Origin of the sequence: Pseudomonas sp. NBRC 111131, from assembly GCF_001320525.1 — a bacterium.
GTDB lineage: Bacteria > Pseudomonadota > Gammaproteobacteria > Pseudomonadales > Pseudomonadaceae > Aquipseudomonas > Aquipseudomonas ceruminis.
Genome location: NZ_BCBH01000018.1, coordinates 1 through 56,597, shown reverse-complemented (window position 1 = coordinate 56,597; position 56,597 = coordinate 1). Strand labels below are relative to the sequence as shown.

The 56,597-nt window shown below is 62.0% G+C and carries 54 protein-coding genes (1 of these 54 running past the window's edge); 23 read left to right on the top strand and 31 right to left on the bottom strand.

The window, feature by feature from the left end; all coding sequences use genetic code 11:
• The 4 genes in view from APH34_RS17080 to APH34_RS17065 are tightly spaced (at most 9 nt apart) and all read left to right on the top strand, a layout consistent with a single transcriptional unit that may run on beyond the window.
• On the top strand, window positions 1-201 hold the end of the coding sequence (locus APH34_RS17080; RefSeq protein ID WP_054902212.1) for a hypothetical protein. It extends 384 nt beyond the left edge of the window; only the last 201 of its 585 coding nucleotides appear in the window; its start codon lies beyond the left edge, outside the window; it ends in the stop codon at window positions 199-201.
• 9 nt (window positions 202-210) lie between these two features.
• A complete protein-coding gene (locus APH34_RS17075) occupies window positions 211-1,284 on the top strand; it encodes a heme A synthase (protein WP_054902211.1) in 1,074 nt (357 codons plus the stop codon).
• A complete protein-coding gene (gene cyoE / locus APH34_RS17070; protein ID WP_054902210.1) occupies window positions 1,269-2,162 on the top strand; it encodes a heme o synthase in 894 nt (297 codons plus the stop codon). The genes APH34_RS17075 and cyoE overlap by 16 nt, the downstream gene beginning before the upstream one ends.
• Window positions 2,159-2,791: an SCO family protein gene (locus APH34_RS17065; RefSeq protein WP_054902209.1), complete on the top strand. Its 633-nt coding sequence runs from the start codon at window positions 2,159-2,161 to the stop codon at window positions 2,789-2,791. Before cyoE ends, APH34_RS17065 begins: the two co-directional genes overlap by 4 nt.
• A 122-nt stretch (window positions 2,792-2,913) precedes the next feature.
• Here APH34_RS17065 and APH34_RS17060 read toward each other — a convergent pair whose 3' ends face one another.
• The 3 genes from APH34_RS17060 to APH34_RS17050 all read right to left on the bottom strand — a co-directional run bounded on the left by APH34_RS17060 (window position 2,914) and on the right by APH34_RS17050 (window position 5,427).
• The gene (locus tag APH34_RS17060) at window positions 2,914-3,684 is read right to left on the bottom strand and encodes a MetQ/NlpA family ABC transporter substrate-binding protein (RefSeq protein WP_054902208.1); all 771 of its coding nucleotides are present in this window, start codon (window positions 3,682-3,684) and stop codon (window positions 2,914-2,916) included.
• 64 nt (window positions 3,685-3,748) lie between these two features.
• Window positions 3,749-4,420 (bottom strand): methionine ABC transporter permease, encoded by a 672-nt coding sequence (locus tag APH34_RS17055; RefSeq protein ID WP_054902207.1) that lies wholly within the window; start codon window positions 4,418-4,420, stop codon window positions 3,749-3,751.
• Window positions 4,420-5,427 (bottom strand): methionine ABC transporter ATP-binding protein, encoded by a 1,008-nt coding sequence (locus tag APH34_RS17050; protein ID WP_054902206.1) that lies wholly within the window; start codon window positions 5,425-5,427, stop codon window positions 4,420-4,422. The genes APH34_RS17055 and APH34_RS17050 overlap by 1 nt, the downstream gene beginning before the upstream one ends.
• Window positions 5,428-5,650: 223 nt before the next feature.
• Here APH34_RS17050 and katE point away from each other — a divergent pair, with 223 nt between their 5' ends.
• Entirely contained in the window at window positions 5,651-7,795 is a 2,145-nt protein-coding gene (gene katE, locus APH34_RS17045) for a catalase HPII (RefSeq protein WP_054902205.1), read from the top strand.
• Window positions 7,796-7,902: 107 nt separating this feature from the next.
• Here the strand turns inward: katE and APH34_RS17040 are convergent, their stop codons facing one another.
• From APH34_RS17040 to zur, 4 genes are all read right to left on the bottom strand, one after another.
• Window positions 7,903-8,610, bottom strand: coding sequence for a PA5502 family lipoprotein (locus APH34_RS17040; RefSeq protein WP_054902204.1), 708 nt, complete (start codon window positions 8,608-8,610; stop codon window positions 7,903-7,905).
• Window positions 8,611-8,737: 127 nt separating this feature from the next.
• A complete protein-coding gene (gene znuB, locus APH34_RS17035; protein ID WP_054902203.1) occupies window positions 8,738-9,520 on the bottom strand; it encodes a zinc ABC transporter permease subunit ZnuB in 783 nt (260 codons plus the stop codon).
• Window positions 9,513-10,286, bottom strand: coding sequence for a zinc ABC transporter ATP-binding protein ZnuC (gene znuC / locus APH34_RS17030; RefSeq protein WP_054902202.1), 774 nt, complete (start codon window positions 10,284-10,286; stop codon window positions 9,513-9,515). The genes znuB and znuC overlap by 8 nt, the downstream gene beginning before the upstream one ends.
• Window positions 10,283-10,768 (bottom strand): zinc uptake transcriptional repressor Zur, encoded by a 486-nt coding sequence (gene zur / locus APH34_RS17025; RefSeq protein WP_054902201.1) that lies wholly within the window; start codon window positions 10,766-10,768, stop codon window positions 10,283-10,285. The genes znuC and zur overlap by 4 nt, the downstream gene beginning before the upstream one ends.
• An 18-nt stretch (window positions 10,769-10,786) precedes the next feature.
• On the opposite strand from zur, the gene APH34_RS17020 reads away from it, so the two are divergent.
• Complete coding sequence (locus tag APH34_RS17020) at window positions 10,787-11,743, top strand: zinc ABC transporter substrate-binding protein ZnuA (RefSeq protein ID WP_082422829.1); 957 nt, start codon at window positions 10,787-10,789, stop codon at window positions 11,741-11,743.
• A 49-nt stretch (window positions 11,744-11,792) separates the two neighbouring features.
• On the opposite strand, the gene APH34_RS17015 is transcribed toward APH34_RS17020, so the two are convergent.
• Window positions 11,793-12,743 carry a homoserine kinase gene (locus tag APH34_RS17015; RefSeq protein ID WP_054902199.1) on the bottom strand — a complete coding sequence of 317 codons (951 nt, stop codon included), beginning with the start codon at window positions 12,741-12,743 and terminating at the stop codon, window positions 11,793-11,795.
• A 69-nt stretch (window positions 12,744-12,812) separates the two neighbouring features.
• Window positions 12,813-13,100, bottom strand: a complete 288-nt coding sequence (locus APH34_RS17010) for a DUF2782 domain-containing protein (RefSeq protein ID WP_012316858.1) — start codon at window positions 13,098-13,100, stop codon at window positions 12,813-12,815.
• A 74-nt stretch (window positions 13,101-13,174) separates the two neighbouring features.
• Between APH34_RS17010 and polA the strand changes: the two genes are divergently transcribed.
• Window positions 13,175-15,922 carry a DNA polymerase I gene (gene polA, locus APH34_RS17005; protein ID WP_054902198.1) on the top strand — a complete coding sequence of 916 codons (2,748 nt, stop codon included), beginning with the start codon at window positions 13,175-13,177 and terminating at the stop codon, window positions 15,920-15,922.
• Window positions 15,923-16,248: 326 nt separating this feature from the next.
• Here polA and yihA read toward each other — a convergent pair whose 3' ends face one another.
• Complete coding sequence (yihA, locus tag APH34_RS17000; RefSeq protein ID WP_054902197.1) at window positions 16,249-16,881, bottom strand: ribosome biogenesis GTP-binding protein YihA/YsxC; 633 nt, start codon at window positions 16,879-16,881, stop codon at window positions 16,249-16,251.
• Between the two features lie 193 nt (window positions 16,882-17,074).
• Between yihA and APH34_RS16995 the strand changes: the two genes are divergently transcribed.
• The 7 genes from APH34_RS16995 to APH34_RS16965 all read left to right on the top strand — a co-directional run bounded on the left by APH34_RS16995 (window position 17,075) and on the right by APH34_RS16965 (window position 24,260).
• Window positions 17,075-17,377, top strand: a complete 303-nt coding sequence (locus APH34_RS16995; protein ID WP_054902268.1) for a cytochrome c5 family protein — start codon at window positions 17,075-17,077, stop codon at window positions 17,375-17,377.
• 31 nt (window positions 17,378-17,408) lie between these two features.
• A complete protein-coding gene (locus APH34_RS16990; protein WP_054902196.1) occupies window positions 17,409-18,026 on the top strand; it encodes a cytochrome c in 618 nt (205 codons plus the stop codon).
• Window positions 18,027-18,179: 153 nt separating this feature from the next.
• Window positions 18,180-18,815, top strand: coding sequence for a thiol:disulfide interchange protein DsbA (gene dsbA / locus APH34_RS16985; protein ID WP_054902195.1), 636 nt, complete (start codon window positions 18,180-18,182; stop codon window positions 18,813-18,815).
• 12 nt (window positions 18,816-18,827) lie between these two features.
• Window positions 18,828-19,682 (top strand): endonuclease/exonuclease/phosphatase family protein, encoded by an 855-nt coding sequence (locus APH34_RS16980; protein ID WP_054902194.1) that lies wholly within the window; start codon window positions 18,828-18,830, stop codon window positions 19,680-19,682.
• Window positions 19,683-19,779: 97 nt separating this feature from the next.
• A complete protein-coding gene (locus tag APH34_RS16975) occupies window positions 19,780-21,711 on the top strand; it encodes a GGDEF domain-containing protein (RefSeq protein ID WP_054902193.1) in 1,932 nt (643 codons plus the stop codon).
• Window positions 21,712-21,776: 65 nt separating this feature from the next.
• On the top strand, window positions 21,777-22,553 hold the full coding sequence (locus tag APH34_RS16970; RefSeq protein WP_198756814.1) for an N-acetylmuramoyl-L-alanine amidase: 777 nt from the start codon (window positions 21,777-21,779) through the stop codon (window positions 22,551-22,553).
• A gap of 87 nt (window positions 22,554-22,640) precedes the next feature.
• Window positions 22,641-24,260, top strand: coding sequence for an EAL domain-containing protein (locus APH34_RS16965; protein WP_054902191.1), 1,620 nt, complete (start codon window positions 22,641-22,643; stop codon window positions 24,258-24,260).
• A gap of 21 nt (window positions 24,261-24,281) precedes the next feature.
• On the opposite strand, the gene APH34_RS16960 is transcribed toward APH34_RS16965, so the two are convergent.
• Window positions 24,282-26,060 (bottom strand): KinB sensor domain-containing domain, encoded by a 1,779-nt coding sequence (locus tag APH34_RS16960; protein WP_054902190.1) that lies wholly within the window; start codon window positions 26,058-26,060, stop codon window positions 24,282-24,284.
• The gene (gene algB, locus APH34_RS16955) at window positions 26,057-27,403 is read right to left on the bottom strand and encodes a sigma-54-dependent response regulator transcription factor AlgB (RefSeq protein WP_054902189.1); all 1,347 of its coding nucleotides are present in this window, start codon (window positions 27,401-27,403) and stop codon (window positions 26,057-26,059) included. Before algB ends, APH34_RS16960 begins: the two co-directional genes overlap by 4 nt.
• Before the next feature lie 209 nt (window positions 27,404-27,612).
• On the opposite strand from algB, the gene APH34_RS16950 reads away from it, so the two are divergent.
• From APH34_RS16950 to APH34_RS16930, 6 genes are all read left to right on the top strand, one after another.
• Window positions 27,613-28,434: a BON domain-containing protein gene (locus APH34_RS16950; RefSeq protein ID WP_054902188.1), complete on the top strand. Its 822-nt coding sequence runs from the start codon at window positions 27,613-27,615 to the stop codon at window positions 28,432-28,434.
• Window positions 28,435-28,610: 176 nt separating this feature from the next.
• Window positions 28,611-28,895 (top strand): hypothetical protein, encoded by a 285-nt coding sequence (locus APH34_RS16945; protein ID WP_054902187.1) that lies wholly within the window; start codon window positions 28,611-28,613, stop codon window positions 28,893-28,895.
• 42 nt (window positions 28,896-28,937) lie between these two features.
• Window positions 28,938-29,099: a DUF1328 domain-containing protein gene (locus APH34_RS28725; RefSeq protein ID WP_003252966.1), complete on the top strand. Its 162-nt coding sequence runs from the start codon at window positions 28,938-28,940 to the stop codon at window positions 29,097-29,099.
• 2 nt (window positions 29,100-29,101) lie between these two features.
• Complete coding sequence (locus APH34_RS16940; RefSeq protein ID WP_054902186.1) at window positions 29,102-29,572, top strand: inhibitor of vertebrate lysozyme family protein; 471 nt, start codon at window positions 29,102-29,104, stop codon at window positions 29,570-29,572.
• Between the two features lie 735 nt (window positions 29,573-30,307).
• Complete coding sequence (gene gltP, locus APH34_RS16935; protein ID WP_054902185.1) at window positions 30,308-31,636, top strand: glutamate/aspartate:proton symporter GltP; 1,329 nt, start codon at window positions 30,308-30,310, stop codon at window positions 31,634-31,636.
• 129 nt (window positions 31,637-31,765) lie between these two features.
• Entirely contained in the window at window positions 31,766-32,995 is a 1,230-nt protein-coding gene (locus APH34_RS16930; protein WP_054902184.1) for a nucleoside recognition domain-containing protein, read from the top strand.
• Here APH34_RS16930 and APH34_RS16925 read toward each other — a convergent pair.
• The 9 genes from APH34_RS16925 to APH34_RS16885 form a co-directional block, all read right to left on the bottom strand.
• Window positions 32,977-33,600 (bottom strand): ABC-type transport auxiliary lipoprotein family protein, encoded by a 624-nt coding sequence (locus tag APH34_RS16925; protein WP_054902183.1) that lies wholly within the window; start codon window positions 33,598-33,600, stop codon window positions 32,977-32,979. The two genes, APH34_RS16930 and APH34_RS16925, sit on opposite strands and share 19 nt — an antisense overlap.
• Window positions 33,597-34,535 carry an MlaD family protein gene (locus APH34_RS16920; RefSeq protein ID WP_054902182.1) on the bottom strand — a complete coding sequence of 313 codons (939 nt, stop codon included), beginning with the start codon at window positions 34,533-34,535 and terminating at the stop codon, window positions 33,597-33,599. The genes APH34_RS16925 and APH34_RS16920 overlap by 4 nt, the downstream gene beginning before the upstream one ends.
• Before the next feature lie 3 nt (window positions 34,536-34,538).
• A complete protein-coding gene (locus APH34_RS16915; RefSeq protein ID WP_054902181.1) occupies window positions 34,539-35,330 on the bottom strand; it encodes an ABC transporter ATP-binding protein in 792 nt (263 codons plus the stop codon).
• Entirely contained in the window at window positions 35,327-36,460 is a 1,134-nt protein-coding gene (locus APH34_RS16910; RefSeq protein ID WP_054902180.1) for an ABC transporter permease, read from the bottom strand. The genes APH34_RS16915 and APH34_RS16910 overlap by 4 nt, the downstream gene beginning before the upstream one ends.
• Window positions 36,461-36,587: 127 nt before the next feature.
• Window positions 36,588-37,610 carry a DUF5924 family protein gene (locus APH34_RS16905; protein WP_054902179.1) on the bottom strand — a complete coding sequence of 341 codons (1,023 nt, stop codon included), beginning with the start codon at window positions 37,608-37,610 and terminating at the stop codon, window positions 36,588-36,590.
• A 92-nt stretch (window positions 37,611-37,702) separates the two neighbouring features.
• Window positions 37,703-39,109 (bottom strand): pitrilysin family protein, encoded by a 1,407-nt coding sequence (locus APH34_RS16900; protein WP_054902178.1) that lies wholly within the window; start codon window positions 39,107-39,109, stop codon window positions 37,703-37,705.
• A 30-nt stretch (window positions 39,110-39,139) separates the two neighbouring features.
• Entirely contained in the window at window positions 39,140-40,798 is a 1,659-nt protein-coding gene (locus APH34_RS16895) for a Na/Pi cotransporter family protein (RefSeq protein WP_054902177.1), read from the bottom strand.
• 230 nt (window positions 40,799-41,028) lie between these two features.
• On the bottom strand, window positions 41,029-41,799 hold the full coding sequence (locus APH34_RS16890; protein WP_054902176.1) for a TerC family protein: 771 nt from the start codon (window positions 41,797-41,799) through the stop codon (window positions 41,029-41,031).
• Window positions 41,800-41,867: 68 nt separating this feature from the next.
• Window positions 41,868-43,175 (bottom strand): CitMHS family transporter, encoded by a 1,308-nt coding sequence (locus tag APH34_RS16885; protein WP_054902175.1) that lies wholly within the window; start codon window positions 43,173-43,175, stop codon window positions 41,868-41,870.
• A 268-nt stretch (window positions 43,176-43,443) separates the two neighbouring features.
• Here APH34_RS16885 and APH34_RS16880 point away from each other — a divergent pair, with 268 nt between their 5' ends.
• Window positions 43,444-43,845: a GFA family protein gene (locus APH34_RS16880; RefSeq protein ID WP_054902174.1), complete on the top strand. Its 402-nt coding sequence runs from the start codon at window positions 43,444-43,446 to the stop codon at window positions 43,843-43,845.
• A 38-nt stretch (window positions 43,846-43,883) separates the two neighbouring features.
• On the opposite strand, the gene APH34_RS16875 is transcribed toward APH34_RS16880, so the two are convergent.
• From APH34_RS16875 to APH34_RS16830, 10 genes are all read right to left on the bottom strand, one after another.
• Entirely contained in the window at window positions 43,884-45,842 is a 1,959-nt protein-coding gene (locus APH34_RS16875; protein WP_054902173.1) for a DUF4105 domain-containing protein, read from the bottom strand.
• The gene (locus APH34_RS16870; RefSeq protein ID WP_012316830.1) at window positions 45,839-46,159 is read right to left on the bottom strand and encodes a DUF2388 domain-containing protein; all 321 of its coding nucleotides are present in this window, start codon (window positions 46,157-46,159) and stop codon (window positions 45,839-45,841) included. The genes APH34_RS16875 and APH34_RS16870 overlap by 4 nt, the downstream gene beginning before the upstream one ends.
• A 36-nt stretch (window positions 46,160-46,195) precedes the next feature.
• Window positions 46,196-46,498, bottom strand: a complete 303-nt coding sequence (locus APH34_RS16865; RefSeq protein WP_054902172.1) for a DUF2388 domain-containing protein — start codon at window positions 46,496-46,498, stop codon at window positions 46,196-46,198.
• 89 nt (window positions 46,499-46,587) lie between these two features.
• The gene (locus tag APH34_RS16860; RefSeq protein ID WP_054902171.1) at window positions 46,588-46,905 is read right to left on the bottom strand and encodes a DUF2388 domain-containing protein; all 318 of its coding nucleotides are present in this window, start codon (window positions 46,903-46,905) and stop codon (window positions 46,588-46,590) included.
• A gap of 304 nt (window positions 46,906-47,209) precedes the next feature.
• On the bottom strand, window positions 47,210-47,425 hold the full coding sequence (locus APH34_RS16855; protein WP_023378057.1) for a DUF1127 domain-containing protein: 216 nt from the start codon (window positions 47,423-47,425) through the stop codon (window positions 47,210-47,212).
• Between the two features lie 393 nt (window positions 47,426-47,818).
• Window positions 47,819-49,312, bottom strand: coding sequence for an acetyl-CoA hydrolase/transferase family protein (locus APH34_RS16850; RefSeq protein ID WP_054902170.1), 1,494 nt, complete (start codon window positions 49,310-49,312; stop codon window positions 47,819-47,821).
• Between the two features lie 191 nt (window positions 49,313-49,503).
• Window positions 49,504-50,940, bottom strand: coding sequence for an NAD(P)(+) transhydrogenase (Re/Si-specific) subunit beta (locus APH34_RS16845; RefSeq protein ID WP_054902169.1), 1,437 nt, complete (start codon window positions 50,938-50,940; stop codon window positions 49,504-49,506).
• Window positions 50,941-50,942: 2 nt separating this feature from the next.
• On the bottom strand, window positions 50,943-51,257 hold the full coding sequence (locus tag APH34_RS16840) for an NAD(P) transhydrogenase subunit alpha (RefSeq protein ID WP_003256966.1): 315 nt from the start codon (window positions 51,255-51,257) through the stop codon (window positions 50,943-50,945).
• A gap of 11 nt (window positions 51,258-51,268) precedes the next feature.
• Window positions 51,269-52,390, bottom strand: coding sequence for a Re/Si-specific NAD(P)(+) transhydrogenase subunit alpha (locus tag APH34_RS16835; protein ID WP_054902168.1), 1,122 nt, complete (start codon window positions 52,388-52,390; stop codon window positions 51,269-51,271).
• Between the two features lie 419 nt (window positions 52,391-52,809).
• Entirely contained in the window at window positions 52,810-53,727 is a 918-nt protein-coding gene (locus tag APH34_RS16830) for a LysR family transcriptional regulator (protein ID WP_054902167.1), read from the bottom strand.
• Between the two features lie 162 nt (window positions 53,728-53,889).
• Between APH34_RS16830 and APH34_RS16825 the strand changes: the two genes are divergently transcribed.
• Entirely contained in the window at window positions 53,890-55,071 is a 1,182-nt protein-coding gene (locus tag APH34_RS16825) for an acyl-CoA dehydrogenase (protein ID WP_054902166.1), read from the top strand.
• A 14-nt stretch (window positions 55,072-55,085) separates the two neighbouring features.
• A complete protein-coding gene (locus APH34_RS16820) occupies window positions 55,086-56,306 on the top strand; it encodes a CaiB/BaiF CoA-transferase family protein (RefSeq protein WP_054902165.1) in 1,221 nt (406 codons plus the stop codon).
• Window positions 56,307-56,597: the final 291 nt, after the last annotated feature.

Below are 56,597 nucleotides of genomic sequence, written 5' to 3'. Positions count from 1 at the left end.
CTGCTGGGCCGCGAGTATCCGCAGCTGCAACGCTACCCACTGGATGCCCAGCGCTATGTCCAGAAGCTGGGCGAGCGAGCCCCGCACCTGTGGATCGTCGACCCACACGGCAACCTGGTGCTGCGCTACGACGGCAAGGTCAACGGCAAGCATGTGCTGGACGACCTGCGCCACCTGCTCAAGCTGTCCAATATCGGCTAGGAGCCTGCCATGGCCAGACCCGGATTTCGCCTCGCTGTGTTCGCCACCTTGCTGGCGCTGCTGGTCGTGCTGCTGGGGGCCTATACGCGGCTGACCCATGCCGGCCTGGGGTGCCCCGATTGGCCGGGTTGCTATGGCTTCATCAGCGTGCCGAAAACCGATGCGCAACTGGCCCATGCCGAGTTGCACTTCCCCGAGCACCCGGTGGAAGAAGCCAAGGGCTGGGCCGAGATGGTCCACCGCTACTTTGCCGGCACCCTTGCCCTGGTGATTGCCCTGCTCGCTTTCCAGGCCGTACGCCGCCATACCCGCGACGGCCAGCCGTACCGCTTGCCGCTGGTGTTGCTGGGGGTGGTGTTGGCCCAGGCGGCGTTCGGCATGTGGACCGTGACCCTCAAGCTGTGGCCACAGGTGGTCACGGCGCACCTGCTTGGCGGTTTCACGACCCTGAGCTTGCTGTTCCTGTTATCCCTGCGTCTATCCCGGGCCTTTGCGCCGTTGCCGAAGCTGCCGTTGAGCCTGCGTCGGCTCGCGGCATTGGCGCTGTTGGTGGTGGTTGGCCAGGTCGCCCTGGGTGGCTGGGTCAGCGCCAACTACGCGGCGGTCGCCTGCATCGATCTGCCCACCTGCCATGGCCAGTGGTGGCCGGCAGCGGACTTCAGCAACGGCTTCCACCTCACCCAGCACGCCGGCCCCAACTACCTGGGCGGGCAGTTGGACAGCGATGCGCGCACGGCCATCCATATCAGCCACCGCCTGGGGGCGTTGCTGGTCACCTGCGTGCTGCTGATGCTCAGTTGGAAGCTGCACCGTTGTGGCCTGCCCGGCCTGGCGCGGTGGGTGCTGCTGGCCTTGGCACTGCAAGTAGGCCTGGGCGTCAGCAACGTGGTGTTCCACCTGCCGCTTGCCGTGGCCGTGGCGCATAACGCCGGTGGAGCGCTGTTGCTGCTGAGCATGGTGCTGGTGAACTACCGCATTCGTGTGGTCGACAAGGTGCGCGTCGGCCATGGCTGGCGCCTGACACCGGTAACCGGTGTCGGTATCTCCCATCACATGAGGAACGATTCGTGGCGACGCTTCTGAGTGCCCGGCGTGCCAGTTGGCGCGACTATCTGGAGCTGACCAAGCCGAAGGTGGTGGTATTGATGCTGATCACCTCGCTGGTGGGGATGCTCCTGGCTACCCGTGCCGGTGTGCCCTGGAGCGTGCTGTTGTTCGGCAACCTGGGCATCGCCCTGTGCGCGGGCGGCGCGGCGGTGGTCAACCATGTGCTGGACCGGCGTATCGATGCGCTGATGGCGCGCACGCACAAGCGGCCGCTGGCCGAGGGACGGGTCGAGCCGCTGCCGGCGCTGCTGTTCGCGCTCGCATTGGCGTTACTGGGCATGGTGCTGCTGCTGGTGTTCACCAACGCCCTCACCGCCTGGCTGACGCTGGCATCGCTGCTCGGCTATGCGGTGCTCTATACCGGCTTTCTCAAACGTGCGACACCACAGAACATTGTCATTGGCGGCCTGGCGGGGGCAGCCCCGCCGCTGCTCGGCTGGGTGGCGGTGAGCGGACACGTCAGCGCCGAACCGCTGCTGCTGGTACTGATCATCTTCGCCTGGACGCCCCCGCACTTCTGGGCCCTGGCCATCCACCGCAAGGAGGAGTACGCCAAGGCCGATATCCCGATGCTGCCGGTGACCCACGGCGAGCGCTACACCACGCTGCACATCCTGCTCTACACCCTGATTGTGCTGGCGGTGTCCCTGCTGCCGTATGTCATCCACATGAGTGGCCCGCTGTACTTGGCCTGCGCCCTTGCTCTGGGCCTGCGCTTCCTGCAATGGGCCTGGGTGTTGTACCGTGGCAGCCGGCCGCATGCGGCGATCAGCACCTTCAAGTACTCTATCGGCTACCTGTTCGCGCTGTTCATCGCGTTGCTCGTTGACCACTACCTGTTGTTGAACCTATGACCCGAACCCAGAAAACCGTCTTCATCCTCGTTGCCCTGGTCGCGTTGATCATGGGCCTGACCGTCAACAAGGTGCTTAACGGCCGCGACCAGCTCAACCCGACCGAGCTGATCGATGCCGGCATCATCCTTCTGCCACAGAGCCGTGCGGTGGCGGACGTGACCATGACCAACCAGGATGGCCAGCCGGTGCAGCTGGACGACCTCAAGGGTAAATGGTCGCTGCTGTTCTTCGGTTACACCTATTGCCCGGACATCTGCCCGACCACTCTGGCCCAGTTGCGCCAGGTGAAGAGCGAGCTGCCCAAGGAGGCCGTGAACCGCCTGCAGGTCGTGCTGGTGAGTGTGGACCCGAACCGCGATACGCCGAACCAGCTCAAGCAGTACCTGGGTTACTTCGACAAGGATTTCGTCGGTGTGGCGGGGTCGATCGAGGATACCCAGAAGTTGGCCAATGCCTTGAGCATCCCGTTCATCCCGGCCGATACCAGCAAGCCCGGGTATACCGTGGATCACAGCGGCAACCTGGCGATCGTCGGGCCGGATGGACGTCAGCGTGGGTTCATTCGTGCGCCGTTCAACAACCAGAAGCTGGTGGCGCAGTTGCCGGGGCTGGTCAAGCGCGATTGATACAGGCCTGAAAAGCGTCGCGGGGCAAGCCCGCTCCCTCAGGTACCTCACTGCATTCAAGCTCAGTGGAGTACCAGTGGGAGCGGGCTTGCCCCGCGAGGAACACAGCGCGATCTAACGGCTTAGAACGCCGGCACCACCGCACCTTTGTACTTCTCGTTGATGAACTGCTTCACCTCTGGCGAGTGCAGTGCCGCCGCCAGTTTCTTCATGTCTTCCGAATCCTTGTTGTCCGGGCGGGCAACCAGAATGTTCACGTACGGCGAGTCGGCGCCTTCGATGGCCAGGGCGTCTTTTTCCGGGTTCAGCTTGGCTTCCAGCGCGTAGTTGGTGTTGATCAGGGCAGCATCGACCTGGGTCAGCACGCGCGGGATGGTGGCGGCTTCAAGCTCACGGAACTTCACGTTCTTCGGGTTCTCGGCAACGTCCTTAATGGTCGACAGGATGTTGCTGTTGTCCTTGAGCTTGATCACGCCGGCCTTGTCCAGCAGCAGCAGGGCACGGCCGCCGTTGGTGGCGTCGTTGGGAATGACCACGGTGGCACCGGACGGCAGCTCGTCGAGCTTCTTGTACTTGTTCGAGTACACGCCCAGCGGTTCGATGTGCACGCCGGCAACGCTGACCAGGTCAGTGCCCTTGGCCTTGTTGAACTCATCCAGGTACGGCTGGTGCTGGAAGAAGTTGGCATCCAGGCGCTTCTCGGCGACTTGCACGTTCGGCTGGATGTAGTCGGTGAACTCTTTCACCTTGAGGTTTACACCCTCTTTCTCCAACTGCGGTTTGACGAAGTTGAGAATTTCGGCGTGCGGCACCGGGGTGGCGGCAACGGTGAGGTCCCCGGCGTGGGCCGAGAAGGCCGCGACAGCGGCAGCGACAGCAAGCAGCTTCTTCATTGATCACTCCTTGTGAGGGCCGCGACGGCCCCCGAACGGGTCGGCCGGACCGACCCCATTGGGGTTACTTACGGGAAAAATGCACAACCAGTTTGTCGCCCACGCTCTGCAGGACTTGAACCAGTACCAACAGCAGCACCACGGTGACCACCATCACATCGGTCTGGAAACGCTGATAGCCGAAGCGGATGGCCAGGTCACCCAGGCCGCCGGCACCGACCACACCGGCCATCGCGGTATACGACACCAGGGTAATGGCAGTGACGGTGATTGCCGCGAAGATGCCCGGCCGAGCCTCCGGCAGCAGCGCATTGGTGATGATCTGGCGGGTCGTGGCGCCCATCGACTGGGTCGCTTCGATGATGCCGCGGTCCACCTCGCGCAAGGCGGTTTCCACCAGGCGTGCGAAGAACGGCGTGGCACCTACCACCAGCGGCGGAATGGCACCGGCCACACCCAGCGAGGTGCCGGTGATCAGCACGGTGATCGGGATCATCACGATCAGCAGGATAATGAACGGCAGCGAACGCAGGATGTTGACGATCAGCGACAGCAGCGCGTACACGCCCTTCTGCTCAAACATCTGCCGCGGGCCACAGAGGAACAGCAACACGCCCAGCGGCAGACCCAGCAGCACGGTGAAGAACAGCGAGCCGAACAGCATGATCATGGTGTCGATGGTAGCCAGCCAGATTTCGGCCCAGTCGACGTTGGCAAAGAAATTCAGCGCGTCCATCAACGCAGTACCTCCATATGTACGTCAGCTGCCTTGAAGCGGTCGAACGCCGCTTCCATGTCGCCGCCGGTCACGGCCAGGGTCAGCTGCCCATAGGGCACGTCCTTGATGCGGTCGATGCGCCCGGCGAGGATGCTGTAGTCCACCCCGGTTTCGCGGGCCACGGTGCCCAGCAGCGGCGCATAGGTAGCGTCACCCTGGAAGGTCAGGCGCACGATACGGCCAGGTACATGGGCAAAGTCGTCACGCTGTTCGCCTTCGTCCACCTGCTCGTCTTCCTGGACGAAGCGTTTGGTGGTGGGGTGCTGCGGGTGCAAAAACACCTCGGCAACCGAGCCTTGCTCGACGATCTGCCCGGCATCCATCACCGCCACGCGGTCGCAGACCCGACGAATCACGTCCATTTCGTGGGTGATCAGCACGATGGTGAGCTTCAACTCCCGGTTGATCTCGGCCAGCAGCTGCAGTACCGACGCCGTGGTCTGAGGGTCGAGGGCGCTGGTGGCTTCGTCGCAGAGCAGGATTTTAGGGTTGGTGGACAGGGCACGGGCGATGCCGACGCGCTGCTTCTGGCCGCCGGACAACTGCGCCGGGTACTTTTTGGCGTGGTCCGACAGGCCTACACGCGCCAGCAACTCAGTGACCCGTTTGTCGATCTCGCCGCGCGAGAGCTCGCCGGCCAGGGTCAGCGGTAGAGCGACGTTGTCGGCAACCGTCTTGGAGGCCAGCAGGTTGAAGTGCTGGAAGATCATGCCCACTTGCTGGCGGAAGCCGCGCAGCTGGTTGGCATTGAATGCGGTGACGTCTTCGCCGTCGACGATGATCGTGCCGCCGGAAGGCTCTTCCAGGCGGTTGATCAGGCGCAGCATGGTGCTTTTGCCCGCCCCGGAATGGCCAATCAGGCCGAACACCTGGCCGTTCTCGATAGTCAGGCTGGTCGGATTCAGGGCGGGTATTTCCCTACCGGCGACGCGGTAGGTCTTGTGTACATGTTGGAACTCGATCACGTAGCGAACCTTGTGGGGCGCAGGGGATTTGGGGTCAGCGGTTGGCTGGCGTGGCGCATTTTAGCCTTTTCCCATAGTTGTTCTTAGCATTTATTTCGTAATCAACCAATCCTGCGGGCATAACGCGACCACCGGTAAAGCTTATTGAACGTAGCCGCAGGCGCTCCAGTCACTACTAGAACAAGCCCACCGGGCACCCTGAAGACTGATGAGGAGAGCCGAGATGCCTAGCAAGAAGACGGATACGTCCAAGCAGAGCCAGCTTGCCGGCACCACTACACCCGATCGTGCCAACACCAATGCCAAGGTGCAGAGCCTGGAGGACGTGCGCAGTGACGCCACCGGCCAGGCCTTGCGCACCAACCAGGGCGTGCGCATCGCCGATAACCAGAACACGCTCAAGGTGGGTGACCGCGGGCCGTCGTTGCTTGAAGACTTCATCATGCGCGAGAAGATCACCCACTTCGACCACGAGCGCATCCCTGAACGTATCGTCCATGCTCGAGGTACTGGCGCGCATGGTTTCTTCCAGAGCTATGGCAATCATGCGCAACTGACCAAGGCCGGCTTCCTGCAGGACCCGGAGAAAATCACCCCGGTGTTCGTTCGTTTTTCCACGGTGCAGGGCCCGCGGGGCTCGGGCGATACCGTGCGCGACGTTCGCGGCTTTGCGGTGAAGTTCTACACCGACGAGGGCAATTTCGACCTAGTGGGCAACAACATGCCGGTGTTCTTCATCCAGGATGCGATCAAGTTCCCGGACTTCGTCCACGCGGTGAAACCCGAGCCCCACAACGAAATCCCTACCGGTGGCTCGGCCCACGACACCTTCTGGGACTTCGTCTCGCTGGTGCCGGAGTCGGCGCACATGGTCATGTGGGCGATGTCCGATCGCGCCATTCCGCGCAGCCTGCGCATGATGGAAGGGTTTGGCGTGCATACCTTCCGCTTGATCAACGCCGAAGGTGTGGCCAGTTTCGTCAAGTTCCATTGGAAACCGGCCCAAGGCGTGCACTCGGTGCTATGGGACGAGGCGCAGAAACTGGCAGGCAAGGACACTGATTTCCACCGCCGTGACCTGTGGGAAGCCATCGAAACCGGCGACTATCCAGAGTGGGAGCTTGGCGTACAGATCGTGCCAGAGGCCGATGAGCATAAATTCGACTTCGACCTGCTCGACCCGACCAAGATCATTCCCGAAGAGTTGGTGCCGGTTACCCCGCTGGGCAAGATGGTGCTCAACCGCAACCCGGACAACTTCTTCGCCGAAATCGAGCAGATTGCCTTCTGCCCCGGCCATATCGTGCCGGGTATCGATTTCAGCAATGACCCGTTGCTGCAAGGGCGGCTGTTCTCGTATACCGATACCCAGATCAGCCGTCTGGGTGGCCCGAACTTCCACGAAATCCCGATCAACCGCCCAGTGGCGCCCAACCACAATAACCAGCGCGACGCGTTGCACCGGCAGACGATCCATAAGGGGCGTGCGTCCTACGAGCCCAACTCGATCGACGGTGGCTGGCCGAAGGAAACGCCTGCCGGCCCGGTAGACGGCGGTTTCGAGAGCTATCAGGAGCGGGTCGACGCCCACAAGGTTCGCCAGCGCAGTGAGTCGTTCGGTGACCACTTCTCGCAGGCGCGGATGTTCTTCCAGAGTTTGAGCGCCAATGAGCAGCAGCACGTCATCAAGGCCTACAGCTTTGAGCTGGGCAAGGTGGAACGCGAGTCGATTCGCGCCCGCGAGGTCAATGAGATCCTGGCCAATATCGACCTGAAGCTGGCAGCTGCCGTGGCCACCAACCTCGGCTTGCCAGCGCCCAAGGCCGGTACGGTGAAGGTCAAGGGCAGCAAGCAGGCGCAATCGCCCGCCCTGAGCCAGATGAACCACCCTGGCAAGGTCGGCGTGAAAGGCCGCAAGATCGCCGTGCTGGTGGCCAACGGTGTGGACGGCAACAGCGTCGATCGCCTGGTCAAGGCCCTGGAAGCCCACAGCACACGTATCCTGTTGCTGGGCCCGACCTCGGCACCGGTGAAAACCGCCGAGGGCAAGCCATTGCCGGTGGATGCGTCGATGGAAGGTATGCCCTCGATCATGTTCGACGGCATTGTTGTACCGGCGGGCAAGGGGGCATTGGATGCTCTGGCGGCCAGCGGCCTGGCCAAGCACTTCCTGCTTGAGGGCTACAAACACCTCAAGGTCATTGCCTTGGCCAATGAGGGTAAAGGACTGCTGGGGGCTCTGGGGCTCAAGGAAGACAAAGGCCTGTTACTGGGGGATGACCAGAAAACCGTGGATGCCTTTGTCAACGTGCTCGAAGGCCACCGTGTCTGGGAGCGCGAAGCGGTAGCCGAAGCCATACCTGCATAAGGGGCGCTGCCTTTCAACAGCATGCCGGCTCCTGCAGATTCGCCACAGTCATCAACGGCTATGGCGAATCTGGGTGAGCCGGCTTTGCGGCGATGGCATCAAGGCATTCAGCGTTGATGCGGGACCAGTACCACCTGGGCCGGCAACTTGCGCTGAATCTCGTGTTTCTGCTTCAGCTGGAAGCCACTGTCGATCTTGTGAACCCGCTTCTCCAGCAGATTTTTCAACCAGGGCGCATCCTCGGTGCGCGGGACCTGGAACACCACCTCACACTGATAACTCACCACGTCTGCGGCAATCTCGTCGAGTTGGCGGCGCATGGCACGAATGTCAGTGGTCTTGAGTGCAATCACGGTGCTTGGCGCCGTCGGGTCGATCACCCGTGCCTGTGGTTTGGCCTCGGCAGCCTTCAACGCCGCCTCGGCCTTTTCCAGTTCAGCCTTGCGGGCCTGGCTGACGGCATCGCCACCGGTGACGGCAGGTGCTTGGGGCATCAGCGCGCGGGCACGGGCCAGCGCGGTGGCAGCCGCGTTGACATCGCCCTTCTGCAGGACGATCTGGCTGCGTTTGAGGTAAGCCTCGGCCAATTGCCGCTGGTATTGCTCCAGGCGGCTATCGTCGGGCGCTTGCGCCTGCAGGGCGGCAAGCTGGTCTTCGGCGGTGGCCAACTCATTGCTGCTGATGTTCTGCTGCAGCTGCTGCCAGGCATCGGCTTGGGCAGGTGCATTGGCCTGCTCGACCGGCGCACTGGAACAGGCGGCCAGGAACATGGAAAACGCGGCAACAAGCAGATAACGGGATGCGAACGGCTTCATTCCTGCGACTCTCTATTTGCGCAAAAAGCGAGCAAGTCTACACCCAGGTGCGCACGCTCGAAAACAGGTCTTACAGACCCTTTACCGGTCAAAAGGTTGCAGGGCACGCCTTTGCGTGCCCTGAATTTCAACGTTTGGGCAGGGCCAGGCTCAGCAAGAATAGCACTGCGGCACAGACCACGATCGATGGCCCGGCCGGGGTATCCTTGAACCAGGACAGGGCTAGGCCGCCGCACACGGCGATAATGCCGAGCACGCTGGCCCCCAGCGCCATCTGCTCAGGCGAGCGTGCGTGACGTTGTGCCGCAGCGGCCGGGATGATCAGCAACGAGGTGATCAGTAGCACGCCAACGATCTTCATGGCCACGGCAATGACCACGGCAATCAGCAACATGAGCGCCATGCGCAGGCCGGCCACGGGAAGGCCTTCGACCATGGCCAGTTCCTCGTGCACGGTAATCGCCAGCAAGGGCCGCCACAGGGCGGCCAGCAACAGCAACACCAGCGCACTGCCGCCGAGAATCCACGCCAGGTCGGTGGTGCTGATGGCCAGCAGGTCACCGAACAGGTAAGCCATCAGGTCAATGCGCACATCGTGCATGAAGCTCAGCACCACCAGGCCCAGCGACAGCGTGCTGGGTGCCAGGATGCCGAGCAGTGTGTCCGAGGCCAGCGGCTGGCGTTGCTGCAGGGTCACCAGCAGGATCGCCAGCAGCAGGCAGCCCACAGTCACCGCCAGTGCCGGGCTGACATCCAGCACGAAGCCCATGGCCACGCCCAGTAGCGCGGCATGTGACAGGGTGTCGCCGAAATAGGCCATGCGCCGCCACACCACGAAGGAACCAAGCGGGCCGGCCACCAGCGCCAGGGAAAGACCCGCGAGCAGGGCGTAGAGAAGAAAATCAGCCATGCTTGCAGTGGTCTCCGTGAACATGGTTGCCAGGTGCGACCACTGCGCCATGCAGGTCGTGGCTGTGATCGTGATGGTGGTGGTAGACGGCCAGACTGGGGGCGTTCTGGCCGAACAGCTCGACGAAAGCGGGGTCGTTGCTGACGTGTTCGGGGTGGCCGGAGCAGCATACATGGCGGTTGAGGCAGACCACCTGGTCGGTGGCGCTCATCACCAGGTGCAGGTCGTGGGAAACCATCAGTACGCCGCAGCCATGGCGATCGCGCAGGCGGGTGATGAGGTTGTACAGCTCGGTCTGGCCAACCACATCGACGCCTTGCACGGGTTCGTCCAGCACCAGCAACTGCGGTTCGCGCAGCAGCGCCCGGGCCAGCAGCACGCGCTGCATCTCGCCACCGGAAATGGTCTGGATAGGGTTGTCGATGACCTGTTCGGCGCCGACTTCCTGCAGCGCCGACAAGGCTGCCGCACGGTCTACGCCAGGCACCAGGCGCAAGAAGCGCAGCACCGACAGCGGTAGCGTGGCGTCCACCTGGATCTTCTGCGGCATGTAGCCAATACGCAGCTTGGGTTTGCGCCAGACCTTGCCCCGATGCGGCTTGAGCAACCCGAGCACAGCGCGCACCAGGGTCGTCTTGCCGGCGCCGTTGGGGCCGATCAGGGTGACGATCTGGCCGGGTGCAACCGACAGGTCGATGCTGTCGAGCACGGCCTCGCCGCCGAAGGTGACGCCGACCTGCTCAAGGCGGATCAGTGCGTCGCTCATGCCGCGCTCCGGCAGTTGCCGCACAGGCCGACGATTTCCACGGTCTGGGTCTCGACACTGAAACCCACGCCCTTGGCGCTGGCAATGATCGCGTTGCTGATGCTGTCGTGCTCCAGCTCGATGGCCACGTGGCATGCGCGGCAGATCAGGAACTGACCCTGGTGCGCGTGCTCGGGGTGGCTGCAGCCGATGAAGGCGTTGAGCGAGGCGATGCGGTGCACCAGGCCGTTTTCCAGAAGAAAATCCAGCGCCCGATAAACGGTCGGCGGCGCGGCGCGGCGGCCATCCTGCTCGCTGAGCACCGCCAGGATATCGTAAGCGCCCAGCGGCTTGTGGCTTTGCCACACCAGCTCCAGCACACGGCGGCGCAGCGCGGTCAGGCGCAGGCCTTGACGGGTACACAGGACCTCGGCCTCGGCCAGGGCACTATGCACGCAATGGGAATGATCGTGGGGACGGTGAGCCAGCGGCGTGATGGACATGGGCAGCGACGGTTCTGGATGGAGACGTTATTATGTTACCTGTTTCTGACGACTCGAGTATTCACCGTGTCCCGATTCCTTGTGCTTTTTGTCGCTTTTCTCGCCAGCTCGGCGCAGGCCGACGTGCGTGTACTGACCAGCATCAAACCCCTGCAGCAGATCGCCGCCGCCGTGCAGGATGGCGTTGGCAGCCCCGAAGTGTTGCTGCCCCCTGGTGCCTCGCCGCACCACTACGCCTTGCGCCCGTCGGACGTACGACGCGTGGGTGATGCCGACCTGCTGTACTGGGTCGGGCCGGACATGGAGAACTTCCTGCCACGGGTGCTGGGTACCCGCAGCAAGCCCACAGTAGCCGTGCAGTCGCTGCCGGGCATGAAACTGCGTCACTTTGGTGAGGACAGCCAGTCCCACGAGGAAGAAGACCAGGACGATCATGACCACGATCACCGCCCAGGCAGCCTGGACGCGCACTTGTGGCTGTCGTCGGTCAATGCCCGAGTCATCGCGGCGAAGATGGCGGCGGACCTGGCGGCGGCGGACCCTGCCAACGCGGCGCGCTACCAGAGCAACCTGAAGGCCTTCACCGAGCGCCTCGACGGCCTGGATGCCCGCATCAAAGCGCGGGTGGCAGGGATTGCCGACAAGCCTTACTTCGTGTTCCACGAGGCGTTCGACTACTTCGAGTCAGCCTACGGTCTCAAGCACACCGGCGTGTTCAGCGTGGCTTCCGAGGTGCAACCGGGTGCGCAGCATGTCGCGGCCATGCGCAAGCGCCTGCAGGAAGTGGGCAAGACGTGCGTGTTCAGCGAACCACCGCTACGGCCGCGACTGGCTGAAACGCTGACGGCCGGGTTGCCGGTGCGGTTGGCGGAGCTGGATGCGCTGGGCGGCACCGACCCAGTGGATGCCACAGGGTATGAGCGCCTGCTGGAGAAGCTGGGCAATGACCTGGCGGGGTGCCTGGAGCAGCTGTGATGATTGGGTTGGCCCCATCGCCGGCGAGCCGGCGACAGGGCCGCCGCTATCAGAGTGCGATCGGCAGGTGCAACGCCACCTGCTGGCGCTGCGCCAGGCGCAGTTCAAACTCGCCAGGGTCGTGGATCATCACGTCCATCCCAGCGAACGACTCGGCCGCGATCAGGCGCGACAGCCAGAAGCGCACACAGCCGACCCGCAACATCTCCGGCCACAGCTCGGCCTCGGCTGCCGTGAATGGCCGTAGCGCCGCGTAGGCCGCCAACAGCGCCTGGGCGCGGGGCACGTCGATAGCGCCCTGCTCATCCAGGCACCAGTCGTTCACGGTGATGGCTATGTCATACAGCATCGGGCCTGAGCAGGCGTTGTAGAAGTCGATCACGCCGGTCAGGTGGGTGCCCTCGAACATCACGTTGTCACGGAACAGGTCGGCATGCAGGTTGGCCCGTGGCAGGGCCAGGATCTGCACCTTGTGCGCGGTGATCTCGTTCAGCGCCGGCTGCAGCAGCGCCACTTGCTCTGCCGTCAGGCGCGGCATCAGTTCGGCACCTGCGGCCAGCATCCAGTCCAGGCCACGGTCAGTCTTGCGCTCGATGACGTGCTCCCGGGTGGCCAGATGAATGTGTGCGAGCAGTTCACCGACCTGGGCGCAGTGCTGGTTGTTAGGCACCTTGATGTGCTTGCCCGACAAGCGCGGCTGCAACAGTGCCGGCTTGCCGCACAGCTCACGCAGGCCGTTACCGTCGCGGTCGCGGATGGCGTATGGCACTGGCATGTCGGCGCCATGCAGGGTATCCAGCAACTCGATGAAGAACGGCATGTCCTCGCTGGGCCCGCGTTCGATCAGCGTCAGGACGAACTCCCCCTGTTCGAGGCTGACGAAGAAGTTGCTGTTTTCGGTGCCGGCGGCAATGCCCTGGAAGTCGAGCAGACGGCCCAGCTCGTACGGCGCCAGAAAGGTTTCCAGCTCAGGCCGGGTCACGGGGGTGAAAACTGACATGATGAAAAAATGCCCATACGGGCACTTCCGCCGGGAAGTGCCGGGTTGATGTGAACGGTGCGCGTCAGATTACCACTCGAAGATCTTCCAGGACGGAATCAGCATGTCCGGCTGGTCGGATCGAATGAAATTGCCATCAGAGCCATCGGCGCGTACCAGAAAATAAGGCTTGCCGTTTTTCGGCGTGATCTTGATCGCATACAGGAAGCCGTTCTGCCGGTATTCCTGGATGGTTTTATCGCCTTCCGTGCGAATGGTCACCTCGGGATCTGCCGAGGGGGCGTCGTCCGCCGCCAGGGTGACGACTGGCATGGTTGCCAACAGGCTGAGCAGTAACAGGCGATTGAGTGTACGCATGATAACCTTGTCCCTTTGTCGTCATTGATCCGGCTATTCTAGCTCCGGACCCGCCGAAAAGGTTGATTCTGCTCATGAGCCAAGCGCCCCTCGTCCTGGTGGACGGTTCCTCCTACCTGTACCGCGCCTTCCATGCGCTGCCGCCGCTGACCACCTCCAAGGGGATGCCCACCGGCGCGGTCAAGGGCGTGCTGAACATGCTCAAGAGCTTGCGTAAGCAATACCCGGACAGCCTTTTCGCGGTGGTGTTCGACGCCAAGGGCGGCACATTCCGTGATGCGATGTTCGCCGAGTACAAGGCCAACCGCCCGAGCATGCCCGATGACCTGCGGGTGCAGGTCGAGCCGTTGCATGCCAGCGTCAAGGCGCTGGGCTATCCGCTGCTGTGTGTCGAAGGCGTGGAGGCCGACGATGTGATCGGTACGCTGGCGCGCAGCAGTGCGGCCCTGGGCCGGCCGGTGATCATTTCGACCGGTGACAAGGACATGGCGCAGCTGGTGGACGGGCACGTCACCTTGGTCAACACCATGACCGGCAGCGTGCTGGACGTGGCCGGCGTACACGAAAAATTCGGCGTAGGCCCGGAACACATCATCGACTTCCTTGCGCTGATGGGTGACAAGGTCGATAACATCCCGGGCGTGCCGGGGGTGGGCGAGAAGACCGCAGTCGGCTTGCTGACCGGTATCGGCGGCGGTCTGAGCGATCTGTATGCCAACCTCGACAAGGTTCCGGCGCTGGCCATCCGTGGTGCCAAGACGTTGCCTGCGAAACTCGAAGAACACCGCGACGCGGCGTTTTTGTCCTATGAGCTGGCGACCATCAAGGTCGACGTGCCGCTGGACATCGAGGTCGATGCGCTGGTCTGCGGCGAGCCCGACCGAGAGGCGCTGCTGGCGCTGTATACCGAGATGGAGTTCAAGAGCTGGATTGCCGAAGTGCAGCGCGATGCGGCCACAGCCGGCGATGACATTGCCCCGGCCGAAGAGCCCGTCACCAAGGTCGAGCCTCAATACGAGACGGTTCTGGACCCGGTTCGCTTCGACGCCTGGCTGGAGAAACTGCGCCAGGCGCCGTTGTTCGCCTTCGACACCGAGACCACCAGCCTGGATGCCCAGCAGGCGCAGCTGGTGGGCCTGTCGTTCGCCGTTGACCCGTATGAAGCGGCCTACGTGCCGCTGACCCACGACTATGAAGGCGCGCCGGCCCAGCTCGATCGCGAGGCCGTGCTGCTGGCGCTCAAGCCGCTGCTGGAAGACCCCGCCAAGGCCAAGGTCGGGCAGAACGCCAAGTACGATATCAACATCCTTGCCAACGGCTCACCCGCCATCCACATGCGGGGCGTGGCCTACGACACCATGCTCGAGTCGTATGTCTACAACTCCACTGCCACCCGCCACGACATGGACAGCCTGGCGCAGAAGTACCTCGACCACACCACCATCGCCTTCGAGGACATCGCCGGCAAGGGCGCCAAGCAGTTGACCTTCAACCAGATCCACTTGGACAAGGCAGGCCCCTACGCCGCCGAGGACGCCGACATCACCCTGCGCCTGCACCAGGCCTTGCAGGCCCGCTTGGCGCAGACGCCGAGCGTGCAGCCAGTGCTGATGGACATCGAGATGCCGCTGGTGCCGGTGCTGGCCAAGATCGAGCGCCAGGGCGCGCTGGTCGATGCTGCCCTGCTGCAGGTGCAGAGCGGTGAACTGGGCGTGAAAATGGCTGACCTTGAACGCCGCGCCTACGAGTTGGCAGGCGAAACGTTCAACCTCGGCTCGCCCAAGCAGCTGGGCTCGATTCTTTACGACAAGCTTGGCATGCCGGTGCTGAGCAAGACCGCCAAGGGCCAGCCGTCCACTGCCGAAGCAGTGTTGGACGAGCTTGCCGAGCAAGGCTACCCGCTGCCCGAGGTGCTGATGCAGTACCGCAGCCTGAGCAAGCTCAAGAGCACTTACACCGACAAGCTGCCGGGCCAGATCAACCCGCGCACCGGGCGCATTCATACCTCGTATCAGCAAGCCGTGGCCGCTACCGGGCGCCTGTCGTCGAGCGACCCGAACCTGCAAAACATCCCGATCCGTACCGCCGAGGGCCGGCGTATTCGCCAAGCCTTCGTCGCAAGCCCGGGCTACAAGCTGCTGGCCGCGGACTATTCGCAGATCGAGCTGCGTATCATGGCCCACCTGGCCAAGGACGAAGGCCTGCTGCACGCCTTCCGCAACGATCTGGACGTGCACCGCGCCACGGCCGCAGAAGTGTTCGGGGTCGCCCTGGAAGCGGTCACCACCGACCAGCGCCGCAGCGCCAAGGCCATCAACTTTGGCCTGATCTACGGCATGAGCGCCTTCGGCCTGGCCAAGCAGATCGGCGTCGACCGCAAGCAGTCGCAGGACTATATCGATCGCTATTTCGCCCGCTACCCCGGCGTGCTGGCCTACATGGAGCGCACGCGCACCCAGGCAGCCGAGCAAGGCTTCGTTGAAACCCTGTTCGGTCGGCGGCTGTACCTGCCGGACATCAACGCCAAGAACCCCGCGCTGCGCAAAGGCGCCGAGCGTACGGCGATCAACGCACCGATGCAGGGTACCGCCGCCGATATCATCAAGCGGGCGATGGTCAACGTCGACAATTGGCTGAGCGAAAGCAGGCTGGATGCGCGCGTGATTCTGCAGGTACACGATGAACTGGTGCTGGAGGTACGCGAGGAGCTGGTGGATCAGGTGAAAGATGAAATTCGCCAGCACATGAGCCGTGCCGCCCAACTGGATGTGCCGCTGCTGGTCGAAGTAGGTGTTGGCTCGAATTGGGACGAAGCTCACTGATTGAGCCGGGTAACCTGTGTAGGATCTGCGTTGCAGTGACGTGGATCCTGGCATGGCTCGATGCCATTAGTGCGGAAGTTTCATGAAACTATCGCAAATAGTTTTCAGGGCTTTGGAACTAAACCGGTGAAACGGCGCTCAGAGTAACTGAATGGCTGGTGAAGCCCTTCGATGCTCCTATGTTGTGTTAAGTGTTGGCAGATACCCGGACCCCGCCCTAGCGGTCCGGACTTGAACCCCGAACTTCCCCCTCCCCATACGAAGTCCGGGGTTTTTTTTGCCCGTCATTTGGGCCCTATCGCCGGCAAGCCGGCGATGGAGTCACCTCAGGCCACCGGCTTGTCTTCCAGCGCCATCCAGCCCGCCAGCACCCGGTAGGCCTCTTCGAGCCCCAGGCGCTTGGGTGCCGAGAACAGCTGGATAGTCACGCCATCCCCCCAACCCTTGCGAATTTCCGACTGGACCTTGAGCAGGGTGTTCTTGCCGGCGCCATGGGTCAGCTTGTCGGCCTTGGTCAGCAGGATGTGCATGGGCATGGCGCTGGCCTTGGCCCAGTCGAGCATCATCTTGTCGAAGTCGGTCATCGGATGGCGCACGTCCATCATCAAAATCACGCCGCGCAGGCATTCGCGGCTGCCCAGGTAGGCCTCCAAGTGGCGCTGCCAGTGCTGTTTGAGCGGGATCGGGACTTTCGCATAACCGTAGCCTGGCAGGTCGACCAAACGCCGTTCATCGTCCAGACTGAAGAAATTCAACAGCTGGGTACGCCCTGGAGTCTTCGAGGTGCGGGCCAGGCTGGCATGCGTCAGGGTGTTGAGGGCGCTGGATTTGCCGGCATTGGAACGGCCGGCGAAAGCCACCTCGTAGCCCTGGTCGTCCGGGCATTGTTCGACCTTGGCAGCGCTGAGGGCGAATGTGGCTTTCTGGCAGAGGCCGAGGATGGGGTTCTTGACTTGCATGGGATTTCCGATGTGGGTGTTGCCAAAGCCTAGGCCGGCAAGCGGTGTCGTTTCCGTTTGGATGGCGGAAGTATATAATGCCCCAGTTTTTGTGTGCTCATTCTCCCAGCGAAGGAGATCGAGCATGGGGTGTCGAACAATAGCTCGCGCATCAGAACGCAGCGCGTCCCCCAACCCTGTCAGGTCGTTTCGCATCGCGAAATGGCTGCTAGCTGTGGGTATGTTCCTGCCGTTTTTCAGCGCACAGGCTACACAGGATCCCGAGGCGTTGTACAACCGCACGTGTGCGGCCTGTCACGCCGGGCAGTTGCCACAGGCGCCCAAGAAGGGTGACCAGGCAGCGTGGGAGCCAAGGCTGGCGCAAGGCATGGAGGTACTCATGGCGCATGTAACTCAGGGTTTCAAGGCTATGCCGCCGCGTGGATTGTGCATGGACTGCAGTGCCGAGGACTACCGTTTGGTCATCCTTTGGATGAGCGGCAGCCCCGATACATAACATTTCACCCTTAGCCGTGTTGGATTAGCTGATGAACAAACTAGTCGTGAGTCTGCTGTTGACCATGGGTGTCGCAGGTGCGGCCAATGCTGCGGAACCTATCAAAGGCGATGCCACCGCCGGCCAGGCCAAGACGGCCGTCTGTGGTGCCTGCCACAACCCGGACGGTAACAGCCTGGCGCCGAATTTCCCGAAACTGGCCGGCCAGGGCCAGCGCTACCTTGAAAAGCAATTGCATGACATCAAGTCTGGCAAGCGCACCGTGCTGGAGATGACCGGCATGCTGGCCAGCTTCAATGACCAGGACCTGGCCGATATCGCCGCCTACTTCTCCAGCCAGAAAGGCAGCGTTGGCGCAGCCGATCCCAAGCTGGTCGAGCGGGGTCGCGCGCTGTTCAACGGCGGCGACCTGGACAAGGGCATGCCGGCCTGTACCGGCTGCCACTCGCCCAACGGGGCAGGTATCGCCCTTGCTGGCTTCCCGCACCTGAGCGGCCAGCATTCGCAGTACGTGAGCAAGCAGCTCACCGACTTCCGCGAAGGCAACCGCACCAACGACGGTGACGCGATGACCATGCGTACCATTGCTGGCAAGCTGAGCAACCATGACATCGAAGCGCTGGCCAGCTACATCCAGGGCCTGCATTAACATTGAGTTAATGCAGCAACGCTAAAGATGAAAGGGCGGTGCGGACCGCCCTTTTTTACGTCCGCAGCCGGTACACTACAGAACTCGGGCCCTTCCCGACCTGTCTCAGCACAGGTCGCGTCGAGGCGACCAATGACTGCTCAGGAGTAAAGCATGCGTAAACTGATTCTCAGCGCTGCGCTGGTCGCCGCCAGCGTATTCGGTATGGCCGCCGTACAGGCTGCGGAGCCTGCCACCGCCGGCAAGGAATATATCGAGCTGAGCAACCCCGTGCCGGTCTCCGTGCCTGGCAAGATCGAAGTGGTCGAGCTGTTCTGGTACGGCTGCCCTCACTGCTACCATTTCGAACCGACCATCAACCCCTGGGTCGATAAACTGCCCAAAGACGTCAATTTCAAACGCGTCCCTGCCATGTTCGGCGGCCCCTGGGATGCCCACGGCCAGATGTTCCTGACCCTCGAAGCCATGGGCGTGGAGCACAAGGTTCACGCAGCTGTGTTCGATGCTATCCAGAACCAGCACAAGCGCCTCACCGACCCTAACGATATGGCCGATTTCCTCGCCACCCAGGGCGTCGACAAGGACAAGTTCCTCGCCACCTTCAACTCCTTCGCGATCAAAGGCCAGGTCAACCAGGCCAAAGAGCTGGCGAAGAAATACGAAATCAGCGGCGTTCCGAGCATGGTGGTCAACGGCAAGTACCGCTTCGATCTGGGTACCGCTGGCGGGCCGGAAGGTGTGCTGAATGTAGCCGACCAGCTGATCGACAAGGAGCGCGCCGCTAAGTAAGCGGCGAACCCCATGCGCCGCTTGCGAAACGAGCGTGGCATTGGCTTGCATCAGCCGCAGGTCAACGAGCATCACCTGCAGGCGCCTGGCCTGCCCGAGGATGGTCGCCTGCGGCTGCTCAGCTTCAATATCCAGGTCGGCATCAGCACCGAACGGTATCGGCACTACCTGACCCGCAGCTGGCAGCACCTGCTCCCTCACAACGGGCGCGCCACCAACTTGCAGAAGATTGGCGAGCTGCTCAACGACTTCGACCTGGTGGCGTTGCAGGAGGCCGACGGCGGCAGCCTGCGGTCTGGCTATGTCAACCAGGTGGAGCACCTGGCGCACCTGGGGGCCTTCCCCTACTGGTACCAACAGCTTAACCGCAACCTTGGGCGTTTCGCCCAGCACAGCAATGGTGTGCTCAGCCGCCTCAAGCCACAACAGCTCGAAGACCATCCCCTGCCCGGCCCTGCAGGACGAGGCGCGATTCTGGTGCGCTTCGGCGAAGGCCAGGACGCGCTGATCGTGGTCATGATGCACCTGGCACTGGGGGCCAAGACCCGCGCGCGCCAGCTGGCCTACATTCGCGAACTGATTGGCGGCTACCGCCACCAGATCCTGATGGGTGACATGAACACCCATGCCAATGACCTGCTTGACCACTCCCCCCTGCGCGATCTGGGGCTTATCGCGCCGCAGGTCGAGGCCACCTTCCCCAGTTGGCGACCGCAGCGTTGCCTGGACCACATCCTGCTCAGCCCCAGTCTCACCCTTGAGCGGGTCGAGGTGCTGGCGCAGCCGATTTCCGACCATCTTCCGGTGGCGGTAGAAATCCGGTTGCCGGATGCATTGACGGCGGATACGCTGCCGGCGTTGCGCTAGCTCCGCTAAAGCGTCTCAATTCCCTCAAGTGTTCGAGGTCTGCGCCGACAGCGTGTAATCACAGCCAACAGATGCACCACCTGTCGCGGATCCAGGCATGACCGAAGAAGCTGAGCGCTGGAAAGAAAAATACCTCAAAAGCATCGAACAGCAGGAAAAGCTCGAGCGACGCTGGGAAGCACGGCTCGACCTGCTGCGCCGTGGCCTGGTGCGCAGTACCCTCGCCGCCGAAGGCAGCGACAAGGTGGTCGACCAGTGCATGAAAGAGATGCGCGAGGTCATCCGTAGCGACAACATGGATGCTGGCCTTGCCGGGTTGATCCCGCGCCTGGAAAAGGCTGTGCTCGATTCCGAGCAGCGGCGTGAAACCCGTATGAATCAGGTCAGCGATGCACTGACCGCGCTGGTCGCCCAGCTACAGGGCCTGCCATTACCCGGCGATGTTTCGCGGCCACTGAAGAAACTGGCAAAAAAACTCGATGGCGGGGTCAGCCAGTCGCGCGAATTACCGCCACTGCTGGGTGAGCTCAGTGGCCTGCAGGGGCGCGCGCTTTCTGCCTTGAACACGCCGCAGGAAGAGGTCCGGCCAGGCCTTCTGCAACGCCTGTTCGGCAATCGTGACGGCGAGCCTGCTTCGCAACCGGAGCCTACTTCCGCCGGTGCGTTGACCGAGGCACAACCACAGCCGCTGCCGGATGGCCCCGGGGTGGCGCATCTGTCGCCAAGTGATGTCGACGAACTGCGCCCGCTGGGCTCGCCTGTGCCAGCCGAGCCTGTCGAACCGCCGGGAGCGGTCACGCCTGACCCGGACCCTCCGGTGCCGTTGCCGGTCGAAACCGTTAAGCCGCCCAGCGCGCAAGCTGACCCTTCGGTGTTGCCGTTGCAGCCTGTAGAGCCCACGGCCGAAACACTGGCCCTGGCGCCCCTTGAGGAAACCTTCGGCGAAGACGGCCCCTACGCACTCCCTGACGCCGTCGAGCCGCCCTACAGCCAGGTCGCCGCGCACATCGAGCAGACACTGATCGGCCTGCTCGATGACCTCAGCCTGCCGGAGCGTCACAAGGCCCAGGCCCTGGAGATGCGCGAGCGTGTAGCACGCGGCTTGAACTGGTACGAGTTGATCCCGGTACTCGATGACCTGGCCGTGCTCATGCTGGCCATCACTGACAGCGGCCAGCACGAATTCGAGACCTACCTGCAGCAGATCAACGAGCGCCTGGAAAGCTTCCAGAGCCATCTGCACGAAGCCAGCGCAGGCCATGCCGACAACAGTTCGGCCGCGCGTGAACTGGACAGCCAGTTGCGTGAACAAGTCGATGGCCTGCAAAGCAGTGTGCAGGGTGCAGCCGATGTCGACAGCCTCAAGCAAATTCTGGAAAACCGGCTCGAAGGCCTGTTGGTTACCATGGACGACCATCAGCACGAGCGTGATCGCCGTGAGCAGGAACTCGCCGGGCGCCTGCAAGGGCTGGCCGAACGGGTAGCGAACATGGAGCAGGAGGCCCTTGGCTACCGTGAACACCTGGAAGAACAGCGGCAGAAAGCCCTGATTGACCCACTGACCGGCCTGCCCAACCGCGCCGCCTGGAGCGAGCAGGTCGAGCGTGAACTGCTCGACTGGCATGAAAACGGTGGCCACCTGGCGATGGCGATACTCGACCTTGACCATTTCAAGCGCATCAACGACAGCTACGGCCATCTGGCAGGGGACAAGGTCTTGAAGATCGTTGCCGACCAACTGCGCAAGCGCCTGCGCGGGCGTGACTTCATCGCCCGTTTTGGTGGCGAGGAGTTCGTGCTGCTGCTGCCGCAAACCTCACCCGCTGCGGGCGCGAAGATTGCCGAAGGGCTGCGCGCGGCAATAGAAGCCTGCCCGTTCCACTTCAAGGGTGAGCGGGTAGTGATCACCGCGTCCATCGGCCTGAGCGCCTTCCGTTCAGGCGAGCGCGGCGACCAGGTGCTCAAACGTGCTGATGCGGCACTGTACCGGGCCAAGGACCTAGGTCGTAATCGGGTGGAACAAAGCTGAACGGGTGAGCCGTGCGTGCATACGTTATGCTATTGCATTACTAGCTCATCAACCTGGCTTCCACCATGAAAGCGTTGTTTTCCGCATTGCTGCTGCTTGCCCTGGCCGGTTGCTCGACCGGCCTGCGTATCGACCGCAGCCACACCTCGGCCAACCAGGACAACCGCATCCAGTTCGTTGTCCTGCATTACACCAATGCCTCGCTGGAGCGCTCGCTGGCGCTACTCACCCATGGCGAGGTCAGCAGCCATTACCTGATCGGCGACGGCCCGGCCACGGTCTATCAGTTGGTCGATGAAAACCGTCGTGCCTGGCATGCCGGCGACAGCCAGTGGCAGGGGCGGACTTGGTTGAACTCCAGCTCCATTGGTATCGAGATCGTCAACCCGGGGTTCGATACCACTCCCAACGGTCGCGTCTGGTACCCCTACAGCGAAGCGCAGATCCAGGCGCTGATCGCTCTTCTCAAGGACATCGTCAAACGTAACAACATCGAGCCGCGGCACATCATCGGCCACAGTGACATCGCGCCGCTGCGCAAGCTTGACCCGGGGCCGATGTTCCCCTGGAAGCGCCTGGCCGATGCCGGGCTGGGCATCTGGCCGGAGCCCACTGCGGTGGCGCGCCAGCAAGCCTACTTCAGTGACAACCCACCGACCGTCGGCTGGTACCAGCAGGAGCTGGCACGCTTTGGCTACGCCGTGGAACAGACGGGGCAGTTGGATGTAGCCACCCGTCACGTGATCGCGGCTTTCCAGATGCACTTCCGGCCTGAGCGCTTCGATGGTATGCCGGATGCGCAGACGGCAGCGATGTTGCAGGTGCTCAACCGCATGCGCTGAGCCTGAGCGCTTCGCTGCACTCCGCCAAACGGCCACGCCAATCCGCCATCCAGTTGCTATACCTTGTATATCAACTGGATGCTGCCCATGTCGGCCCTGATAACTGCACTGCGCCAATTTTTTTACCGTCCCTGGATGCTGGCCACTCTGGCAGCGTTGGCCAGCGCTGCGGTATTGCTCACGGCGAGCATCGGCATTGCCCTGCAGCAGATGAAGCAGAGCGAGAGTGCGCAGATGAACGCCCAGGGCGAACGCTTCCTCGATCGCCTTGAGCAGGTCTTCGGACAGCTGCGCGAAGGGGTCGATGACCTGCAGGCGCAACCGCTGCGAGGGTGCAGCCCGGCGATGTTGGCGGCGTTGCAGCAGGTCGGGCTGAGTTCGCGTTTCATCTATGAAGCGGCTTATGTGGACGCCAACGTCGCCTGTTCCAATCGGGGTGGAGCAAGAGCATTTGTGCCCACGCGGCCACCCGATCTTCAGGGCCCCACCTACAGCTACTGGCTGAACACCACGACCGAGCCCAACGAAAACCTTGCCGCGCTGATGTTGGCACGGGGCAATTTTCTGGTTTCCACCTCGCGGGGGCATTTGACCGATGTGGTCGACCTGCCGCCGGGTGGCAGCTTGTTGGTGGTGCTCGACAACGGCACACGGGCGATTCCGGTGCTGGGCCCGCCCCAGGTCTGGCCGCCGACCAGCGACTGGCCACCGCCCAGCCAGAACTCCCTGTTCGAAATGCAGGACCGCCTGGTTTACCGCATGCCGACCAAATCGCCCGATTACCAGCTGGTACTGATAGCCCCTCGGGCCAGCCTGCCGCTGAAAATGAACGGCATGCTGTGGCTGTTGTTCCCCGGTAGTGTGCTGGCGGCCTGTTGCATCGGCTGGCTGGTACTGCAACTGATCCTGCAGCGGCGCTCGATGAGCTCGGAGCTACAGAATGCGCTACGCCGCGGTGAGTTGCAGGTGCTGTACCAGCCGATCATCGAGCTCGACACCCGACGCTGTGTGGGGGCCGAGGCATTGGTGCGCTGGCGCCGCCCGGACGGAACGCTGACCAGCCCGGACCTGTTCATCCCGCTCGCAGAAAATACCGGGCAGATACGGCAGATTACCGATTTTGTGCTGCAGCGGGTGCTGGAGCAGCTCGGCCAGCTGCTGCGCTCGCATCGCAATCTGTACATTTCGGTAAACCTTGCCGCATGCGATGTGATGGTGCCGCGCATCGGCGGGGTGGCTGCGCGATTACTGGCGCTGCACAGGGTCGCGGCGAGCCAGATCGCGTTCGAGGTCACTGAGCGGGGTCTGATTGACGTAGTGGTGGCCCGCGATAACCTGCAGGCCTTGCGAGCGGTGGGTCATCAGGTATTGATCGATGATTTCGGCACGGGGTACTGCAGCCTGGCCTACCTGCAGACCCTGCCGGTGGATTGCCTGAAAATCGACAAGGCGTTCATTGATGCCCTGGGGCACGATGCCGCCAGCAGCGGCGTGGCACCGCATATCATCCGCATGGCCCACGACCTGCATCTGCGGGTGATCGCCGAAGGCATCGAATGCGAGGCCCAGGCGGTGCTGCTCAACAGCGAAGGGGTCAATTACGGGCAAGGCTGGCTGTTCGCGCACCCGCTCAATGCCCGCCAGTTCGCCGAGTTGGTCACGCGTGGGCGGCAGGTCAGGCGGCAGCGGCTCGATGATGAGCCCTGAGCGCCGCCTTGACCCTCCCGATCAGACGGGCAACGCCATATAGAACTGGGTACCCTGCCCTGGCCGCGAAAACACCCCCATGCGACCGCCGTGCAGCTGAACGATTTCCTTGCATAGCGCCAACCCCAGCCCAGCACCGCCCTTCTTGCGTCCGACTTGTACAAAGGGCTCGAAGATGCGCCCTTGCTGGCCATAAGCGATACCTTCGCCGTTATCTTCGACGCTGATGATCACCCGTTCGGCGTGCCGACGTGCATGCAGGCGAATTCGCCCACCGCTGGCCGTATGACGAATGGCATTGTGCAGCAGGTTGTCCAGTACCCGGTCCAGCTGGGCGACATCGGCGTGGATGCGTGGCAGCGGTGGCTCCAGGTCCTTGATCAGGTCGATCTGCTTGAGCGCGGCCTGCTCGCTGAAGCGTGCCTGGGCGCGCTCAAGCAGCTCGTCGAGGGCGCAGGGGGCCAATTCGAGTTTCTGCAGGCCGCTCTGGTAGCGCGAGAAGTTGAGCAGGTCGTTGATGAGCTGGGTCAGGCGCTGCATTTCCTCGCCGATGGTTTCCAGCAGGTCATGCTCGCGTGCTTCCGGCGGGAACTTGATGCGCTCGCGCAACAGCCCGAAGGCCATGTGCATGCCGGTGACCGGGGTACGCAGCTCGTGGGAAGCGCGTAGCACGAACTCGCTGCGCACACGCTCGAAAGCGCGCTGTTCGGTCACATCATGCAGCACCATCACCGCGCCCAGAATAGGCCCTTGCGGGTGACTGACAGGGGTCAGGCTGTAGGTCAGCAAGCGCGATTCGTCATCGACCTCGATGCTCAGGTCGTCGGGTGGGCGATCCAGGCTGCCGCCGCGCAGCACCTGGCGCAGTTGTTGCTCGAGCTCGGGGCGCTGCAAGGCTTCGGCCAGGCCGCTGCCGACGCGGCTGTCACTCCAACCCAGCTGGCGCTGGGCGACTGGGTTCAGGTGCTCCAGCAGCCCTTGGCGGTCAATGATCAGCAGGCCGTCGTCGATGCTGTCGAGCACTGCCTGCAGGCGCTGCTGGCCGGCCAGTAGCTCATCGACATTGGTGGCCTGGTGCTTGCGCAGGGCGTCGGCCATCAGCCCGAAGCGTCGGGTCAGCTGGTTGAGTTCGATGGCCTGGGTGACCGGCAAGGTGACCTCGAAGTTACCTCGCCCAAGTTCATCTGCGGCCTTGGCCAGCGCCTCGATGGGCTGGCCGAAGCGGCGGGCAATGTTGTGTGCGGTAATGAAGCCGAGTACCAGGACTACCAAGCCCATCAGGCCGAGAACGCCGCTGACCAGCAAGGCGCGGCCCCGGGTGCGTTCTTCGCTGCGGGTGATGTGATCGAGCGCTTGCCGGTGCGAATCGAGCAGGTCGGTGCGGACCTGGTTGAAGGCTGCCCCCAGGGGCTGATCCACCCCGAGGCTGCGAGCGGGTGCAGGGCTTTCGCGGTAGGCCTGAAGGAAGGCCTGGTAGTTGCTGCTGGCCTTGCTGAAACCGGTACGCTCACCACCTTGCGCCAGCCCTTGGGTGAGCAGTTGCTCGAAGTTTTCCTGCAAGGTCCGCAGGCTCTCCGGGGTGGTATCGTCATCGAGCATGAGCGTCAGTTGCTCGCCCAGGTTCTGCCGCAGTTTCAGCCCTACCTCAAGCACATGCGTGGTGTCGCGCACCGACTGCTGTTGCATGTTTGCCATCTGCAACACGCTGACCAGGCCAAGCATCAGGCCCAGCAGCGCCACCGTCACCAGCGCCGATATGCTAAGAAAAAGCCGCGTACGCAGCTTCATTGGCCATCTCATAGATTGTACTGCTTACGCTTGCGATACAGGGTGGAGGCGTCGATGCCCAGGGTCTTGGCGGCCTGGTCGAGCGTATCGCTGGCCGCCAGCACTGCACCGATGTGAGCGCGCTCGAGTTCATCCAGGCTCAGGGCGGCGCCAACCCGAGGCGCATTGCCGGTGGGTTGCTCGCCCATGCCCAGGTGGCTTATCTCCACGCGTTCCTGCGGGCAAATGATGCTGGCACGTTCTACCACGTTGCGCAGTTCGCGAATGTTGCCCGGCCAGCGGTAGTTGAGCAGCGCAGCGCGGGCTTCGTCGCTGAAGCCGCGGGCTGGGCGGGAGTATTCCTTGACGAAGCGGGCCAGGAAGCGGTCAGCCAGGGTCAGGATGTCTTCGCTGCGCTCGCGCAGAGGCGGCAGGTGCAAGGTGATGACGTTGAGGCGGTACAGCAGGTCTTCGCGGAAGCGGCTTTCGCGCACCATCTCTTCCAGATTGAGGTTGGTCGCGGCGAGGATGCGGACATCCGCACGGCGGGTTACCGGGTCGCCGACGCGTTCGTACTCCTTGTCCTGGATGAAACGCAGCAGCTTTGGCTGCAGTGCCAGTGGGAAGTCGCCGATTTCGTCAAGAAACAGGGTGCCGCCATCCGCTTGGCTGACCCGTCCCAGCGTGCTCTCGCTGGCACCGGTGAAGGCGCCGCGGGTATGGCCGAACAGTTCGCTTTCCATCAGTTCGGCATTCAGCGAGGGGCAGTTGATGGTCACGCAGGCCTTGCGGGAACGCTTGCTCCAGCTGTGAATGGCCCGCGCCAGCTCGCCTTTACCGGTACCGGATTCGCCCAGAATAAGGATGTTGGCATCGGTGGTGGCTACTTGGCGGGCGGTTTCCAGTACGGCCATCATTGCCGGACTGTGCGAATCGAGGCCGTCCTTGGGCTTGCGCACCTCCCCCTCCAATGCTTCCAGGCGTGCAGACAGCTGGCGCACCTCCAACTGTTTGGCTGTAGCCAGGCGCAGCTGGTCGGGGCTGCACGGTTTGACCAGGTAGTCTGCGGCCCCGGCCTGGATCGCGTCGACGGCAGTGTCAATCGCCGAATGGGCGGTGACGATCACCACGCGCATCCAGGGCGCCTGGATACGCATCTGCGCCAGGACATCAAGGCCGTTGTCCTCGCCCAGGCGCAGGTCAAGGAAGCACAGGTCGAAGACCTGGCGCTGCAGCAACGCCTCGGCCTGCGCGGCGCTGTTGGCCGTGGCCACACTGTAGCCCTCGTCCTCGAGGCAGTAGCGGAACGTGCGCAGGATAGCGGACTCGTCATCCACCAGCAGAATGCGGCCTTGGTTGTCCTGGGCTGATTCCATTTCCAGCGCTCCTTAGGATAAGTCTTCAATTAGTGTGGGAAAAATCGGGCAAGTTGCATGGTCAATTCTGAAGGATTCTGTGCTTTGCATGCTAGCCAGTGGCCCAACAGTGCCGCTAAGCCGCGATATCTCGATGATTTTGTTAGAGCTCCAGGCTGGCACATTGGTTGCGACTATTTTCAGATTTTGCCTACAAAAGGAGTGCAGTCATGCCCTTTCCCACTCGAATGGCCGTATTGACGGCTGGTTTGCTGTCCATTTGCACCCCGGTGTTTGCCGATCAAGTCGACGACGCGCGCCTGGAGGGGTCCCTGCAAACGGCGCTGGCGCTCAACCGCATACTCAATCCGTTTCGCATCGAGGTAGAGGTCGATGGCCAGCGAGCACGTCTGTCGGGCGAGGTGGAAAACGAGGTAGAGCGCCAGTTGGCCGAGCACGTTGCCCTGGCCACCCGCGGAATCGAGCAGGTCGACAACCAGTTGAAGGTCAATGCCGAGCTGGTCGAGCGCCCGCTCGAATTGCGGGCCTATGCCCAGCGCTTGGAGGACGCCACCTTGGCCGCTGTCATCCGCGCCCGGTTGCTGTGGAGCCGTACCACCGAAAAGGCGCCCATCGAGGTGCAAAGCAGCGACGGCGTGGTGACGCTGCGCGGCAGGGTCGACAGCGTGGAAGCCAAGGAGCTGGCAGGGGTCGTGGCGCGAACGACCGATGGCGTGCACCTGGTCAACAACCTGGTGAGCCTGGACACCGCTGCCATGGCCAAGGCGCGGGAAACGCCGGTTGGCGCGCCCACAGGACCACAGCCCAGCGACCGGTGGGTAATCGACAAGATCCAGAACAGTTTCCGGTTCAGCCGTAACCTCGACGGCCTGAATATCAAGGTGGCCAGTGATGAAGGCATGGTGCGGCTGTCCGGTGAGGTGGTCAGCAATGAGCAGAAAACCATTGCGCTAGAGATCGCCCGGCAGATTATCGGGGTGCGTGGGGTGGATGCCGACCTGCTCAAAGTGGCCACCAAGGTTGAAGGCTGAATCGTGCAATTCGCACGACGTCACGAAGGGCATCGTGCAGGATACGTCCTTCAGACCTACGAGGTGTTTGTGTAACTCATTGATTTATAACGTTTTTATGGGTGAGCAAAGACTGGCACGCAGGCTGCAATTAACTGTTCAGGTTTGAATAGAAAAATTACAGCAGGAGAGCCGGCATGAACCGCCAATCCGACAACCGCTCGCAGAATGCCGCACTGCCATTGCGCCAGTTCCTTTTATTAGGGATGGCGCTGCTGCTGACGTTGGCCGCAGGCCTCTTTTATTACAGCTGGCAGACCGCGCGACTCGCCGAGCAGGTTGCCGCGCAGACTGCGCTGCTGACGCAGATCCAGGCGACACGTGCCAATACATTGGTAAAGGCAGCCGAACCGCTGCCTTCGGCCAATACCTCGCCGGCCACTGTTGAAAATGTCGTACCCCAGCAGCGCTGGGTGTTCTGAGACAGCGGTTGGACCGATTTCAAAAAAGAAAGGAGAAGCATCATGCTGAGCTGGGCTATCACTTTCCTCATCATCGCCATTGTCGCTGCAGTCCTGGGCTTCGGTGGTATCGCTGGCGCCGCGACGGGTATCGCGAAGATCCTGTTCATTGTCTTCCTGGTGCTGTTCGTGGCGTCCTTCTTCTTTGGACGGGGTCGAGGTTGACGATGAGCAGGAAGCTTTGCACAGCCCTGGCTGCTGCCCTGTTGTTGGGCAGTAGTGCAGGGGCAATGGCGGCCAATGATGGCCAGGTTCGAGCCGATCAGTTGCTCGGCTCGGACACCAAATACCGTGAAACCTGGCAGAAGGCGATCAAAGGCGAGGAACGCCTGCCCGACTGGGTGATCAACCTGACGGGCAGCGCGCAGGAGCAGATGTCTGCAGTGACCGAAGACGGTGACAAGTACTTGGTCGGTCCGCTGTGCGAATCCCAGGACAAATGCACCTACAAGCGCCTGATCGTGGCATTCAGTTGGGACAAGGATGAAGCATACGGGATGCTGGTAGAGGTGCCCGAGGGGCTGCCGAGCGACAAGTCGCCTACCCGTCATGCGCAGTACACATGGATTGGCAAGCCGGATGACGGCATGCAGAAATTGCTGCAGGAGCAGCTCAAGCGCGACCCGAATTGGTACTGAGGGTTTTCGGACAAGCGGTCGCGCACTGTCACGTGATAGAAGCGGAACCTTTCTATCGTTCTCGCTTCTATGATGCGCCGCCTCGAGGAGAGGCTGCACATGACCAAGGGGCCGGGCTGTTCTGATCGTTGCAGGGTCGGAGTGGCCTAGGGGTACAGGGAGTGCCTCCAGAATTGGGCCGGGTCAGGAAAGGCATAATCGGAAGCTTCAGGTCTTACGTGCGGATGTGCGTAGTCACGACCTGGCTTCCGAGGCGCCATCTACCTTTTCCCCACCTCCTTTCAGGATTTTGCGTTCGAGACACATTTTGTCTTGACCGTACATCAAATTTTTTTCGCCTGATCCAGCGCTGGCACAGGTGTCATTTCAGCCATTCGGATTGTCGAACAAGCCATCAATCCGCCTCCGCGTACACGGTCAAATCTGCCTAAATATGGCGCTTTGGTCTTGTTCGGGATTCCGAACGTTATAAATCAATGAGTTGCGAGTGCCTCATTTTGGCGCAGATCAGTATGCCGAATCGGTATGGGGTATGCGCTTCCGGCATTAGATTTCATTCCTTCCCATCGCAATAGTTGCCGCCTTTTCGCTGGCCCGAGCGCCTTGTCGCTCGCTCGCGGTGTCCTTACATGAGGTCTCCGGACGGAAGCTCTACGCTGCCCGTGACGTTGCCAACGGCTCTGTTACGCGCTTTTCCGGTCGGTGCCCGTGACCACTAGAACAAAGGGTAAAGACATGAAGAAGGCAAAACTGAGCCTCGCCTGGCAGATCGTCATCGGTCTGGTCCTGGGCGTTGCAATCGGCGCGCTACTGAACCATTTCAGTGCGGAAAAGGCCTGGTGGATCAGCAACGTCCTCCAGCCAGCCGGTGACATCTTCATTCGCCTGATCAAGATGATCGTCGTCCCGATCGTGATTTCGTCGCTGATCGTGGGTATCGCCGGGGTTGGCGATGCGAAGAAACTGGGCAGCATCGGCCTGAAGACCATCATCTACTTCGAGGTGGTGACCACCATCGCCATCGTCGTTGGCCTGGTCCTGGCAAACCTGTTCCACCCTGGCGCCGGCATCGACATGAGTACTTTGGGTACCGTCGACATCTCCAAGTACCAGGCGACTGCCGCTGAAGTGCAACATGAGCATGCGTTCATCGAAACCCTGCTCAACCTGATTCCGTCGAACATTTTCGCAGCGCTGATGCGTGGTGAAATGCTGCCGATCATCTTCTTCTCGGTGTTGTTCGGCCTGGGCCTGTCGAGCCTGCAGGCCGATCTGCGCGAGCCACTGGTGCGTACCTTCCAGGGCGTGTCGGAGACCATGTTCAAGGTCACCCACATGATCATGAACTACGCCCCGATCGGCGTGTTCGCCCTGATCGCCGTAACGGTCGCCAACTTCGGTTTCAGCTCGCTGCTGCCGCTGGCCAAGCTGGTACTGCTGGTGTACTTCGCTATCGCCTTCTTCGCCTTCATGGTGCTGGGCCTGGTAGCGCGTGTATTCGGCTTCTCGGTGATCAAGATCATGCGCATCATGAAAGATGAGCTGATCCTGGCCTACTCCACTTCCAGCTCCGAGACCGTGCTGCCGCGCGTGATCGAGAAGATGGAAAAATACGGTGCGCCGAAGTCGATCTGCTCGTTCGTGGTTCCGACTGGTTATTCGTTCAACCTCGACGGCTCGACCCTGTACCAGAGCATCGCGGCCATCTTCATCGCCCAGCTCTACGGCATCGACCTGTCCTGGAGCCAGCAGCTGCTGCTGGTACTGACCCTGATGGTCACCTCCAAGGGTATTGCCGGCGTACCGGGCGTGTCGTTCGTGGTCCTGCTGGCGACCCTGGGCAGTGTGGGCATCCCGCTCGAAGGCCTGGCGTTCATCGCCGGTGTCGACCGCATCATGGACATGGCACGTACCGCCCTCAACGTGATCGGCAACGCCCTGGCGGCGCTGGTGATTGCCCGTTGGGAAGGCATGTACGACGCTGCCAAGGGCGAGCAGTACTATGCCTCGCTGATGGCGGACAAGAAGGAAACCGCCGTGGTTGGTGAAGCCGCCAAGCGCTAAGCCTGATGCACTGACGAGAAACCCCGACCTGTCGGGGTTTTTTGTTGTCTGCATGGGCCGCTTCGCCCGGGCCGGCTAAAGCGTCTTCGGTGCGTTATCATTCAGGCATTTTTCAGGGGGAACACACGGATGCTCAACGGCCTTTGGCTCGGCTTTTTCCTGGTGGCGGCCGTTTGCGCCCTGACCCAATGGCTGGTTGGTGGCAACGCCGGCATATTCGCCGCGATGGTCGAGAGCATCTTTGCCATGGCCAAGCTGTCGGTGGAGGTGATGGTCCTGCTGTTCGGCACCCTGACCCTGTGGCTGGGGTTTCTCAAAATCGCCGAAAAGGCCGGTATCGTCGAATGGCTGGCCAAGGTGCTCGGCCCGCTGTTCGCCCGGCTGATGCCAGAAGTACCGCCTGGACACCCCGCCCTGGGGCTTATCACCATGAACTTTGCCGCCAACGGCCTGGGGCTGGATAACGCCGCCACGCCGATCGGCCTCAAGGCCATGCGTGCCCTGCAGGAGCTCAACCCCAGCAGTACCACGGCGAGCAATGCGCAGATCCTGTTTCTGGTGCTCAATGCCTCATCGCTGACCCTGCTGCCGGTCACCATCTTCATGTATCGCGCCCAACAAGGCGCCACTGACCCGACGTTGGTGTTCCTGCCGATCCTACTGGCCACCAGCGTCTCTACCCTGGTCGGCTTGCTGTCGGTGGCGGTTATGCAGCGCCTGCGTCTGTGGGACCCGGTGGTGCTCGCCTACCTGATCCCCGGGGCATTGTTGCTCGGTTGCTTCATGGCGTTCCTCGGTACCTTGTCGGCGGCGGCGCTGGCGAGCCTGTCGTCGATCCTCGGCAACCTCACGCTGTTCGGCGTAATCATCCTGTTCCTGGTGATTGGGGCGTTGAAGCGGGTGAAAGTGTATGAGGCCTTTGTCGAAGGAGCCAAGGAAGGTTTCGATGTCGCCAAGAGCCTGCTGCCCTACCTGGTGGCCATGCTTGTGGCCGTTGGTGTTCTGCGGGCCTCGGGGGCACTCGAGCTTGCGCTGGACGGCATACGCCATGCGGTGAACTGGTTGGGCATGGACACTCGCTTCGTCGAGGGCTTGCCGACCGCGTTGGTCAAACCGTTCTCCGGCAGCGCGGCGCGGGCCATGCTGATCGAAACCATGCAGACCCACGGCGTGGACAGCTTCCCGGCGCTGGTGGCCGCCACCGTGCAGGGCAGCACCGAAACCACCTTCTACGTGCTCGCTGTGTATTTCGGCGCCGTTGGCATCCAACGTGTCCGCCATGCTGTGGGCTGCGCCTTGCTGGCGGAGTTGTCCGGGGTGATTGCGGCGATCCTGGTCTGCTACTGGTTCTTCGCCTGAGCCTGGGTGCTCTGGGCCACGGCCCAGTTCACCACCTGCACGGCCAGTTGATCGCTGGCCGCTCCGAAACCTGCCACCACGGCTGAAACCTGCTTGTCGGACAAGGGCTGGTGCACCTCGAAACGTTTACTGGCGAGGATGCGTTGGCTGCGTCCCTGGACCAGGCGCGCGTCGTAAAGGATCACCACTTCGACCGTGCCGCCTGCGTGGTATTCGCTCTGGAACGCCTGCAGCTCACCGGCCAGCTCGTAGTCCGCCTGCAGGTTGCTGTCGTCGGCGCTCAGCCGCTGAACACGGCCGTCACGCTGAAAGCCATCGAGCAGGCGGTTGCGCACCAGCAGCGGCACGGGGTCGCTCCAGCGTGCGCCTTTATAGCTGCTGATCACATCCCCCTGAGGGATCACCGCGATGCGTGGCCCTGCCAGCACTTCGCTGGCCAGCGGCTTGTTCAGGCGCAGCGACCAGTCCACCGGCGTGGCACTGTGGCTGGCCTGGTTGACCGGCAGCCGGTAGATATCCACAGGTTCGCTCTGGGGCAGGATCGAGCAGGCGCTGGTCATGCTCAGCGCGGCCGCCAGGGCCAGCAGGCGCAGCGACGGGTTCATGGCTGGAACTCCTTGTTGTTGTCGCGGCCTAGCAGGTAGCCACTCGGGTCAGCCTCCAGGCGCCGGGAAATGCCCTTGAGTGAATTGAGGGTTTCGCGCAGTTCGCGGATGGCAGGTGTCAGTTGGTTCAGGCCTTGTGCGCCATCATCGATGGACTGGCGGTTGTCCTTGAGCAGGCTGTTGATGGTCGCGGTGCTTTCGGCCAGCGACTGCATGGCCTGTTCGGCGCTGCCGATGGCTTGCTTGCCTTCGGTGCCGAGCAGGCCATTGGCGTTGCGCATCAGCGCCTGGGTCTCGGCCAAGGTGGCATTGGCCTGTTTGCCGACTTGGGCCAACTGTTCGATCGCCGAGGAAATACCACCCTTCTGGTTGGCGAAGGCGCCAGTGGTCTGTTCCAGATTGGCCAGGGTATTGCTCAGGCGGTCGATGTTGCTTTCCGAGAACATCTGGTTGGCGTTGTGCAGTAACAGGTTGATGTTGGTCACCAGGTCACTGCTGTCATTGAGCAGGCGTGAGATGGGCGAGGGTGATGCGACGATGACCGGCAGCTTGCCATCCTTGCCTTTGAGCTCAGGGCTTTGCGGGGTGCCGCCGCTGAGCTGGATGAACGAGTTGCCCGTAACTCCGGCCAGGGTGAGCTTGGCCTGGGTATCTTCTTTCACCGGCGTGTCGCCGCTCAGGCGCACACGGGCGAGCACCCGGCGTGGGTCTTTTGGGTCCAGGCGCAGGGTGGACACGTCGCCAACCTTGATGCCGTTGTACTGCACCGGGCTGCCCCGGGACAGCCCCGAGACGGCCTCGTTGAAGACCACCTCATAATCCTTGAAGGCATCGTCGACGCTGGACTTGGTCAGCCACAGGCCGAACAGCATGGCACCGACGACCACCAGCACGGTGACCAGGCCGATGAGAACATGATGAGCTCGGGTTTCCATTGTTCAGCGCTCCTGCCCGGCGATGGTGGCGGCCTGCTCGGCTGCCCGCCCACGTGGGCCGTGAAAATAGTCGTGAATCCACGGGTCGTTGGTTTGCTCGACTTCGGCCAGGGGGCCGGCGACCAGCACCTTTTTCTGCGACAGCACCGCGATGCGGTCGGTGATGGTGTAGAGGGTGTCCAGGTCGTGGGTGATGAGAAACACGCTAAGGCCCAGCGCATCGCGCAGGGTGAGGATCAATTGGTCGAAGGCCGCCGCACCGATCGGGTCGAGGCCGGCTGTGGGTTCGTCGAGGAACAGGATGTCGGGGTCCAGCGCCAGCGCCCTGGCCAGCGCGGCGCGTTTGATCATCCCGCCGGACAACGAAGAGGGGTACTTGTCGGCGGCGGAAATCGGTAACCCGGCCAGGGCCAGCTTGACCCCGGCCAGGTGCTCGGCATCGGCGCGCGACAGGCCGGCGTGCTCGATCAAGGGCAGCGCGACGTTTTCCGTCACCGTCAGCGAAGAGAACAGCGCGCCCTTCTGGAACAGCACCCCGAACCGACGTTCAACCTGCGAGCGTTGCGCCTCGCGCAGTGCAGCGAGGTCTTCGCCGAACACGTTGACCTGGCCTTCGGTGGGTCGGCGCAGGCCGATGATGCTGCGCAGCAATACCGACTTGCCGCTACCCGAACCGCCGACCACGGCCAGGATCTCGCCACGGTACAGATCCAGGTCGAGGTTTTCGTGCACGACCTGGCTGCCGAAGCGGTTGCAGATACCTCGGGCTTCGATCACTGCTTCACGGCCACTCACCAGCCCATCTCCATGCAGAACAACGCTGCCACCGCGTCCAGCACGATGACCACGAAAATCGATTGCACCACGCTGGAGGTGGTGTGTGCGCCGACCGACTCGGCACTGCCGCTGACCTTGAACCCCTCCAGGCAACCAATGGAAGCGATCAGGAAGGCGAAGAACGGTGCCTTGGCCAAGCCCACGATAAAGTGCTGCACGCCGATGTCGCTTTGCAGCAGTGACAGGAACATGGCCGGCGAGATGCCCAGTGACAGAGCACAGACCACCGCGCCGCCGACGATGCCGCAGATCATCGCGAGGAAGGTCAGCAATGGCAGCGAAATCAGCAGCGCCAGTACCCGGGGGACCACCAACAGTTCGATCGGGTTGAGCCCGAGGGTGCGGATGGCGTCGATCTCTTCGTTGGCTTTCATCGAGCCGATCTGCGCAGTGAAGGCGCTGGCGGTGCGGCCGGCCATGAGAATGGCGGTCAGCAGTACGGCAAACTCACGCAGGAACGAAAACGCCACCAAGTCCACGGTGAACACCGTTGCGCCGAAGTCGGCCAGCACCGTGGCACCGAGAAAGGCCACCACTGCACCCACCAGAAAGGTCAGCAAGGCGACGATGGGCGCGGCATCCAGGCCGGTCTGTTCGATGTGCGCGACAACCGGTGTGACACGCCAACGCTGCGGTTGCAGCAGGCGGCGCAGCAAGGTTTCCAGGATCAGGCCGATGAAGCCGAGCAATTGCAGGGTGTCCTGCCAGAGCGTGCCGACTGCACAGCCAATGCGCTCCAGCAGTTGCAGCAGCACGTTGCGCTCTGGCGCCTTGACCGGGATGCAATAGTCCTGCACCGAGCTGTAGACAGTCTTGAGCAGAGCGCGGCTGGCGTCGGGCAGGTCGTTGGTGCATCGCGACAGGCGTTCGGCGCCAAGCAGTTCGGCCAGCAGCGAGGCGCCGGCGGTGTCCAGGCGGCCCAGCTGGCTGAGGTCGGCGATGGCATCGGCGCTGTATTGGGCGCGCAAGCGCTCGCTGTCGCGCTTGAGGCTGGCGTAGTGAGCCAGGGTCCAGTCACCGGCAATACGCAGGCAGGCCGGTTGGCGGCTGGTGTCCAGGGTGGCGCTGGGGGTGGTCATAGGCTCCATGCATCTGACTGGCGTAGAGGCTGATCATAGCGCAGCGCGCATGGAGCGGTTTGTAGAGAATGTGCTGAACGTCGAACCTGGGGCTGCTGTGCAGCCCCTTCCGAGGGGCCCAGTGCCTGCAGATCACTCAACCAGCTGGCGCGTCGTCGACCACCTTGAAGCGCAGCACGCCGATGACCTGACCATCTTCGGTCAGCACCCGTACCTGCCATTTGCCGACCGGATTGGGCGGAAAGTTCTGCTTGTGGGTCCAGGCACGGTAGCCTTCCTTGCGACCCCCATGGATGTCCAGGGCGATCCGGTCGACTTCCTGGCCGTCTTTCTGCCACACGTGGTAGATCCGCTCGTTGAGGCCGCGCGGGGCGTTGATGGCGGTGTAGGCGTACAGGCCACTGCTGCGAATGCGGCTGGCGGCAATTTCGTCCAGGGACTCACCGGGCTGACGGTTGAGCACCTCGGTACTTACCGCCACCTCGGTCATCCACAGGGTGGCGGGTGGCACCCACGAGCGTAGCAGCCAGCCGCCACCGCCCACGGCCAAGGTCACCAACACCAGCGCCACGCCGCGCCGCCAATTGTTGATCGGGAAGCTGCTGGCGAGGCTTGGGAATGACAGCGCCATGGCGGCGATCAACGCCAGCTTGAAGCTTTGCGCAGTGGTCAGGTGCAGGATGATCGGCAGCGCGGTGAGCAGTGCGGCGAACAGGGTAAGGGTGTGCAATGCGAGGAACAGCCAGCGGCGCGGGGCCAGCCACTTGTAGTACAGCGGGTCGACGATCGAGATCAACCCGGCAGCCCCCAGCAGGCCGGTGAATACCAATTGGCCGCTGTTCCAGGTCGTGGTGATGAAGAAGAACGGCAGGACGAAGAACAGGCTTTCCTGGTGAATCATCTGTGTTGCGTAGCGCAACAGTGGCTGTGGGATTTCGCGTTTGAAGGTACGGGCAAACAGGCCGGTGAGGGTGTTTTCCAGCATCAGCCAGACCCAGCTGACCAGCATGAGAATGGCCACCCAACTGGCCAGGCTGGCCTGGCGGTCGACCAGGATGAAACTGCCGATACCGGATAGAAAACCGCCGAGCGCGATGATGCCGGGGTAGCGTTTGAGCAGCTCGATGATGCGCTGGACGAAATGGGGGATCGGGGGCATTGGCTATACGACGGGAGTGAGGAGGTGGCTGTGCCGGCCTTTTCACGGTAAAACCGCGACAGGGCCGGTACTGGCCAAAGGATACCGCTGAACTACCGCTCCCGTGTAGCACCGCTGGGTCGTTCAGGCGTCTGCCGACGCTTGCGCAGCAATCCTGCCGCCAGCAACACGCCAAGCAGCAAGGCAATCAGGCCGTACAGTTCGTCATACCCCAACAACGGCTTTTCGATCCGCAGATAACCCTCGTCCTTGAGCAACGCCTTCAGGGCATCGTTGGCCTGCTCCAGGGTCACCTCGCGCAGCTTGCGCGCTGGGTCGGCAAAGCGTCCGTTGTTGTAATCGTTCAGCGCACCCCAGTAGTAATCGGCCAAGGCGCTGTTGCCCTGGGTGGTCCAGCTTTCCCTGGCGACGGCGGCATCCTTGATACGGGCGAAGGTGTCCGCATCCAGGCCTTGCTTGCGCAGGTGGTCGAACAGCTGCTGCATCAGGTTGACGGCGGCGTTGACGTCATCGCGTTCAAGGTCGGCATTGAGGCTGAGCATACCGCTGTCGCCGAAGCTTTCGCGCTGTACGGAAGGACCGTACGACAGGCCATTGCGCAGGCGCAGCTGGTCGTACAGGGCCCAGTCCAGATAGCGCGAGAGCAGGTCGAGGGTCTGCTGGTGGTCGTTGTCCAGCACCGGTTCGATGAACAACCAGTGCAATTTGACACTGTCACCGACAAAGCCGCGGGTCAGGTCACGCCGCTGCTCTGCTTGCTGGCTGATGGTTTCCAGATCGCGCCGCTCCTCCGGCTCGGTGGCGGGCAATTCGCCAAAGGTGCGTTCCAGATAGGCCGGCAGGAGGCGGTCGAGGCCACCGACCATGATCAGGGTCATGTTGTTGGCGGCATACCAACGGTCGCGCAGGTTCTGTACCTGCGCCAGGGTCATGTCATCGAGGTCGGAACGCTCCGGGCATTTCAGGCCCAGTTCGGTGGCCAGTTGGTCGCTGGCAGGGTGGCCGATGTCCTGGCGGTCGAGCCAGCGTTGCAGGTGGCCATAGTGGCCACCGTCTTCGCGTTCGATGATGCGCTTGGCGGTGGCCAGGGCCTTGGCGTCGATGCGGGTATCGCGAAGCACCGCCAGTAACAGGTCGAGTACCTTGCGCTGGTTGCGCGCCGGGGCTTCGATGACGAAGGTGGTGTCGGCGCTGCTGGTATAGGCATTCCACTCACCACCCAACGCCTGCAGGCGCTCCTCAAGGCCACCCTCGCCGCTGTCGTCGATACCGCTGAACAACAGGTGCTCGAGCAGATGCGGCAGTTCTTTCTGCTCGCAATCGAAGTCGTCCAGGCCTACCCCTACCACCAGGCGGATCGCCACATGATCCCGTTCATACCCGGACTTGAGAATCACCTGCAGGCCGTTGGGTAACAGGTAGCCCTCTACCCGCGAGCGATCGAGGGCAAGTGAAGGGAGGCTGCAGATCAGCAGGCAAACGAACATCAGGCGACGCATGGGCGAGCTCGAGTCTCCAGGAAGGCGGGGTCAGGACAGGTTAGCTTCGTCCGGCACGCTGTCGAGCATCAGCCCGCCCGTGTCCGAGCCACCTAGTACCACATAGGCACTGCTGCAGAACAAAGAGTTCAAACGTTTCATGTCAGCAATCAGTTCCAGGTGCAGTGAACTCGTCTCGATACTCTGCACCACCTTGCGCTGCAGACGGCTGACATGGGCATGGGCCAGGCGCCTTTCCTGGGCGCGGAAGCGTCGCTTTTCACGTAGCAGCAAGCGCGCGCTTTCCGGGTCGGCGCTGAGGAATACCGACAGCCCCAGGCGCAGGTTGGCCAGCAATTGCTCCTGCAGGCCGGTCAGTTCTTCCAGGCCGACTTGGGAGAACTCCCGACGCTGGCTGGTCTTCTGCTGCTGCACCTTGCGCAGCATGCGCTCGACCAAGTCACAGGCCAGCTTGAGGTTGATCGCCAGTTCGATGATTTCGGCCCAGCGTCGGTTGTCCTGGTCGCTGAGGTCCTCCCGCGGCATTTGCGCCAGGTACAGCTTGATCGCGCTGTACAAGGCGTCGGCGTCCTCACCCAAGGCGCGCACCTGCTGTGGCAAGGCCGTCTGGGTGCCACGCAGGGCGTTGAGCATGGCTTCGAGCAGGCTGTCGACAATATCGCCCAGGCGCAATGTCTCGCGCGCGGCATTGGCCAGTGCCAGGCTGGGGGTGGTGAGTGCCGAGACGTCGAGGTGCCGGGGGCGTATCTGGCCGTTGCCGTTTTCGCGCTCGGGCAGCAGGCGGTTGCACAGCCGACCCATGGGGTTGACCGTGGGGAGCATGATCAAGCAGCGCAGCGTGTTGTAGAGCAGGTGAAAGCCGATGACCAGCTCCTGGGGGCTGAAACTCAGCGAGTCCATCCATGCCACCAGGGGGTGTAGCACCGGGATGATCAGCACCAGGCCAATCAGCTTGTACAGCAGGCTGCCCAAGGCCACGCGCCGGCCAGCGGCGTTCTGCATGCTGGTACTGATGAAGGCCAGCAACCCACTGCCGATGTTGGCGCCGACCACCAGGCCGATGGCCACCGGCAGGCTGATGACCTCTGCGCCGGCCAGCGTGGCGGTCAGCAGTACGGCGGCCAGGCTTGAATAGGTGATCATGGCGAACAGTGCGCCAACCAGGGCATCGAGCAGAATGTCGCCCGTCAGCGAGGCAAACAGCACCTTCACTCCCTGGGCGTGGGTGATCGGCGCAGCGGCCTGCACGATCAGCTCCAGTGCCAGGATGATCAGCCCCAGGCCAATCGCCACCCTGCCCAGTTGGCCGGCACGCGTCTGCTTGCGTGACAGGAAGAAGATCACGCCAAGAAACACCAGCAGCGGCGAAAGCCATGACAGGTCCAGGGTCAGCACCCGCGCCATCAATGCCGTACCGACATCGGCGCCGAGCATGATCGCCAGGGCCGGTGTCATGGCCATCAGGCCCTGGCCCACGAAGGAGGTGACCAGCATGGCGGTGGCGTTACTGCTCTGCACGACGGCGGTCACGACGATGCCGGCGATGAACGCCAGGGGCCGCCGGTTCATGTTCTGGCTGAGCACCCGTCGCAGGTTGGACCCAAATACGCGCAGGATGCCGGTACGCACGATGTGCGTGCCCCACACCAGCAAGGCCACGGCGGACAGCAGGTTGAGCAGGGTCAGCATGGTCTAGCCCCCCTTTTTTATCGTCGCTCCAAAAGCGGAGCCAAACAGGTGAAGCCGTGAGCCTGGCCCGGGGGTGGGCAATATTTCCCAGTGCTCACTCAAGCTTTAGTTGTTTTGCAGACCTGGCGCCAGCTTGGCATGGTCGGCAAACATTTGAAATATTTCTGTCATGAAAGCTTGCGCATAAAAAAAGGCCCGGTTGAGGGCCTTTAGGTTCAGCGCTCCCGGTCTTATTGACCTGGGATGTCCTTGCGCAGTTTCACTGGATCGTGGTCCTTGCCTCCCTTGCGCGCCAGGGCGGTACGCATGCGGATGTTGATGGCCTCCACCGCCAGCGAGAAGGCCATGGCGAAGTACACGTAGCCCTTCGGAACATGGACGTCGAAGGATTCAGCGATCAGCACCGTACCCACGACGATCAGGAACGAAAGTGCGAGCATCTTCAGCGATGGATGCTTGTCGATGAAGTTACTGATGGCACCGGCGCACAGCATCATCACCAGCACTGCCACCACGATCGCGGCGATCATCACCGGTACGTGCGAGACCATGCCCACAGCAGTGATGACCGAGTCCAGGGAGAACACGATGTCGATAATGGCGATCTGAATGATGGTGTAGAAGAACTTGCCCCCTGCGCCCTTGGGCTCATCCGAGCTTTCCTCCTCGCCTTCCAGGCCGTGGTAGATTTCCTGGGAGCTTTTCCACAGTAGGAACAGGCCGCCAAAGAACAGGATCAGGTCCCGGCCGGAGATGCCTTGGCCGAACACCACGAACAGGTCGGCAGTCAGGCGCATGACCCAGGTGATCGACAGCAGCAGCATGATACGGGTGACCATGGCCAGGGCCAGGCCGAAAATCCGGGTGCGTGGCTGCATGTGCTTGGGCATGCGGCTGACCAGGATCGAGATCATGATGATGTTGTCGATCCCGAGAACGATCTCAAGCGCTGTGAGGGTAAAAAAGGCAACCCAGATTTCCGGGCTGGTCAGCCATTCCATGTGTATTCCTTCGAACGATAATGGCGATGCGCCCGGACAGGCGCATCGCGTGGGGTAATGCGGGTTTACTAGAGACTACTGAACAGCGGGAAAATGCCCATCAGCAACGCGGCGAACATTATGCACAGGCATACCAGCACTGCCCACTTGAGGGTGAAGCGCTGATGATCGCCGAATTCGATGCCCGCCAGGGCCACCAGCAGGTAGGTCGAGGGTACCAGCGGGCTGAGCAGATGTACCGGTTGCCCGACGATCGACGCACGGGCCATTTCTACCGGGCTGATACCGTAGTGGCTGGCCGCTTCCGACAGCACCGGCAGCACGCCGTAGTAGAACGCATCGTTGGACATGAAGAAGGTGAACGGCATGCTCACGATCGCAGTAATGACGGCCAGGTAAGGGCCCAGTGCTTCGGGGATGACCGCCAGCAGGCTCTTGGACATGGCCTCGACCATGCCGGTGCCTGACAGGATGCCGGTGAAGATACCGGCGGCGAAGATCAGGCCGGTCACTGCCAACACGCTGCCGGCATGGGCGGCGATACGGTCCTTCTGCTGCTGCAGGCATGGGTAGTTGACGATCATGGCGATACTGAACGCGATCATGAACAGCACCGGCAGCGGCAGCACGCCTGCAATCAGCGCCACCATCAGGGCGGCGGTCAGGGCGCCGTTGAAGTAGATGAGCTTGGGCCGACGGGCTTCCGGGAACTGCGATACGGTAATTTCGCTATGGTCGATGTCGTCGGTGGGCAGGTGCAGCTCGCCCAGGCGGGCACGCTCACGCTTGCCGTACAGATAGGCGATGGCCAGGATCGCCAGCACGCCGAAGACCATGGCTGGGATCATCGGTACGAAGATGTCCGACGGGTCCACGTGCAGGGCGCTGGCAGCACGGGCAGTCGGGCCGCCCCATGGCGTCATGTTCATTACCCCGCCGGCAAGGATGATCAGCCCGGCCATGATTCGTGGGCTCATGCCCAGGCGGCTGTACAGGGGCAGCATGGCGGCGCAGCAGATCATGTAGGTGGTAGCGCCGTCACCGTCGAGCGATACCACCAGGGCCAGTACGGCAGTACCCACGGAGACCTTGAGTGGGTCACCCTTGACCAGCTTGAGGATCTTGCGCACGGCCGGGTCGAACAGGCCGGAGTCGATCATCAGGGCGAAGTAGAGTATGGCGAACATCAGCATCACGCCGGTGGGCGCAAGCTTGCTGATGCCCTCGAGCATCATCGGGCCGATCTTGGCGGAAAAACCACCGAACAGGGCGAACAGGATCGGTACCAGGATCAGCGCGATCAAGGCCGACAGGCGCTTGGTCATGATCAGGTACATGAAGGTGATGACCATGGCAAAGCCGAGGAAGGTCAGCATGGCAATACTCCAGGCGTAGCGCGGCGAAAGGAATGTCGATTCGGGCGGATCAGCGCGTCGGGCGCTGCGCGGGGAGCAGGCGGAGGGGGACTACGAGAAGGCGGGCACAGGAAAACATCAGAATCACCATTGTTGTTGTTGATTTGGGCCGGGCATGGAAATCTCCGGGTGCCCTGGCTAACCGGTCTTGTGCCGGTGGTGAGCGCTATCCTATGAGGGCAAGCTTTCAGCCAGCTTTCGCTGAGAAATGGGCGACAGGAGGTAGGTGATGCTGGATGTAACCGAAGGTGGGTGCCACTGTGGCGCCTTGCGGTATCGATTGCAGGGCGATCTGACAGACATCGCCCATTGCCATTGTTCTATTTGTCGGCGGGTCAGCGGCGGCCTGGTGGTCACCTGGCTCACCCTGCCCCGCTCAGGCTTCCGATGGCTGGCCGGCAGGCCGCAGTGCTATATGGCGCCGGCCACCTGCAAGCGCTATTTCTGTGGCGAGTGTGGCGCACACGTGGCGTTGGTGACCGAGCACAGCCCGGGCAGCATCGATGTGACGGTGGCGACACTGGATCATCCTGAGCAGGTGCGGGCGCAGCGGCATATCTGGACCGGCAGCCGCTTGCCCTGGCTGCACCTGGATGAAGACTTGCCAGGGGAAGTGGAAGAAAAACTGTAGCCTTTGGTGATGCCCATAGAGCCCTACCCGCAAGGGCTCTATGGCAGTTGCAGGCCCCCCGCAGCCTTGTGCAGCGCCCGCAGATGCTCCCCCACCTGCTTCACATTGGCCTCGACTGCGGCAATTTCCCGGGCCCGGGAAGGCTCCAGTAGCGCCCTCACCTCTTTGTCCAGGTCGGTGCTCAACCTTAGCAACTGGGCCTGGCGCTCAGTGCTGACCTTTTCCAGGTGCTTGCGCTCATCCGGCTGCGGCAGCCCATAGCCCTTGGCATCCAGCAGCTCCGCCGGGCGGCTGAGGAAGCCACTGTTGGCGAGCATCTGTTTCAGGGTCTGGTCGGCTTTGTTGATACTGCCATCCTTGAGTGCGGCCGCATTCAGGTAGCGCTGTTTGACCTCGTCCTGGGCCAGCAGCAACTGGCGACGCAGGCTGGCCTGCTCGAGCAAAAGCAAGGCGGCACTGGTACGCAGGTCGGCTTGTGCGAACCAGCCACGGCGCTGTTCGGCGTCCAGGGCCAGCCAGTCCTCGACTTTGTCTTGCTTGATTGGCAACTGTTTCTTCAATACGTCGAACATGGCCTGGTAGCGGTCCCGATAGGAGTCGAACCGGTAGCCCAGGCGCAGTGCCTCACGTGGGTCGTCAAGCACGCTGGTATCGGCCAACCCCCTGCCTTTGAGGACTTCGAGCAAGCCGTTGGGCATGATGCTGTCGAGGTCATTCAAGCGTGGGTTGGCGGTGCCGCTGCGCAGCAACTTCAGCGATTCCACTGCGCAGTTGTTGGACAGGAAGTAGTAGTTGCCGTCGTAGCTCCAGTGCATTTCGGCGGCCTGGCGTACCAGGTTTTCGATCTCACTGCGGGTGAGCTTCAAAGGGATCGAGGCCAAGCTGCGCAATTCGGTCTTGGTGTACTCGTCGATCACCTGGCCAAGAGGCAGTACGAACAACCGTGACGGGTAGGCGCCGACCAGGCCATCCCAGCTCGAAAGCTGCACGTCGTTGACGAATGCCCGATACGACAGCACCAGGTGCTGGTCGAGGTCCAGGCGGCAATCCGGCCCGCGTGGCCGCCCAGGCTTGCAGATCACCAGGCGCAGCATGCTGTGGCCCCAGCGGCTGACCCAGTTCTGATTGGCTTCGGCCAGCAGGTAATCCACCTCATAGACCCGTTCCGGGTCGATCTCACCCAGCGGTTGGCGGGCGAAATCGCTGCCAGCGTTGAGAAATGGCAGGCCTTTGGCGCAGTTGTTCTGTTGGGGCGCCCAGCCGAAGTGGTCGCGCAGGTACTGGTTGAGGGCCGGGCGGCGGCAGCCATAGCTCGGGTCGAGGAGGAAGTACTCCATGTTGACCGCGATGAACTCCTTGGGGCTGCTCAGCTCGTAGCTGTCGGGGCTGCGCACGAACTGGCCGTTGTGCTGTTCGCGCTCGCCGCGACGGCCGACGTATTGCTGCCAGCCGGCCAGGTCGAGCAGGCGTGGGTCATCGCTGAGGGTGAAGCGCCGTTCGGCCTGGCCGCGGCAGTCTTCCGGCAGGCCGACCTTGCCGAGCGATCCTTGCTGGCGCTTGCAACGGGCGATCAGGGAGCGCTCCGCGCTGGGCCAGAGGCGAGCGCGGTCGTAGATATGGGTGAGCTCATGCAGCACGGTGGCTAGCAGCTCTAGGCGCACCGTGCCATGGGGCCGCTGGGTGGCCTCATGCGCAGCGCTGCCGTCTGCCAGGCTGGGCAGCAGACGACGGTTGAGCTCCAAGGTCGAAACCACAGATGCCTGGCCATAGGCATCGGCCGGCATGTTGTCGCTCCAGCTGACCAGAATGCGCCGGTCAAGCTGCTGCTTGAAACGTGGAGGGAGCTTGTTCAGCGCCTCGTCCAGCAAGGCCTGGGTGGCTTGGACCTGTTGTGGTTCCAGGCCGGACGCCTGCAGCGTGAGCTGCAGGTCGGCCATGGCGGGCGTGCCGAGCAGCGTCAGGGCGCAGCCGAGCAGCCAGGCACGCACACGGTTCACAGCGCGAGAATGGCTTCGGCCAGCACCTGGTCGCTGGCGCCGCGCGCTTCGGGTACGCGCTCACGCAGGGTATTGAAAGCAGCTTCGAGCTGGGCGCCACGGATATCGCCGTTACTGGCGACGAAGCTGGCGGCATCGTCATGGGCCTCACGCACGACCTTGGAATCGCGGATCGACGTGGTGGTGTCGGACGTGAAGTCGATCGAGCGGCCAAAGGCACGCACGATGATGTTGCTGGTGGCCACCAGAGTCTGTGCCTGGGCCAGGTCGGCCAGCAGCAACATGCCGAGGGTAGCGGCGATCAGCGGTTTACGCATGGAGCATCTCCGGAGCATACAGGGAGTCAAATGTGGTTATTGGACGAGAATTGCCTCTGCCAGTTCAAGGTCGCCGACAGAGTGGTGACAGTTGTGCCGCAGCGCATCCAGCGCGGCTTCCAGGCGTGCACCGCGGATCATGCCATCGCTTGCGACAAATGCAGCGGCATCGTCGCGTGCTTGCCTGACCAGCTTGCGGTCGAACGGGGCGGTAGTGACCTGGCTGGTTACGTAGCCTGTGATGACCAGGCTTTGCGTAGTGGTGTCCATGGCCTGGGCGCGGGCGATCGCCAACGGCATCGCCATGGCGGTGAAAAACAACGGCAACAGATAACGCATGGGCTTTCTTACGGCTGGAATCGTGATGGGTGCAGGCTACAGCAGTTGCGCAGACAACGGCCAAGGCCCTTGCTGCGCATGGCGCGGAATCAAAGCGCCAGGATGGCTTGGGCCAACTGTGCATCGCTGGCTTGCAGTGCTGGCATGCTTGAACGGATGTGCAGGAAGGCGCTTTCCAGCTTGGCGCCGCGAATCGCGCCCTGGCTGCCAACGTAGCTGGCGGCGTCGTCGCGTGCCGCTTGGACGATCTTGTCATCACGGAACGATGAGGACAGGTCGGAAGTGGCGTCGGTGGTAGCGGCAACGGCACGTACCACGGCATCGGTGGTGACGACGAAGCTGCTGGCGTTGGCAGCGCTGGCCAGGCCGAGCAGCAGGGCGGCGCCAATCAGGTGATTACGGAACATGGTCGTGGACTCCTGGAAAAGGGTCGGGTGGGTCTGCTTATCGGACGCTCACAGGGTTCGTCGCGGTACTTTTGAACAGATGGTTTCTACCAGACTGTTAAGCCAAGCGTATCACGCGGCGGTATTTGCGGAGGTTAATGGATGGCGCGCAAACAAACTGTGTCGGCCATTAATGAAATATTCAAAACTGCACCTGTCGGTGCATCAACCGCTCTAGCGCGCGGCCCAGGCAATAAAAAACCCGCTGCAGTTACCTGCAACGGGTTTGGAATTCGCGGTGCCGGACTAAGCCGGCAACCGATGCTTAGCGCCAGAACGGCTTGCTCAGCTCTTCGTAACGCTGCGATTCGCTGATACCGGCGTCGGCCAGCAGGCGGGCGTCCAGGCGAGCCAGTTGACGGCGGCTGGCCATGCGACGCTGCCACAGCAGCAGGGTGGAGAGCGCGCGCAGCGGCAGCGAAGCGTTAGATTGCTGTGCGTTGTTTTCGAAAACCAGACCGGAACTGAGGGTACGTTCCATGATGCTTCATCCTTCCGCTTGTGGCGGGATTAGGTAGTGATTTAACTGATGCCAATGATCCTCCTCTGTTGTCCATAACAGTAGATACAGTTCAACAGTAATGCGATAGGCCAGTTAACTGTTTAACCGTACTGTTGCACTCGAAACTGGCGCAACTGTACTGGTGCGCACGATTATGGTGCATTTTTCTGTCATATGACCGCGGGAGTAAAGAGAGGTCAGCAAAATAACCAGTACAGTAGTACAGTTATTTTCGAGTTGGTGAGGTCACTGTTACGGCACGGGGTTGCAGCACCGCTTTTCAACGCAAAAAAAGGGCCGCACAGCGGCCCTTGGGATGGCTGGGGCTGGTGGTGCAGCCCCGTCACGACGCCAGGTCGTGATTACAACCGATCAGCTAGCGAGCATGCGCCCAGATTCTTCCAGGTTCTCATGCCAGCTCAGCGCTTCACGCAGAATGTGTGGGGTGTGGCCACCGCGTTGGCAGGCGCGATCGAAATAGTCGTTCAACGCGGCGCGGTAGTCCGGATGCACGCAGTTGTCGATGATCGCACGAGCCCGCTCGCGAGGCGCCAGGCCGCGGAGGTCGGCCAGGCCTTGCTCGGTTACCAGAATGTCGACGTCGTGCTCGGTGTGGTCGACGTGGCTGACCATCGGCACCACGCTGGAAATCGCGCCGCCCTTGGCGATCGACTTGGTAACGAATACCGCCAGGTGGGCGTTGCGGGCGAAGTCGCCGGAGCCACCGATGCCGTTCATCATCCGGGTGCCACAAACGTGCGTGGAGTTGACGTTGCCATAAATGTCGAACTCCAGCGCGGTGTTGATGCCGATAATACCCAGGCGGCGCACGACTTCAGGGTGGTTGGAGATCTCCTGCGGGCGCAGCACCAGCTTGTCCTTGTAGCGCTCCAGGTTGCCGAACACGTCAGCGTTGCGGCGAGTCGACAGGGTGATCGAGCTGCCCGAGGCGAAGCTCAGCTTGCCAGCGTCGATCAGGTCGAAGGTCGAGTCCTGCAGTACTTCGGAGTACATGGTCAGGTCTTCGAACGGCGACTCGATCAGGCCACACATCACCGCGTTGGCGATGCTACCGATGCCCGCCTGTAGTGGGCCGAGCTTGTTGGTCATGCGGCCAGCGTCGACTTCGTTCTTGAGGAAGTTGATCAGGTGGTCGGCGATGGCCTGGGTTTCTTCATCGGGCGGCAAGACGGTGGACGGCGAGTCTGGCTGGTCGCTGATGACGATACCGACGATCTTGGCCGGGTCGATTGGGATGGCAGTGCTGCCGATGCGATCATCGACCTTCACCAACGGAATCGGGGTACGGGTCGGACGGTAGGTCGGGATATAGATGTCGTGCAGGCCTTCGAGGTTGGCGTTGTGCGACAGGTTGATCTCGACGATCACTTGTTTGGCGAAAATCGCGAAGCTGGCCGAGTTACCTACCGAGGTGGTGGGCACGATGTGGCCTTCTTCGGTAATGGCGACGGCTTCGATGACCGCGATGTCCGGCAGTTTCAGCTGCTGGTTGCGCAGTTGCTCGACGGTTTCCGAAAGGTGCTGGTCGATGAACATGACCTGGCCGTCATTGATGGCCTTGCGCAATGTGCTGTCGACCTGGAACGGCATGCGACGGGCCAGCACGCCGGCTTCGGTCAGCTGCTTGTCGAGGTCGTTGCCCAGGCTGGCGCCGGTCATCAGGCTGATTTTCAGTGGCGACTGCTTGGCGCGTTCGGCCAGCGCATGCGGCACAGCCTTGGCTTCGCCGGCGCGGGTGAAACCGCTCATGCCGACGGTCATGCCGTCCTCGATCAAACCAGCGGCATCAGCCGCACTCATTACCTTGCTGTGCAGGGAGGACAAGCGGATACGATCACGGTACATGGATTGTTATCTCGGGCTACTGAAGCTACTGCAGCGCAGTCTAGAGATTTCGCCCGGCGCCGTCCCACGACCATGGTCGTATGAGAAGCCCTGAAATAGAGCCGTTGATCTGGATCAGCCAAAATGAAAAAAAGCCCCGGAAAATACTCACCGGGGCCTTCTTATCGCGTGCAGCGTTCGAGGCGAGAGCGTTACTCGACGGCCTTGACCATGTCTTCGATGACTTTCTTCGCGTCGCCGAACACCATCATGGTCTTGTCCAGGTAGAACAGTTCGTTATCCAGGCCGGCGTAGCCGCTGGCCATGGAGCGCTTGTTGACGATGATGGTCTTGGCCTTGTACGCCTCGAGGATGGGCATGCCAGCGATCGGCGACTTTGGGTCGTTCTTCGCTGCCGGGTTGACCACGTCGTTGGCGCCCAGCACCAGCACGACGTCGGCCTGGCCGAACTCGGCGTTGATGTCTTCCATCTCGAACACTTGGTCGTAAGGCACTTCAGCCTCTGCCAGCAGCACGTTCATGTGCCCAGGCATGCGCCCTGCCACCGGGTGGATCGCATACTTCACCGTGACACCGTTGTGGGTCAGTTTCTCGGTCAGCTCCTTGAGCGCGTGCTGGGCGCGTGCGACGGCCAGGCCGTAACCTGGAACGATGATCACGCTGTCGGCATTGCTCAGTAGGAAGGTGGCGTCGTCAGCGGAACCGGACTTCACCGGGCGCTGCTCCTTCGCACCTGTAGTGGCGCCTGCGTCGGCATCGGCGCCGAAACCGCCGAGGATGACGTTGAAGAACGAACGGTTCATCGCCTTGCACATGATGTACGAAAGGATCGCACCGCTGGAGCCTACCAGCGAGCCGGCGATGATCAGCATCGAGTTGTTCAGCGAGAAGCCGATCCCGGCCGCCGCCCAGCCCGAGTAGCTATTGAGCATCGACACGACGACCGGCATGTCGGCGCCCCCGATCGGGATAATGATCAGCACACCCATGATGAAGGCCAGGACCAGCATCAGGGTGAAGGCGCTGTAGTGGCCGGTGAAGGTGAACAGCAGGCCCAGCGCGAGGGTGGTCAGGCCCAGGATCAGGTTCAGCTTGTGCTGGCCGGTGAACTGTACGGGTGCTCCCTGGAACAGGCGGAACTTGTACTTGCCCGACAGCTTGCCGAAGGCGATCACAGAGCCGGAAAAGGTGATTGCACCAATGGCTGCACCGAGGAACAGCTCCAGGCGGTTGCCGGCGGGGATTGGGTCGCTGATGACGGCAACGATGCCCATGGACTGCGGTTCGAGCACTGCGGCGATGGCGATGAACACTGCCGCCAGGCCAATCATGCTGTGCATGAAGGCGACCAGCTCCGGCATCTTGGTCATCTCCACGCGTTTGGCCATGATCGAACCGGCGCAGCCGCCGATCAGCAGGCCGACGATGACGTAGCCGATGCCGGCGGTCGCCAGCTCTGCACCCAACTTATAGATGAGGCCCACCGTCGTGAGGATGGCGATCCCCATGCCGATCATGCCGAACAGGTTACCGCGCCGGGAGGTGGTCGGGTGCGACAGGCCCTTGAGTGCCTGGATGAAGCAGACCGAGGCGACGAGGTAGAGAAGCGTTACCAGATTCATGCTCATGCTTACTTCTGCGCCTCGTTCTTGGTTTTCTTCTTGAACATCTCAAGCATGCGCCGGGTGACCAGGAAGCCACCGAATACGTTCACTGCGGCCAGGGCCACTGCCAGAGTACCCATCAACTTGCCCGCAGGGGTTACGGTCAGGGCGGCTGCCAGCATGGCACCGACGATGACAATCGCCGAAATGGCGTTGGTGACCGCCATTAACGGTGTGTGCAGTGCCGGCGTGACGTTCCACACCACGTGATAGCCCACATAGATGGCCAGCACGAAGATGATCAGGTTGTAGATGCCATGGGAAATCAGCATGTCTTCCATTGTCGTGCTCCTTAGCCGTTCTTGCGGACGATCTGACCGTCGCGGCACATGAGGCAGGCCGCGACGATGTCGTCTTCGAGGTTGATGACCAGCGCGCCGTCCTTGTCGAACAGCAGCTTCATGAAGTCCAGCAGGTTGCGGGCATACAGGGCCGAGGCGTCTGCACCTACCTGCGCGGGCAGATTGGTCGGGCCGACGATGGTCACGCCGTTTTCCATGACCACCTGATCGGCGACGGTCAGCGGGCAGTTACCACCTTGGGCGGCAGCCAGGTCGATGACCACCGAGCCTGGTTTCATCTGCGCCACGGTTTCGGCACTGAGCAGCGTCGGTGCCTTGCGACCGGGAATCAGTGCGGTAGTGATGACGATATCGGCCTGTTTGGCGCGTTCGTGGACCGCTTGGGCCTGGCGTTGCATCCAGCTGGCCGGCATCGGCCGTGCATAGCCGCCGACACCTTCGGCGCAGGCGCGCTCCTCGTCGCTCTCGTAGGGCACATCGATGAACTTGGCCCCCAGCGATTCGATCTGCTCCTTCACTGCCGGGCGTACATCCGACGCCTCGATGACCGCGCCGAGGCGTTTGGCCGTGGCGATGGCCTGTAAGCCGGCAACCCCTGCGCCCAGGATCAGCACACGGGCAGCCTTTACGGTGCCGGCGGCGGTCATCAGCATGGGCATGAAACGGGGGTAGTGATGGGCGGCCAGCAACACGGCCTTGTAGCCGGCGATGTTGGCTTGGGACGACAACACGTCCAGGCTCTGGGCGCGCGACGTGCGAGGTGCGGCCTCCAGGGCGAAGGCGGTGATACCGCGCGCTGCCATCTTGGCGATCAGTTCGCTGTTGAAGGGGTTGAGCATGCCCACCAGCACGCTGCCGCTGTTGAGCTGAGCCAGTTCCAGGTCGTCGGGCGCGACAACCTTGAGGACCAGCTGGGCGCCATAGGCATCTGCGGCACCGCCCAGGGAAGCGCCCACGGCCTCATAGGCACTGTCCGGAATGCTGGCATTGAGGCCCGCCCCCCGTTGGACCGTGACCTGATGGCCTTGGGCAATCAGTTTTTTGATCGTTTCCGGGGTCGCAGCGACCCTTGTCTCACCGGTCTGCGTCTCGAGAGGAACACCAATGTGCACGACTATTTCTCCTGCGGTGACCTTTTTGTCTTTATAGAAGCCAGCGCACTTCGGATGGTGCGCGGGGTTGGCTATTGAATGCCAGCCCGCCGAATCCTGGGCGGGCGGAGCATTTTGCAGACGAACCCAAAGGGCTTCAACCGGTTCTGGAGCGAAACGAAGTTAAAACTACAAGTCACCCTGTGACCGTATGTCGCAACAATTGGCTCGCAGCCCATCAAGCATGGGCTATTGGCAGATTAGGGGAGATTTGGAATTTTTTTGCGATGATTTCGCAGATTGGCTGTTCGTGGTCGTAAAAGCCTCTGAAGCCCGCGTGTTCACGGGGCTGAAAGTGGTTTTTCGTTTAACCCGAACAGTTGTCTTAAAAGCGACAAAAAAATATATCTGTAGGTGTTTAAAATAATTGACTACAAAAGTCAGGCAGGCGCTTCGCCCTTGTGAGCGGCGATATACAGCTGTGACTGGGCCAGTAGCCAGTCACGGAACGCGCGCAGCGAGGCGGACTCCACTTTGCGCTCCGGGATCATCAGATAATAGGCCTTGGTGCTGGACAGTGCGTGCCTGTTAGCGACCACCAGCCTGCCCTCCTCCAGTTCGCGCTGGATCAGGAACGGCGGGATCAGCGCAACCCCCATCTCATGCATGGCGGCTTGGGCGAGCATGGAAAACAGTTCATAGCGCGGGCCTGTCATGTCGCCGGCGATGGTCATCCCGAGGCCGTTGAACCACTGGCGCCAAGCGTAGGGCCGAGTGGTCTGTTGCAGCAGCGGGAGGTTGGCAATGCGTTGCGCATCAAGCAGGCCCTGCCCGCTCAGCAAGGCCGGGCTGCAGACGGGCATGGGGTTTTCGCCCATCAGGCGATGAGAGTGAGTGCCCGACCAGTCGGCATCACCGAAATAGATGGCGGCGTCGAAGGGCGTGTCGGCGAACAGGAACGGGCGGGTGCGGTTGGTCAGGTTGACGGTGACCTCCGGGTGGCGGTGCTGAAAATCCTTTAGCCGCGGTAGCAGCCACTGGGTGCCGAAGGTGGGGACTACGGCAAGTTCGATCACGTTGGCGCCCTGCTGGCGCATCACCGACAAGGTGTCACGTTCCACCGCATCGAGCTGCGTGGCGACCTGGCGGCTGTAGGACAACCCCGCTTCGGTCAGCTTCACGCCGCGCCGCGAGCGGCGGAACAGTTCCACGTTGAGGAACGTTTCAAGGCTGCCGATCTGTCGACAGACGGCACCCTGGGTCAGTGCAAGCTCCTGGGCGGCCTTGGTAAAGCTCTCGTGGCGCGCAGCCGCTTCGAAACAGACCAGGGCGGTGGTGCTGGGGATCTTGCGGCGCATGTACGTCAACCTCACTCGTATGGCTGTTAACAGGGCGTTCTGGTGTATCACGAAGTGATAAATCATCACTAGTGCGTGCGCAATCCTCGTTTGTCCCCGCTGCCGATCAAGCCTAGGATCAATGGCACAAGAATCTGCTCCCAATTTCCGAGGATTTTGCTCATGGCCGGTAAAGCAAGCTTCAACTGGATCGACCCGCTGCTGCTTGATCAGCAGCTCACTGAAGAAGAGCGCATGGTGCGTGACAGCGCTTATCAGTTCGCCCAGGACAAGCTGGCGCCGCGGGTACTGGAGGCTTTCCGCCATGAGCAGACCGATCCGTCGATTTTTCGCGAAATGGGTGAGGTTGGCCTGCTGGGCGCGACCATCCCCGAGCAGTACGGCGGCAGTGGGTTGAACTATGTGTGTTATGGCCTGATCGCCCGTGAGGTCGAGCGTATCGACTCCGGCTACCGCTCGATGATGAGTGTGCAGTCTTCGCTGGTGATGGTGCCGATCAACGAATTCGGCACCGAAGCACAGAAGCAGAAGTACCTGCCCAAGCTGGCCAGCGGCGAGTGGATCGGCTGCTTCGGCCTGACCGAGCCTAACCATGGCTCCGATCCGGGTTCGATGATCACCCGCGCGAAAAAGGTCGACGGTGGCTACCGCCTGAATGGCAGCAAGATGTGGATCACCAATAGCCCGATTGCCGACGTCTTCGTGGTCTGGGCCAAGGATGATGCTGGCGATATCCGCGGCTTTGTTCTTGAAAAAGGCTGGGAAGGCCTGAGCGCGCCGGCGATTCACGGCAAGGTTGGCCTGCGTGCATCGATCACCGGTGAAATCGTCATGGACAACGTGTTTGTGCCGCAAGAGAACATCTTCCCTGATGTGCGCGGCCTTAAAGGCCCGTTCACCTGCCTCAACTCGGCCCGCTATGGCATCTCTTGGGGCGCCTTGGGTGCGGCTGAAGCCTGCTGGCACACCGCTCGTCAGTACACTCTGGACCGTCAGCAATTTGGCCGCCCGCTGGCAGCCAATCAGCTGATTCAGAAAAAGCTGGCCGACATGCAGACTGAAATCACCCTCGCCCTGCAAGGCTGCCTGCGCTTGGGCCGTATGAAGGATGAAGGCACCGCTGCAGTGGAGATCACTTCGATCATGAAGCGCAACTCCTGCGGAAAGGCGCTGGACATCGCACGCATGGCCCGTGACATGCTCGGGGGCAATGGCATCTCCGACGAGTTTGGCGTGGCGCGCCACCTGGTCAATCTTGAAGTGGTGAACACCTATGAAGGTACCCATGATGTGCATGCGCTGATACTGGGGCGTGCGCAAACCGGCATCCAGGCCTTCTACTGATAAGGAGCCTGTCCATGGGCGCGCTATCTCATCTGCGGGTGTTGGACCTTTCCCGTGTACTGGCTGGGCCATGGTCTGGTCAGATACTGGCGGACCTGGGGGCGGACGTGATCAAGGTCGAGCGGCCCGGCAGTGGCGACGATACGCGCTCATGGGGGCCGCCCTTCCTTAAGGATACGCAAGGCGAGAACACCAGCGAGGCGGCTTACTATTTGTCGGCCAACCGCAACAAGCGCTCGGTGACCATCGATTTCACTCAGCCACAAGGGCAGCGCCTGGTGCGCGAACTGGCTGCCAAGTCGGACATCGTCATCGAAAACTTCAAGGTGGGCGGGCTGGCAGCCTATGGGTTGGACTATCCGAGCCTGAAAGCGCTCAACCCCACGCTCATCTATTGCTCGATCACGGGCTTCGGGCAGACCGGGCCTTATGCCAAGCGCGCGGGTTATGACTTCATGATTCAAGGGCTGGGTGGGCTGATGAGCCTGACTGGGCGCCCTGACGGTGAAGAAGGTGCAGGGCCGATGAAGGTGGGCGTTGCGCTCACCGACATCCTGACGGGGTTGTACTCGACCGTAGCGATCCTGGCCGCCCTCGCCCATCGTGACCAGGCCGGTGTGGGACAGCATATCGATATGGCGCTGCTCGATGTGCAGGTGGCGTGCCTGGCTAACCAGGCAATGAATTACCTGACCACGGGCAACCCGCCTCGGCGCCTGGGTAATGCACATCCTAATATTGTGCCTTACCAGGACTTCCCGACGGCCGATGGCGATTTCATCCTTACCGTGGGTAACGATGGCCAGTTCCGCAAGTTTGCCGAAGTGGCGGGGCAGCCGCAGTGGGCGGACGACCCGCGTTTTGCAACCAACAAGCAGCGAGTGGCCAACCGTAGCGAGCTGATTCCGTTGATCCGTCAGGCTACGGTGTTCAAGACTACGGCGGAATGGGTCAAGCAGCTGGAGGCTGCGGGTGTGCCCTGTGGGCCGATCAATGACCTGGCGCAGATGTTCCAGGACCCGCAGGTGCTGGCGCGTGGCCTTGCAGTCAGTATTCCCCATGCGCTGGGTGGGCAGGTGCCTCAGGTGGCTAGCCCTATACGGCTATCAGAGACACCGGTGGAGTACCGGCGTGCGCCCCCGCTGCTCGGTGAGCATACCGAGGCTGTCCTGGCGGACGTGCTGGGGTTGGGTGCTGAGGATGTTGGGCGTTTACGCGCCGCTGGTGTGCTGTGACGTCATAGGGAGTGCTTGCAAAGCGGGGAGGCCGACAGGCCTCCCCGCTTTGCGCTTGGCGATTTTGCAAGTTATTGAATTTAAAGGTTGACGGGGTTTCGAATCCCCTTATAATGCGCCCCACTTCCAGCGTAGTCGGAACGAGAAACTCCTTGAGATTCAACGAGTTAATCAATCCAGGTAGTGCTGGAGGTGCTTCGGTCGTCTGATCGGTAGCGGTTGAAGCGGTGGTTGACAGCGCTTCTAAACGCTGTATGATTCGCCTCCCGCTGCAAGAGATCGCAGCGAGTC

Coding starts and splice junctions, on each gene's coding strand:
- APH34_RS17075 (WP_054902211.1), top strand. CDS start 211: ATGGCCAGACCCGGATTTCGCCTCGCTGTGTTCGCCACCTTGCTGGCG.
- APH34_RS17065 (WP_054902209.1), top strand. CDS start 2,159: ATGACCCGAACCCAGAAAACCGTCTTCATCCTCGTTGCCCTGGTCGCG.
- APH34_RS17060 (WP_054902208.1), bottom strand. CDS start 3,684: ATGAAGAAGCTGCTTGCTGTCGCTGCCGCTGTCGCGGCCTTCTCGGCC.
- APH34_RS17055 (WP_054902207.1), bottom strand. CDS start 4,420: ATGGACGCGCTGAATTTCTTTGCCAACGTCGACTGGGCCGAAATCTGG.
- katE (WP_054902205.1), top strand. CDS start 5,651: ATGCCTAGCAAGAAGACGGATACGTCCAAGCAGAGCCAGCTTGCCGGC.
- APH34_RS17040 (WP_054902204.1), bottom strand. CDS start 8,610: ATGAAGCCGTTCGCATCCCGTTATCTGCTTGTTGCCGCGTTTTCCATG.
- znuB (WP_054902203.1), bottom strand. CDS start 9,520: ATGGCTGATTTTCTTCTCTACGCCCTGCTCGCGGGTCTTTCCCTGGCG.
- znuC (WP_054902202.1), bottom strand. CDS start 10,286: ATGAGCGACGCACTGATCCGCCTTGAGCAGGTCGGCGTCACCTTCGGC.
- zur (WP_054902201.1), bottom strand. CDS start 10,768: ATGTCCATCACGCCGCTGGCTCACCGTCCCCACGATCATTCCCATTGC.
- APH34_RS17020 (WP_082422829.1), top strand. CDS start 10,787: ATGGAGACGTTATTATGTTACCTGTTTCTGACGACTCGAGTATTCACC.
- APH34_RS17015 (WP_054902199.1), bottom strand. CDS start 12,743: ATGTCAGTTTTCACCCCCGTGACCCGGCCTGAGCTGGAAACCTTTCTG.
- APH34_RS17010 (WP_012316858.1), bottom strand. CDS start 13,100: ATGCGTACACTCAATCGCCTGTTACTGCTCAGCCTGTTGGCAACCATG.
- polA (WP_054902198.1), top strand. CDS start 13,175: ATGAGCCAAGCGCCCCTCGTCCTGGTGGACGGTTCCTCCTACCTGTAC.
- yihA (WP_054902197.1), bottom strand. CDS start 16,881: ATGCAAGTCAAGAACCCCATCCTCGGCCTCTGCCAGAAAGCCACATTC.
- APH34_RS16990 (WP_054902196.1), top strand. CDS start 17,409: ATGAACAAACTAGTCGTGAGTCTGCTGTTGACCATGGGTGTCGCAGGT.
- dsbA (WP_054902195.1), top strand. CDS start 18,180: ATGCGTAAACTGATTCTCAGCGCTGCGCTGGTCGCCGCCAGCGTATTC.
- APH34_RS16980 (WP_054902194.1), top strand. CDS start 18,828: ATGCGCCGCTTGCGAAACGAGCGTGGCATTGGCTTGCATCAGCCGCAG.
- APH34_RS16975 (WP_054902193.1), top strand. CDS start 19,780: ATGACCGAAGAAGCTGAGCGCTGGAAAGAAAAATACCTCAAAAGCATC.
- APH34_RS16970 (WP_198756814.1), top strand. CDS start 21,777: ATGAAAGCGTTGTTTTCCGCATTGCTGCTGCTTGCCCTGGCCGGTTGC.
- APH34_RS16965 (WP_054902191.1), top strand. CDS start 22,641: ATGTCGGCCCTGATAACTGCACTGCGCCAATTTTTTTACCGTCCCTGG.
- APH34_RS16960 (WP_054902190.1), bottom strand. CDS start 26,060: ATGAGATGGCCAATGAAGCTGCGTACGCGGCTTTTTCTTAGCATATCG.
- algB (WP_054902189.1), bottom strand. CDS start 27,403: ATGGAATCAGCCCAGGACAACCAAGGCCGCATTCTGCTGGTGGATGAC.
- APH34_RS16950 (WP_054902188.1), top strand. CDS start 27,613: ATGCCCTTTCCCACTCGAATGGCCGTATTGACGGCTGGTTTGCTGTCC.
- APH34_RS16945 (WP_054902187.1), top strand. CDS start 28,611: ATGAACCGCCAATCCGACAACCGCTCGCAGAATGCCGCACTGCCATTG.
- APH34_RS28725 (WP_003252966.1), top strand. CDS start 28,938: ATGCTGAGCTGGGCTATCACTTTCCTCATCATCGCCATTGTCGCTGCA.
- APH34_RS16940 (WP_054902186.1), top strand. CDS start 29,102: ATGAGCAGGAAGCTTTGCACAGCCCTGGCTGCTGCCCTGTTGTTGGGC.
- gltP (WP_054902185.1), top strand. CDS start 30,308: ATGAAGAAGGCAAAACTGAGCCTCGCCTGGCAGATCGTCATCGGTCTG.
- APH34_RS16930 (WP_054902184.1), top strand. CDS start 31,766: ATGCTCAACGGCCTTTGGCTCGGCTTTTTCCTGGTGGCGGCCGTTTGC.
- APH34_RS16925 (WP_054902183.1), bottom strand. CDS start 33,600: ATGAACCCGTCGCTGCGCCTGCTGGCCCTGGCGGCCGCGCTGAGCATG.
- APH34_RS16920 (WP_054902182.1), bottom strand. CDS start 34,535: ATGGAAACCCGAGCTCATCATGTTCTCATCGGCCTGGTCACCGTGCTG.
- APH34_RS16910 (WP_054902180.1), bottom strand. CDS start 36,460: ATGGAGCCTATGACCACCCCCAGCGCCACCCTGGACACCAGCCGCCAA.
- APH34_RS16905 (WP_054902179.1), bottom strand. CDS start 37,610: ATGCCCCCGATCCCCCATTTCGTCCAGCGCATCATCGAGCTGCTCAAA.
- APH34_RS16900 (WP_054902178.1), bottom strand. CDS start 39,109: ATGCGTCGCCTGATGTTCGTTTGCCTGCTGATCTGCAGCCTCCCTTCA.
- APH34_RS16895 (WP_054902177.1), bottom strand. CDS start 40,798: ATGCTGACCCTGCTCAACCTGCTGTCCGCCGTGGCCTTGCTGGTGTGG.
- APH34_RS16890 (WP_054902176.1), bottom strand. CDS start 41,799: ATGGAATGGCTGACCAGCCCGGAAATCTGGGTTGCCTTTTTTACCCTC.
- APH34_RS16885 (WP_054902175.1), bottom strand. CDS start 43,175: ATGCTGACCTTCCTCGGCTTTGCCATGGTCATCACCTTCATGTACCTG.
- APH34_RS16880 (WP_054902174.1), top strand. CDS start 43,444: ATGCTGGATGTAACCGAAGGTGGGTGCCACTGTGGCGCCTTGCGGTAT.
- APH34_RS16870 (WP_012316830.1), bottom strand. CDS start 46,159: ATGCGTAAACCGCTGATCGCCGCTACCCTCGGCATGTTGCTGCTGGCC.
- APH34_RS16865 (WP_054902172.1), bottom strand. CDS start 46,498: ATGCGTTATCTGTTGCCGTTGTTTTTCACCGCCATGGCGATGCCGTTG.
- APH34_RS16860 (WP_054902171.1), bottom strand. CDS start 46,905: ATGTTCCGTAATCACCTGATTGGCGCCGCCCTGCTGCTCGGCCTGGCC.
- APH34_RS16855 (WP_023378057.1), bottom strand. CDS start 47,425: ATGGAACGTACCCTCAGTTCCGGTCTGGTTTTCGAAAACAACGCACAG.
- APH34_RS16850 (WP_054902170.1), bottom strand. CDS start 49,312: ATGTACCGTGATCGTATCCGCTTGTCCTCCCTGCACAGCAAGGTAATG.
- APH34_RS16845 (WP_054902169.1), bottom strand. CDS start 50,940: ATGAGCATGAATCTGGTAACGCTTCTCTACCTCGTCGCCTCGGTCTGC.
- APH34_RS16840 (WP_003256966.1), bottom strand. CDS start 51,257: ATGGAAGACATGCTGATTTCCCATGGCATCTACAACCTGATCATCTTC.
- APH34_RS16830 (WP_054902167.1), bottom strand. CDS start 53,727: ATGCGCCGCAAGATCCCCAGCACCACCGCCCTGGTCTGTTTCGAAGCG.
- APH34_RS16825 (WP_054902166.1), top strand. CDS start 53,890: ATGGCCGGTAAAGCAAGCTTCAACTGGATCGACCCGCTGCTGCTTGAT.
- APH34_RS16820 (WP_054902165.1), top strand. CDS start 55,086: ATGGGCGCGCTATCTCATCTGCGGGTGTTGGACCTTTCCCGTGTACTG.